Source organism: Acidobacteriota bacterium (assembly GCA_016196065.1).
Lineage (GTDB): Bacteria > Acidobacteriota > Terriglobia > Terriglobales > Acidobacteriaceae > Acidiflorens.
This window is the reverse complement of the sequence record JACPYL010000010.1, coordinates 1153432-1211102: the sequence shown is the minus strand read 5'-3', so window position 1 is coordinate 1211102 and position 57671 is coordinate 1153432. Positions and strand designations below refer to the sequence as shown.

Here is a 57671-nt window from a genome sequence, read left to right as displayed (position 1 = left end):
CCATGATTGAAATCAACAAAGGTATCCCCAGGCCACAATTCTTCGCGCAGTTCTTCGCGGGTAACCAGCTGTCCGGGGCGGGAGATCAGGACGGCGAGGATGTCAAAAGGCTGACCGACCAATTTGATCCGGGTACCGTGCTTCCAGAGTTCATGGGTGTGCAAATCCGCTTCATAAGCCCCGAACTTCAGCCGACCTGAACCATTGATCTCTGTCATTTGCGCTCGGTACCACTCATTAGACTACGTTTCCTCCCGTCCGTCAGTTCCGCTCCCCGGCTGGAAGGTGCTTGGAATGAATATTTTAGCGGATGATCTCGGATGTGCGCAGAAATGAGCCTCCTTCCATTGAGGTAATCAGCCAAAAAACGCACCGTGCATGCAGTGAGCCCGGACCGCTAAAGAATTTCCGGCCGGGCCGGAGGGTGAATATGAGAAAGAACACTTCAGCCAATCGAATTGCACGAAAAATTGCGGTGCAGGCCATGGGTCTGGCCTTGAGTCTGTCGACTCTGGCGGTGACCGCTCAGTCCGGCGCCGCTCAGGACAAGATGTCCGAACAGTGCAGCCTGGCCATTGTCACGAAACAGGCAGTTGGATCGGCGAAAATCTGCGATCCGAAGACGGTCCGGGGTCTCGCGAAAAACGGACACGTCTTTGAACAGAATCAACTGGGGATCGTCTCCATGCTGGCGATCGGTCCCGACTACAACCCTCAGCAGGCCCTGCAATGGTTCGAGCGTTCCGCCCACAAGGGCTACGCTCCTGCCCAGGTGAACCTCGGCGTGATGTATGCCAATGGCTGGGGAACGGCGCCGAATCTCGGTGCGGCGCTGCATTGGTTTCGGGAAGCGTCCGACGAGGGATATGCCCGCGCCGACTACAACCTCGGCATCCTCTACATGCAAGGTCGAGGAGTAAAGAAAGACTATGCCGAGGCCATGCGCTACCTGCGTAAAGGAGCCGAAGCCGGAGACTCCAGCGCCCAGACGAACCTCGGCTACTTATACAGCGAAGGACTGGGCGTGGCTCGCGATCCGAAGACGGCCGCGATCTGGTATGGCAAAGCCGCCGAGAGCGGCGATGCTATGGGCCAGAATGATCTTGCCGACCTCTATCTTCGCGGCGAAGGAGTTGCGCAGAGTGACACCGAGGCGTTCCGCCTCTTTCAGCAAGCGGCGTCCAAAGGACAAACCGGCGCACGAATCAAGCTCGGCTACATGTACTCCGTGGGACGCGGCACTCAGAAGAACATCGAAACGGCGTGCGCATGGATTACCGCCGCGACGCTGGCCGGAGACGAACGTGGCCGCGATCTGCTGCACTCTCTCGAAGGTCAGCTTTCCGCTACTCAACTCGCGAATGCCCGAGCGCAAGCAAAAAAGTTGAACGCGGAATCGGAAGCACAGCTCTCCGCCAAGGCTTTGCTTCCGTAAGTTCTCGGACCCCCCACCAAACTTGAAGGCCGCGGATTACGCGGCCTTCTTTTTACTTCCCTCTTCTTTCATATGTAGTGGAGCGATCTACTTCTTTTCCGTTTCAGCCGCGATTCGATTCAGCATCGACTGAATCTCCGGGTTGGACTGAAACTGTTTCCACACCAATCCCGTCCGATAATTTTCGATCATCACGACGATCGGCGCCTGATTCAATCCCATGTAGATGGGAGAGATCCAGTCCTGCGAAGGATTGAATGCATCGCGCGGGCCGTAGATGTCCCACATCGTGCTGCCCAGATCGCGATAGTAATGTTTGAACGCTTCCATGGATTCCTGCGGCGTGTACGGGAAGGATGCGAGAGCACCGGTCGGAGTCAGCGTCCCGGTGCTGTTATTTTCGTCGGGAGCGTGCGCTACATATCCCCATGGACCATCACTCGCAGTCAGCCCCCAGGCATTCGTGCCATACCCCTCAAAGTGGCGCGGGTTCTCAATGCAATACGCTCGATTGATGAGTGCGATGTTGCGATTATTTTCAAAATAAGTCGAAGCGGTAAAACGGTCACGGAAGGAATGCGGATCGAATCCCATAAAAGAATAGTGCGTGAAGAACAGCGGTCCTCCGTTGCCGACTCCGACATCGAGTTTAATCCCGTAGTAAGTGTGGCCATTTCCGTAGTGGTCACCGTCCGCGCTGCTAGACCAACCGCTTCGGTAACGAAGAGCGCGTTCATCCTGACCTGCCCAGCCTGTGTAGTAAAAGCTGGCGGGGACGGCATGCGTGGGCGATGCAATTCCGAGAAGGTAGGTAATCATCGTTTCGTTGAAGCCAATGAGCGGATGATGAATCTGCCAAGCCCAGCGCGGAGACCAATGCCAGTAGAGATTTCCGCTCTCGGGAGTCTCGCGATACCAATCCCACTCCACGGATTCCCAGAGTCGCGAAATGCGGCGATAGAGCGATTGCTCAGTTTCCTTGGAGCCACGGAAATACTGGCGCGAAGCCAGCAGACCTTGCATCAGGAATGAAGTCTCCACCAGATCACCGCCGTCGTCGAACATGCCGAACACGGGCATTGTCTTTCCGGTGCTTCCATCCATGTAATGCGACCACACACCGTGGTAGCGTTGCGCGCTCTCCAGAAAACTCACGATCTTTGTGAGCCGCTCGACGCCCTGCTCGCGTGTGATGAATCCACGATCGACGCCGACCATCAACGCCATGATTGCGAATCCGCTGGCTCCGGTCGCAACGATTCGATCGTCGCCGGGAATATTTTCGCGAGCCATACCCGAGTGCGGATCCGCTCCCTCCCAGTAATAGTGGAAGCACGCTTCCTGCAACATCGTCAGCAATTCATCGTCACTCATTTCGCGAGTGCTGGCGGACGCCGCAGCCGACAAAGGCGATTGCCTGTAATTGCGGTCGGACGTCGCCACCTTATATTGAGCAGCGACTCCAGCCTTGCCGAGAAAATCTGAGTAGCGATTTGTGCCGGGTAGTTGGATTCCGATCGGCTTGAACTCTTTTCCGTCCAGCGAGCGGTAAATTAGGTAGCGCGCCAGTTTCGGATTCTCGACACGGTTCCACCGCACTTCGACGTGCCGGTCATAGCCGATCGCGTGGACGTTTTGTGGAGCGGGCAATCCGGTTGACGCAGTTTTCTTCTCGGCGGTGGATTCATCGTCAACGCGGATTTCGTCAATCAGCAGAGTCCGGCGGACACCATCGGCTCGTCCCTGAAGAAAAATGACATTCTGCAGGTGTTGCGGCTGGAAAGGGTAGATCGAGGCTGTTTGGAGTTGGGAAAGAGGAATTTTGACCTGAAACCACTTTCGGGCAGGAATATTTTTTGCAAATTTTCCGAGTGCAACCGGTCCCGTAAAGCTCCCCGGAAACTCGGCAATCTGGAGTCCCTCCCGATTATTGGAGAAAATGACGTCGGGAAGGTCGGCTGCCAAAATCTCTTCCGGCGCATAGAGCCAGAGCGAGAGATTTGTGCCACCGAGAGCCGGAAGTCGATTGCGAAAATTGTTCAGATGGATTTCCGCTTCCCAGCTTCCTCCTGGGTTTGACTGCCACGTGAGTCGAAGCGCATTCGGCGCAGTTACAAAATCGTTTTTCTCAACGGGTAATTTTCTGTTTTTCAGTTCAAGAAAACTTCCGCCTGTAAAATTCCCAGCGCTGTAGAAATACACATCAGCCGTCAGACTATTGTCGAAGAAACTGTGCTGATAATAATCTGTGTTGCCGTATGAGACCGAAGCGAGCGATAGGGTCAATGTCGTTGCGAGGACAATCCGACTCCACGCCGAATTCATCCGTTGCGACATAGAATGCGTCCAGAATTTCATATTATGAAGCCTTCCATTAGGGCGTTATCTTGCCATGCACACGCACGAAAACCCGCATGGACTGTGCTTGACAAGGGGAAACTGGCTTACTATACTCCCGCTGCAGCGGATTAGTAACTCGATTTAGTTGCGGTGTGGGAGCGAATCTAATGAAATCCAGTGTGGCTCGGTATTCCCGAGTTCTTCTCTTAGTTCTAATGTGTCTCGCGGGCAGCGCAGCCTTCGCACAATATCGTGCTTCGATTCGGGGAACCGTCACGGACCCGCAGGGAGCGATCGTTTCCGGCGCGACGGTCACGCTCACCAACAAGGAAACGAATCAGAGCTCCACCACGACCAGTGATGGCAGCGGCATCTACAACTTCAACGGCCTGCCTCCCAGCAAGTTCTCGCTCACCGTCGAGAAAACGGGCTTCAAGAAAAAAGTTCTCGACAACGTAGTGGTCATTTCGGAGCAATCCAACTCGGCCAACGTGGAACTTGACTTGGGTCAAGTCACCGAATCGGTGACTGTCAATGCCGACGACGCGCCACTCCTCAACACGGAATCGGCGAACCTCGGCGGCTCGATCCGCGCCGCAGACATTCAGAAGCTGCCGTCCATCGGCCGCGACGCGTTTCAACTTCTACAACTGGCACCGGGAGCGTTCGGTGACGGTGCCCAGAGCGCGGGCGGCGGAACCGCAAATCTTCCTGGGACGACAATTGGTGGTACCGGTTCTACCGATGGCGTGTTCAAAATCGAAAACGGCGGGCAAATTACCGCTAATGGGGCGCGTACCGGTGAGAACAATTATCAGATTGACGGTGTCGGAACGACCAGCGTGACGTGGGGCGGCACATCAGTCATCACGCCGAACGAAGATTCGATCAAGGAAGTAAGAGTGATCACCGACAACTATGACGCGGAGAACGGACGCTACCGCGGCGCGCAGGTCCAAATCATTTCTCAGAACGGAACCAACGACATTCATGGCAGCCTCTTCTTTAAGGGGCATCGGCCCGGCTTGAATGCGTTTCAGAAATACAACGGGCTCAGCGGCGTTACCCGGGATGCGGCCCGTTTTAATGACTGGGGCGGCACGGTGGGTGGCCCTATTTGGAAAAACAAGATTTTCGGTTTTTTCTCGTACGAAACGTTGAGCAATAAATCGCACGGGACCGACGGCAGCGGCTGGTATGAGACCGATGCATTTCGTGCCTTGGCCACATCGGGAACGAACGCCTCAGCGTTTTACGGTTTTCCTGGTGTCGGGCCCTTCGGCGGCCAACAAACCGATACCAACGCGGGGAATACCCTGGACTGCGCATTTGTCGGCCTCAGGGAAGGAACCGATTGCCACTACATCCCAGGTGGCGGATTAAACCTGGGTTCGCCGTTGACGGGCGAACTTGGATCGCGCGATTTGGCGTACAACTTCTGTCTGGAAACGGACGGAGAGGGCAACTGCGTCTACAACACACCGGGCACCGGAGGCAATGGTAATCCGAATAACCTGGGCGCGAACCTGACAGATGTCCCGACGATCGCTTTTTTCAATGGCATCAGGACCATCAGCGACAGTAACCATCGACAATACAACGGTCGACTGGACTTCAACGCCACGAACAAGGACCTGATTGCGTTCAGCATCTATTACGTGCCCAACACCAGCACAAGTCTGAATGGCAACGGCTTGCGACAGATGAACACCTTCAACAGCAACTATAAGAACCGCGCCATGACGTTGTTGTGGAACCATACGTTCGGTGCAACTATGGCCAACGAAGCCCGTATCAACGCCGCGGGGTGGCAGAACAAGGACTTGGCGGACAATCCCAGCGCTCCGTGGGGACTTCCTTCGGTCGGCTTCAACGCGGCCCGGGGTGTCACGCCGAATGGCTACGGGATCGGGTCTTTCAATGGCTTTGATCAGTGGACCTATGCAGGCAAGGATGTTTTGACCAAAGTCCATGGCGCACACACTATGAAGATGGGCGGAGAGTTCACACGTTTGCTTTCGGTGGACGCTCCTTTCTGGGCGGATCGTCCTGGATACCAGTTTAATAATGTGTGGGACTTCCTCAATGACGCGCCAATTTCCGAAAACGTTCAATCGGATCCGCAAACTGGAGTTCCCTCTGCGCTGCGCAAGGATCTACGTTCCAACGTGATCGGTTTGTTCTTCCAGGACAACTACAAGCTGCGGTCCAACCTTACCGTGACTGCGGGATTGCGTTGGGAATATTTTGGTCCGATCACGGAAAAGCAGGACAAGCTTGCTTCCGTCGTGTTCGGTCAGGGAGCGAATAGATTTACGGATCTGAGACTTCGCACCGGTGGGGGCCAGTTTAATGCCCAGAAAACGAACTTCGGGCCGCAACTTGGCTTTGCGTGGAGTCCGAATGGAGTGATGGGGCACGATTTCAGCAACCGCCTGGTTATCCGTGGCGGAATTGGAATCGCTTTCAACGGAGTCGCGCAGTCCAACACGCTCGATGTGCGCTTTAACCCGCCGTTCGTTTCAAATCAACCAACGTTGACGGGATCTGACATCCAATACATCGGAAGCTTCCCCACAAACATTCACGATCCGAATGGCTACGCTTCGAATCCGGCTACGATCCTGACGTTTGGGACCGACAATCTGCCAGTTACCGGCACGGTTGGTGACTTGACCGCACTGGCCGCAACACAACCCACGACCTATAGCTATCACTACACGATGGGGGGCGAGTACGATCTCGGCCACCGCTGGGTCGCTTCTGTGGGGTATCAAGGAAGCCTCACTCGCCACCTAACCCAGCACTACAACCTCTACAACATCGGCTCAGCTTTGGGGTTGGAGTTGAATCCCAAAGTGCACGGCATCACCTACTACGGGAATGACGGATCGGGCCGCTTCAATGCTTTGTTGCTGGAACTAAAACATTCCATTGGCAACTCCTTCATGCTGGATACCCAATACCGGCTGAGCGAAAACAAGGACTCGGGCAGCAATGCTTATGCCGGCGGATTTTACCAATGGAACATGGCGACGAACTATGCCAGATCTGATTTCGATAGCCGTCACGCATTCAAGATATTCGGAGTCTGGTCCCCCACGATCTTCAAAGGCCAAAACAATTTGTTGGAGAAAGTGGTTGGCGGCTGGAGCATTTCCGGAATTCTCAATGCTCACACCGGATTCCCCTGGACACCGTTCTACAACAGCAACGATCTTACGGGAGGATTTGACCCGGTCTTCTTCTTGGATCCGAACGGATTTGGCGGTGGATCGTCAAGTTCCGCAGGATCTGGACAGGTTCTGCCAGGATCGAGCGTCGGCGGCTTTAATCCGAATTACAGAGACGACAAAGCGCATGCAGGTTTGGGTTCACAATTCTTTACCCCGCCTGCGATTGTGCCCGGCGTCTTGTTTGACTGTCTCTTTGCCAATCCGGATCCCGTACGCTGCCCAGACGGTCAGCTGGCACCTGGCCCGATTCCTGGCGCGCCCGGCGTCAGACGTAATGCGTTTACCGGACCTGGATACTTTGACATAGACGCAACTCTCAGCAAGTCGTTCGGCTTGCCGAAACTGCCCATCCTGGGAGAGAACGCGAAGCTGGAAATTCGCGCGAGCTTCTTTAACCTGTTCAACAAGGTGAATCTCACGAGTGTCCAGACCAACGTTCTCGACGACCATTTCGGAGAGGCACAAAACGCACTCGGCTCCCGCGTCATCGAAATGCAGGCACGGTTTAACTTCTAATCAACACGCCACTCAGGCGCGCTCCGCAAGGAGCGCGCCTTTTTTTATTGTGCCTGCAAAGGAATCCAATTCGCTTCCATTTTGCTCTAGACTGAGATTCGTGCAAAAGGCTCGAACGTCACTCTTTCTCTTCATCCTTGCCTTCACAATTTGTCCTGCTGCGCCTGCACAAACCAAACCTTCCTCTCGAATCAGCTTTGCCTCGCTAGCGGCCAAGGCTGACGCCGCGCGCGATGCCGATCGACTGGACGAAGCGGTAGTCCTTTATCGGAAGGCTCTCGCACTCCGGCCTTCCTGGGCCGAAGGATGGTGGTCGCTGGGAACCATCCAGTACGACCGCAACGCCTACGCAGATGCGGCCCGCGCCTTGCAGAAAGTCACCGTGCTGGTTCCGGATAACGGAAATGCCTACGCAATGCTCGGACTGTGCGAATTCGAATTGGGGCGGGAAGAACTTTCCCTTCAACACATCGAGAAGGGAAAACACATCGGCATTCACAAGGACGAGGCACTTGGGCGCGTGTTGCTCTATCACGAAGGCGTCCTGCTGCAACGAAAAGGTAGCTTCCAGGCTGCGCAGGAGACACTGGAAGAGTTGTGCTTGCGTGGCGGCAATGGAGATGAGGTCGCCAATGCTTTGGGGATGACGCTGTTGCGTATGACTGGCAAGGCTGCGCCTGCGCAAGGCTCCACCGATGCGAACGTCGTGTTGCGCGTCGGCCGTGCGGAGTGCCTGGCCGGCCAAAAAAAATACGACGAAGCGCGCCCTGCGTTCGAGGAGGTCGTAAAAGACAATCCGACCTATCCCAACATTCATTACGCTTTTGGATTATTTCTCATGGAAATTCGCGATGTGGTAAACGGAGTGGAACAGTTCAAACAGGAAATCGCGAACCATCCCGATCACGTCCTCTCACGTTTGCGGATTGCGGCCTGCTTGTACAAGGAAGATTCCGCAGCAGCGATTCCCTACGCGGAAGAAGCCGTCAAACTCTCTCCGGGCCTGGGATTTGCTCACTATCTCCTCGGATTGTTGCTGCTCGATGCCGATCAGTCGGCACGCGCCATCCCAGAATTGGAGATTGCCCAGAAGACATTTGCTCGCGATCCCCGAATCTACGCTGCGCTCGGTTCAGCGTATTCCCGTACTGGACGTAAACAAGCCGCCGCACAAGCTCGCGTCACTTTCGATCGACTGAACAAGGAAGCGGAAGATTCGAAGAAGTCCGGCCCACAGGCAGGAGACTTGATGGGAATTCCACTCGGTACTTCCCCGCGACATTGAAAACTACTTGCGCGGTTCTTCCACGGTCAGCACCTGATCCGCGGCAACATTCTGTAGTGTTTGCCTGATCCCGCTCGGCCAACGTATTTCCAATTCTTTGACGGATCGATTTGCGCCCAAGCCAAAGTGCACACGGCTGTCGCTGGATGACGCGTACCCCACCGATGTCGTCGCCTCATTCCATTGCGATTTGCCGTCTTCTGTCGTGATGTGGATCTGCGCGCCCAGCCCCATTCGGTTGCTCTTTGTCCCGATCAATCGCAACGAAATCCAATGATTACTGGTCTCCGAGACGTTGTGCAGTACTTTGACTTGGCCACCGAGCAGGGTGACGACCATGTCGAGGCGTCCATCGTTGTCGAAGTCGCCAAATGCAACTCCACGGTTCGGCGCTTCCATCTTCAGGTCTGGCCCGGCAGCAGCGCTGACTTCTTCGAACTTTCCAGTTCCTAAATTCCGGAAGAGCGAATTCGGTTCGCCGTAGCGCCGGGTCGGGATCAGTTCGTTGATATTGTCGAGGACGTTGGAACGCGCGACAAACAGGTCTTTCCAGCCGTCATTATCGAAATCGTAGATCCCGTTGCCCCAACCGGACATCTCCGAAGTTGATTGCAGTCCGCTGGCTACTGTTCGGTCGTCAAAGTCTCCGCTCTTGCTGTTGATCAAGAGTGGAAAGCTTTGGTGTTCCACCGCCGTGTACCAGATGTCGGGCGCGCCATCGTTGTTGACGTCGCGAAAATCAGATCCCATCCCTGACAGCGTCGAACCGTCCGGCGCGTACGCGACACCGGCTGCCACTCCGACCTCTTCAAATTTCTTGCCGCCTAGATTGTGAAACAGAAAAGCGGGGGTGGTGTCATTGGCGACGAAGGCATCCAGAAATCCATCGCCGTCATAGTCCGCAAAGGAAACACTCATCCCTTTGCCGGCGTGGGTGGCAATTCCCGTTTCCTGAGAGACGTCCGTGAAGGTACCGTCGCCGTTATTGCGGAAGAGATTGTTGTGCAGTGAAGTGTAGAGCTTGGGATGGCAGTACGTGCGCACGCCGCTCTTGAGCGGACAATAAGGATCCTTGTCGACGTCCCACTTACAGTAATTCACGACAAACAAATCCAGGCGCCCATCGTTGTTGTAGTCGAACCACCCGGCGGCCGTGGACCACATCTTCTTGCCATCCGCCTGAGCGCCCGCCAGGCCTGCCTTTTCGGTCACATCGGTGAACGTGCCATCGCCGTTGTTATGGAAGAGTTGGTTGGCGGTGACGTTGGCTAGAAATAGATCCGGACGCCCGTCATTGTCGTAGTCGCCGACCGCGACTCCCATGCCGTAACCGGCTCCAGCGACGCCGGCTTTTGCCGTAACGTCGGTGAACGTTCCATCATGGTTGTTGCGGAAAAGGCGATTCCAGTATGCCGGCGTTTCTTTTTTCAGCGATGGAATCGCTGCGCCGTTCACAAGATAGATGTCGAGGTAACCGTCACCGTCGTAGTCGACCAGCGCTACGCCTGCGACCATGGTTTCGATCTGATTCTTGTTGGCGCTGGGAGAATTCCGTGTGATGAACTGGACACCTGCTTTGGCGGCAATCTCCTCAAACCGAATTGCCGCGGAGATCGCCGGAACCATCGGCGTGTCCGAAGAAGGCGCCTGACCGCGAGACAACGTGGCGAGTAACAGAAGAAACAAAGTCCGAATCATGCGATGCCGGCTGGATGTCAAGGCGTGCGCCACCGCCGCCTTGAATCCAACCTTCTCCATCGCGCGCTGCGCTTCTTTGTTTTGCATGAAGGTTTTCCAAACGAAGCCGGTGCGCTTATTTTCCGCCATCACCATTGTAATTCCCACGTCGATGCCGATCACGTCCGGGTTGTACCAATTGGTGAGCGGATTGAAAGCGTCGACAAAACCGTATCGTCCCCAGGCCCCCTTGCTTCCATAGCGGCCGCGGATATTGCGCAGCACCTTCATGCAATCCTCGTAGAGAAAAGGCAGCGAGCCTCCCGCCGCGCACGGCACGATGCTGCCGTCGATTCGACCGAGTTCAGGCGGTCCACCCCATCCCGTGTAACCCTCTGCACTGTCGGATGCGCTGATGCCCCATAGATCGTCTGCGTAGTCGTTGAACCGATTGTGGAGCGAGAGACAAAATAGCTTGTGCGCCTTCGTGGCTTTGACCGAATTCTCGAAGAAGTCGGCGTAGGCATCCTGCTTGCCGCGAAAGTCGAACCATGCCTGGGAATACTGGTGGGTAAAGATCGGGTCTTTCCCGGAGATATATTCAATGCCCTGATATTTAATGGTCGGGCGCGTCCAAGCCTTCCATGTCTCCGGCGATACGGGATGCGTCGGCGAGCCGATGGCCAGTAGGTAAATCATCATCAGCTCGCAATAGTGCTCCCAGCGGGAGGAGAGGAAACCGGATTCCGGATGCCAGCCCATGGAAAAGGCTTGTCCGCCATTCAGCATCCACGGCCAATCGACGCGTTCGTAAATCTTCGTGGCGAGGCTTTGGATTTCCGAATCCTGAAAATGTTGGCGCGCTGTCAGGATGCCGCACAGGAGCAGTGACGAATCAATGGACGAGAGTTCGCATTGATCCCACCGCTTGCCGCTGTTCATGTCAGTGAAGTGATAGAAGAAACCGTGCTCGTGCGGCATTGTGGCCCAGAGAAAGCGGAGCGTCTTGCGGACCCGCTCCACGATCTCGTCATGCTTGCGATAGCCACGATGATCGGCAATACACAAAGCGGTGAGTCCGAAGCCAGTGGCGGCGATGCTCGCCATCAGACGCGAGTCCTTGCCGTTGAGTAAGGATCGGTCCTTTACCTGCCCGGTGGATGGGCTGGCTTCGTTCCAGAAGAATTCGAAACTGGCTCGCTCGATCTCATCGAGAAATCGGTCGTCGCTTGTGTTGCTGGACGTTGCTGCGCTTCCGAAGCTGAGTCTGGCTGCTTGCGTCCCCAACCAGACTGCCGCCCCTGCCATACCCCCGGCGCGGAGCAAGTCTCTTCGGGTGATCCGCTTTCCTTCGTTCATGGGTCACCTGACTACGGCACAATTTCGAGTTCGGCGGGTGTTCCCTGCGCCGAGTCCGGACTCACCCAAACGGTCAAGTGAGCCGTCTCAGCAGCAAACTGGTTCTGGTCGTTCCACATTGCGAAGGCATCGGCGGGAACCTGGAAAGTGACATTCTTCGATTCGCCGGGCGCGAGCGTGACTCGCTGGAAGCCCTTCAGAGCGCGTATCGGCTGCGCCACACTCGTCCCCTGGAGCCGGACATAAAGCTGGACAACCTCTTCACCCGCACGCGCACCCGAGTTCTTCACCGGAGCTGTGACAGTCAAAGCTGTACCAGCATTTTGCAGGCCGGCATTGAGATCAGAAGCCTTCAACTGCTTGCTGCTGATCTCGGTTGCTCCATACTGAAACGTCGTGTAGGACAAGCCATATCCAAAGGGAAACTGCGGCGAGTTCTGCTCATCCAGATATCGGGAAGTGTATTTCGGGTCACTATCTTTCAGGTTCGCCGGTCTTCCAGTACTGAGAGCGTTGTAGTAGAGAGGTTCCTGTCCGACACTTCGTGGCCAGCTCACGACCAGCCGCCCGCTGGGATTCGATTCTCCAAACAATGTACGCACCAGGGCCGGGCCGGCCTGGATACCTGGGAACCATGCTGCCACCACCGCCGGAACGTGCTCGAATGCCCACGGTAGTGTGAGCGGGCGACCGCTGAAGATGATCAAAACTACTGGTTTGCCGGTAGCAACAACTTTCTCCAGTAACTCCTGCTGCCGTCCGGGGAGCCCCAGTTTCGAGCGTGAGGCAGCTTCGCCGGTCATTTCGCCGGCATTTTCGCCAAGCGTGAGAATCACGAGGCTAGCTTTGCGGGCTGTCTCAACGGCTTGCTCAATCTCACGATCCGAACCTTCGCTGATGCCCGTTCCCTTCGCCTGCAGGAGATTGTCTTTCCCAAGGTGGGCAATCAGACCCGCCTGTAGCGACGTCACATCTTCGCCACGGCTCATTCCTCCCCAGGATCCGAGCATGCTCGCGGAGTCGTTTGCCAGCGGCCCGATCAGCGCGACCTTGCCGGCACTCTTTGACAGTGGGAGCAACGGCGAACCACCCGGCCCTGCCGAGTTTTTCAGCAGCACAAACGAACGCTCCGCAACCTCGCGGGCGAGCTGAATCGATTCAGGACGAAGCATCGCAGCCGCTTCTTTGCTCTCATCCGTGTAGGGATTTTCAAACAGGCCAAGCGCAAACTTCACGCGCAAGACGTGTCGGACCGACTCGTCAATCTCCGCTTCGGGGACTTGTCCGCTCTGCACCAGGTGGGCAAGATGATCGTGGTACAGGCTGCTCGCCATGTCGATGTCCACGCCGCCGAGGAACGCTTTTCGCGCGGCCGTGGCGCCGTCATTGGCGATGCCGTGTGGGATCAACTCCGCGACCGAAGTCCAGTCGCTATCGACGATCCCGCGGAAACCCCATTCTTTGCGCAACACCTGTTTCAACGTAAACGGATTTGCCGAGGACGGAATCCCGTTGAGCGAATTGAACGCGCTCATCAGGGATGCCGTCCCCGCCTGGACAGCCGAATGAAAGGGGGGAAGATAGAACTGTCGCAGGGTGTGCTCAGAAATTTCGGTGGTGTTGTAGTCACGACCACCTTCGGCGGCTCCATAACCGACGTAGTGTTTGGCGCAAGCCGCAATACTATCGGCGGCATCCAGACGGGAGCCCTGGTAGCCCCTGACGTAGGCAGCGGCCATGGCGGATCCGAGGAAAGGATCCTCACCCGCGCCTTCAGTCATGCGCCCCCAGCGCGCATCGCGCGCAATATCCACCATTGGGGAAAATGTCCAACGAACTCCACCGGCTGACGCTTCCTGAGCGGCCACACGAGCAGCCTTCTCCACGATCGGCGGATCCCACGTCGACGCTAATGCCAGCGGAACAGGAAACTCGGTCCGGAAGCCATGGATGACGTCGAGCCCAAAAATGATCGGAATATGCAGCCGGGATTTCTCCACCGCGATCTTCTGATACTTGTTCACCGCGGATGCGCCTGTGATGTTGAAAAGAGCCCCGATCTGCCCCTTCGCGATCATGTCATCGTAGTCGGTCCGTCCGGTACCCGGTCCCGTGGGTTGACCAGCCGAGTACTGAACCAGCTGCCCAATCTTCTCGTCCAGTGTCATGGTACGGAGCAGGGTCTCGACTTTGGAGTCAAGGCTGGTGTCGGAAATGCCGGCGTACCGGGCCGTTGCCGTGCCGCTGGTTTGGGCGTTCGAAGGGTTGACAGCCGATACAACACAAACTAACAGTAGGCAAAGCGAAAAGAGGCGCGGAACTTTCACGATTGACTTACTCCGAGTTTAAAGTGTCCCGACAGGTCTTGGCCGAACGCAAGGCATAGTCTTGAGGTCGCATCGGAGCCAGGCATCTCCAAACATCCTGCAGCCTCTACTAAACCGAATTAGTGAATCGTTCGCCCTAGTATGAAATAGGTAAATTCGAGCCTTGTCAATAGGCAAAAACGAACCAACTCAAGGATCTCGCCGTATCCGGCAAATCGGGGTTTTGGCCGCTGCCAGTGTATACTTCGCCAGTGCCGTCTGGAAAACGCAAACAGCAGTCTCTTGCCAACACCAACGGACCGATAAGTCAGCGCATGCTGGCCGAACACCTGGGACTCTCATCGGCGACCATTTCGCTGGTCCTTAACGGCTCCCCCGTAGCAGATTCCATCCCTCAGAAAACCAAAGACCGGGTTTTTGCCGCCGCGCGCGCTTTCAACTACAGACCGAATTTTGTCGCGCGATCCTTGCGCACGCAGCGCAGTTTCATGATCGGCGTACTGGTGCCCGAAGTAAGTGAAGGCTATGCATCCGCGGTGATGGGTGGAATCGAAGACGAGTTACTGCAGGAAGGCTACTTCTATCTGGTCGCCAGTCATCGCCACAAACCGGATCTGATCGAAGAATACCCTCTCCTGCTGCACCGGAGGTCCGTGGAAGGCCTGATCGCGGTCGATACGCCGTGGAGCCAGCAAGTTCCGATCCCAGTTGTCGCGGTCTCCGGCCGCGGCCAGACTAAGGGGATCACGCAGATCGTCCTTGACCATGACCGCGCTGCCGGACTCGCACTCGAACACCTGTATCATCTCGGCCATCGGCGAATCGCTTTCATCAAGGGACAGTCCTTCAGTTCCGACACAGAAGTTCGCTGGAACGCCATTACCAAGGCAGCCCGGAATTTGAACCTGGAGATTCGTCCAGAGCTGGTCGTGCAACTGGAAGGCGATTTGCCTTCTCCTGAACTTGGATACGGCGTGACTCACAAATTGCTCGCCTCGCGGGCGCCCTTCACTGCCCTGTTCGCATTCAACGATATTTCTGCCATTGGTGCGGTCAGCGCTCTTCGCGAGAACGGCTTCCGCGTCCCCGAGGATGTCTCGGTGGTTGGCTTTGACGATATTCAGAGCGCAGCTTTCCAAAACCCCGGGTTGACCACCGTCCGCCAACCGTTGCGGCGAATGGGGCGCCTGGCGGCGGAGACGGTACTCCGCAACATTACGGCGCCCGCCTCAACCAACGGTTCTCGCCGCATTATGGTCGAACCCGAACTGGTCGTGCGGCAGTCAACCTCTGCCGCTTCCACGCGCAAACCGGGACGCTCCTAGCTCCCACGTACTCGCGTTTACGGAAACAATCCAAAAGGGCCGAAATTAACCCGGCTGTAACACAATCGCAATACTGCCGCAACACGTTCCGCCTACGCTTGTTGAGCAGTTTCCAATTCAGCAGACAACGAGGCGACAGCTCTGATTTCCCCCTTGGAACATTCGGAGGCGGCGGAAAATCCTCGCTACCTCGATCTCATCTTTGTCGTGGAAGACGACTTGGATGTTTCCCGCCTGATCGAACACAACCTCCGAAACGCCGGCTATGAGGTTTCGACTTTCTTCTCAGGGTCGCCCGTGGTTCCTTCGGCGGCGATGAACCGGCCCGCGCTTTTTCTTCTCGACATCATGTTGCCCGGGATGAACGGATTCGATCTCTGCCGGCAGATTCGCCAGCACGAACACCTGTCCCGAATACCAGTGATTTTTCTTTCGGCGCGCGCCCAGGAACCCGATCGCGTGCAAGCCTTCGAAGTCGGCGGTGATGGCTACATCACCAAGCCATTCAGCCCCCGCGAACTGATCGCGCGCGTACGCAACATCCTGCGCGGACAACCCGAAGCGCCAGCGACTGAAGTCATCCAGATGGGCGAACTGGAAATTGATGTCAGTTCCATGACCGTCCGTGTCGAAGGACGAACCGTGCTCACCACGGTCCGCGAATTCAGGCTGCTCGAGTACTTGGCGCGTCATCGCGGACGCGTATTCACGCGCGATCAATTGCTTGATGCCGTTTGGAAGGAAAGTTCCTTTGTGACGCCGCGCTCGATTGATGTGTTCGTCCGCCGCTTGCGCGAAAAAATCGAGAAAGACGCCCGCCACCCGCGCTATTTGAAGACCCTGCGGGGTGTAGGCTATCGCTTCGAGGCGCCACGGTAGCGACCTCTCCCTCGCTTTATTCCATCGATTACAATGGGCGGCGCGAATCCTGTCGTCAGGAGAGAACGCGTCCCACACCGTGATCACCGACTGCCACATCCACATTCAACCGCTGGAGTTGTTCAAGCCGTCTGCGCTTGCACTCATGAAGAACAAGCGGCCGAACTACGACCAGATCGTCGAATACTGCGCTTCTGCAAAATCTTTTCTCAAATATCTCGATCAGGCGGGTATTGATCGTGCGGTCTTGATCAACTACGTAGCCCCGGAAGTGATCGGCTTCACGCCTGCAGTCAATCAATTCATCGCCGACTACACGAAAGAGAATCCACGGCGCCTGCTTTCCTGCGGCGGCCTGAATCCGAAAACCAGCACGAACATCATGGCGGACGTTGAACAGATTCTTCGGCTCGGTATTCGCATGATCAAGATTCATCCGCCGCATCAACTGCTGTATTCCAACGACTACTTGAAAGGCGTCAAGGAACTCGAAATCATCTATCGGGCAGCGGAAGCGAACGGGATTCCGGTCATGTTTCACACTGGTACATCAATTTTTGAAGGCGCTCGCAACCGGTATGGGGATCCCATCTACGTCGACGATGTCGCGGTAGATTTTCCAAAGATGAAGATCTTGCTGGCGCACGGCGGGCGACCACTGTGGATGGATACGGCGTTTTTCCTTTTGCGCCGCCATCCCAACGTCTATCTCGATATCAGCGGCATCCCGCCGCAGGCTTTGCTCAATTATTTTCCACGACTGGAAGAAATTGCCGGCAAGACGTTGTTCGGCACGGACTGGCCCGGGCCGGGCGTTCCTGAGATCAAGAAGAACCTCGATGATTTCCGTGCACTGCCCCTATCAGAGAAGACCAAACAGCAGATTTTGTCGAAGACCGCGCTGAGCATCTGGCCGGAATGATGGCCGACTACCCCCTCACATTGGTGTAGAGACGAGGCTTGCCTCGTCTCCCCCTGCACCATTCGCGCCCGCTGCGATCGGAGACGCGGCAAGCCGCGTCTCTACTCGAGGTTTCTACTGCTGCCACACTGTCTTGATATTCACAAATTCCCGGATCCCGTGCTCGGAAAGTTCCCGGCCATGGCCGGAATACTTCACGCCTCCGAATGGCATTCTCGGATCGGACGCGACCATCTTGTTCAGGAACACCATTCCCGCTTCCAGTTCATTGCTGAAACGTTCGGTCTCCGAAGGATCGTTCGTCCAGGCGCTCGCCCCGAGGCCAAAGCGGCTGTCATTGGCGAGAGCAATCGCCTGATCCACCGACTTCACACGAAAGAGTGATGCCACAGGCCCAAAAAATTCTTCGCTATACGCAGGCGAGTCTTTGGGAATATCGGTCAATACCGTCGGTGCATAGAAATTCCCCGGCCGCTGCAGAGGATGCCCGCCGGTGAGCAGTCGCGCTCCCGCCGCCATACTTTTTTTCACATCGGCATCAAGCGACGTGACCGCGTCCGCATTCGCCAACGGTCCGAGCTGCGTCTTTTCTTCGAATGGATCGCCCACCTGCAACGCCTGCATGCGGCTCACAAACTTTTTTTCAAATTCGTCCGCAATCGATTCCGCGACGATAAAACGCTTGGCTGCAATACAGGACTGCCCATTGTTTTGCACGCGCGCCTCAACCGCAGTGGCCACGGCGGTGTCGAGATCCGCGCTAGGCATCACGATGAACGGATCGCTCCCACCCAGTTCGAGCACGACTTTCTTGATCCGCTTGGCCGCCGAAATCCCCACCTGGATCCCGGCCTGTTCGCTCCCCGTCAGAGTCGCCGCTGCCACGCGCGAGTCGTTCAGGATGCCGTCCACGGGGCCGGATCCGATCAGTAAGGTTTGAAACACTCCCTCTGGAAATCCGGCGCGGCGAACAATGTCTTCGATTTTGAGTGCGCACTGCGGAACGTTGGAAGCGTGTTTCAAAAGCCCCACGTTCCCGGCCATGAGAGCCGGAGCGACAAAGCGAAACACCTGCCAGAACGGAAAATTCCACGGCATGATCGCTAATATCGGACCCAGCGGTTGATAGCGGATAAAACTTCTCTTCGCTCCGGTTTCGACCACCTCGTCCGCGAGAAAGCGCTCCGCATTTTCAGCATAGTAACGGCAACCACTCGCGCACTTGGCAGCCTCCGCGACCGCGGAACGCAGAGTCTTCCCCATCTCGAGCGTCATCAGGCGACCGCATTCCTCTTTTTCCGCGTCGAGAATATCGGCTGCACGTAACATCTTCTGCGCGCGGTCCGCGAACGACGTTCGCCGGTGTGTCTGGAATGCAGTTGCTGCCAACAGGATCTTCTGTTCGATCTGAGCTGGAGTGAGGGGGTCGAAAGTTTTCAGCACTTCACCGGTTGCAGGATTGGTGGTCGCGATGGCCATGGTCGGGGTTTCCCTTGAATCTTTCTGGGACTTATTCTAATGCGCCCAAAGCACCGGCGCGACGGCAATCAGGCAACGATACAACCCAGCCGGCAGCCGCAGTCAACCGAGCCTTTTTCAGTTGAAGGATCGCACAACAGGTAAACTGACTACCCGCGCTGGATTTTAGCTTTTCCGATACCATTTCTCCCCATGGAAATGAAAAGTGGGAAGCGAGTCGTGGCGGGGTTGCTTTCAGCAATCGTCCCTGGCTCGGGGCAACTTATCAAGAAGGAAATGAAGAAGGCAATTCTCTACCTCACAGTGTTTGCTTTCTTGTTATTCCTTACGTGGACTACGACGTTGTACGACACGTTAGTTGGCTTGGTGGTCCTCAAAATTGGAACCACGGGCCTCGCGCTCGTTGCAAGTCTGGATGCATTTCTGATAGGCGCGGCGAGTAAGCCCCGGTACTTGATTCTTGTACCAAGTTTGGCCGCGCTTTTCCTTGGCGATGCGATGATGGGCGGCCTCATGCTGTCCAAAGGAGCTCGGGCTTTTTCTATACCGTCAACATCAATGCAGCCGGCGATCATGCAGGGCGACCGAATTTTCGTCGACTCCTACCGCAAAAACAGCTCACCACAGCAGGGTGATATTGTGGTCTATCTCTCGCCCGATACTCCCCGTCTCTTCGCCGTGAAGCGCATCATAGGCGTTCCCGGCGACCGCATCCACCTGCGAGACGGCGTCGTATACCGCAACGGCCAAAAACTCGACGAGCCGTACGCTTTACACCAGTTGCTCGCCCACAACCCTTACCCCTCTTACGGGGATAACTTTCCTGCCGTGCCGCCTTTAGCGATGTATGGAGTTAACGAAAGGTGGCAGCAGGAATTCCGCTCCCATGTGGAGGGCGATGACATCGTGGTACCGCCCGGAAGCTATTTTGCTTTGGGCGACAACCGCGACGTCAGCTACGATAGCCGCTATTGGGGATTTATTCCGCGAGAAAACATTATCGGCCGCCCGATGTTCATTTATTGGCCGGCCGCGCGACTGGGTCATCGTCTTGCTGGATGATTCTTCCACACACCAGTCACGACCCGCACGAAGTGTTCCCCAGGTAACAGCAATTAACTCCTACCCACCTATTCGCCGTTTGTGTGGAATATCATCCAGGTCGCAAGTCTTGGGATCTGGTCAGATTCAACTGCAAATACTGGCAGGACTCGAGCAGCGCAGATGAAGACGATGCACAATCAACGGCTATCGAAAACCGGGGATCGGTAAACTTTGAAAGGTTTTGGCTGCCCCCCAGGGATTCGAACCCCGATAACCTGCTCCAGAGGCAGGTGTCCTAGCCGTTGAACGAGGGGGCAGCAATCTTGCCCGGCGTCGACAGGACATCGCTACCGGGTACTTTGATTCTATGGAACACGCCGGATCGGGTCAATACTCGCTGGCAGTCGTTTCCCACTGCGTCTGCAGAGTTACAATCGCCTTTGAGACGAGGATTTGCCCATGGCAACGAGTGGAACCATTCAGTTCGACACGGACTACGCAGAAATTGCGCGCCGACCGCTTGAGGCGGAACAGTGCGCATTGATCGTGGTCGACATCCAGGAGAAACTTCTGCCGCCCATCTGGGAGCGCGAACGGCTACTGCGGAATTCGCAGCTCCTGATCCGGCTGGCGGGCATTCTGAAAATTCCGGCGATCGTCAGCACGCAATACGCGAAGGGTCTCGGCAACACGACGCCGGAGATCGCTTCCCTGCTCCCCGACGTGACCGCCATCGACAAGGTGATGTTCTCTTGCTTCGGCAGCGACGTCTTCTGCTCTGCGCTGAAACGCCTACCCGGACAACGCACGACCGTGCTGCTCTGCGGTATGGAGACGCATATTTGCGTGATGCAAACTGCACTGGCGGCCCTGCGCGAGGGCTACATGGTTCACGTCGCGTCCGACGCAGTCAGCTCGCGAGTGGAATGGAATTGGCGCATAGGCCTCGACCGCATGCGCGCGGCAGGCGCCGTCATTTCTTCTACTGAGATGATGATGTATGAATTGCTGCGATCATCCGGATCGCCGGCGTTCAAGGAATTATTGCCGTACTTGAAGGGTTAGAGGCTGCTTCTGGCTACTAGCTACTAGCAGGCTCAGTTTGCCAGAAGCTAGCAGCCAGAAGCTAGGAGCCTGTCTCTGCTTCTTTCTGCTTCACCCTGACCACAATAATCTTCGAGAAGCCTTCCTCGAATGTTGGAGCCTTCAACTTCCCGGCCATCTTACGCATGATGTCTTCTGCGACCACGCGGTCCCGCTTCTGGTTGCGTTCCAGGCAGAGTTCCACCGGGACGTCGAAGTACAGTCCGTGCACCTCGTAACCGTAGTCTTTTGCCAGCTTGATCCAGCTATGCCGGTCGTGAGGCGTCAGGTTGGTTGCGTCCACATAGTTCACTGGACGCCGAGCCACCAGGCGTGCCTTCAACATCGATCGCAGGTTTGAAAAAACCAGATCCTGGAAGCGCTGCTCCTGAGCATCGTCGAACAATAGTTCGCGCAGCAGATCGCTGGATAGCGGACGAATATTGTGACGCTTGAACCAGGAACTCTTGCCCGACCCCGGTAGCCCGATCGCGAGCACGACTGTTCCCTTGCTCGGCGCAGGCGTAGCGGGAACCGCTGACGCGCGTCCCGCAGCTGGCTCCGCCGCAACTGCGGATACTCCTGCTGGCTGTACAGCACTTTCGGCGGGTTTGGGGCGGGCGCCACGTCCGCGGCCTCCGCGGCCCCGGCGGCGGCGCGAGGGGCGAGCTTCGGCTCGGCCATCTGCTCGGTCTTCTGTCCCAGCAGCGGCGACCGGCGGCTCGGCTTCGATGTGCGGCGCAGGCTCCGGTTCGCGCTCCACTTTCGACGTCTTCTTCGGTTCTTCGGGCGCGGCTTCGGAAGCCTCAAAATACTTGGGTTGCAAGGGGACGGGCGCGTTCGCCTGATCTTGCGGCGGGCTGGCATCACCCTTTTTGCGGCGCGTTATGCGCTCGCGCATCCATTTACGCATATAGCGCTTGTAGCATACCGACGCTCCGTGCCGCAATCTCTGGACCGTGGCGGCTGGGGTACCTTACCAGGACAAACTGCCCGTTTCGGGTCAACGCATCCCCCGCAGCGCCAGTTACAATGTGCCTATGAATCCCACCCATCCGGTGAGCACGCCCGCAGCCTCGGGGCAACTCCCTGCCGTCCCGTTGACGCTCGAAGGATATTCCACCCTGCACCAGATGATGCGCTTTCGCTGGACCGCCTGGCGCGCTCTACCCGAAGGCGAGCGTCGCCAGATCGCCGATGAAGCTTCAAAGCTGCTCGCGCAGATGGAATCGCGCACGAATGGCCAATCGGCCCTGTTTTCCCTGATCGGACACAAGGGCGACCTGATGTTCCTTCATTTCCGGGAAAGTTTTGACGATCTCAATCAGGCCGAACTGGATCTTGGGCGCTTGCGCCTCAGTGAGTTCATGGAAACGGCGACCTCCTATTTATCGATTATCGAGCTCGGACTCTACGAATCGACACTGAAAACCTACCGTGCCTTGGCCGAACGTGGAGTTGAGCCGCACTCCGAAGAATGGAACAAATCTATCCGGGAAACGATTGCCCGCCAGAAAGAAGCGATGAAACCGCGCCTGTTTCCTTCGATCCCGCCGAATCGGTATGCATGCTTTTATCCGATGGACCGCAAGCGCGGAGAAGACAAGAACTGGTACAGCCTGCCCATGGAAGAACGCCAGCGCCAGATGAACGAACACGGCATGGTAGGCCGCCGGTACGCCGGCGAAGTAAAGCAGATCATCACTGGATCAATCGGATTCGACGACTGGGAGTGGGGCGTCGATTTATTTGCGGACGATCCGCTGGTCTTCAAGAAATTGATCTACGAGATGCGCTTCGATCATGTGAGCGCCGTGTACGCGCTGTTTGGGAGCTTCTTTGTGGGGCTGCGTTGCCCCGCTGATAGTCTGCACCAGCTCCTGGAAGGACAACTCCCGAAGCACGCTGAAGCAGGTCATTGAGACGACAGATGAACTATCAGTAGAGACGCGGCAAGCCGCTTCTCACTTAGGCGCACGCGCTTTGGGAAATTTGTGCTCGTGCACTTTCATGTTCACCCGCGCGCCGCGAAAGCTGACGCCCTCCATCTGCAGGCGGAACCTCTGCTCAGCGCCCGCTTCTCCTGGACATTTGATGGCTCCCCCTGCTCCGACCACGCGATGCCAGGGCAGTCCAGGCACCTTCCGCAGAACCTGTGCCGTCTGGCGCGCCGCGCCCACCCAGCCTGCCGCTCGAGCGATGGCTCCGTAAGTCGACACCCGGCCTTTCGGAAGCGAGCGAATGCAGAACACGATTCGGAGGCGTTTCGCTTCCGTCGGCGATTTTGCTTTTGTAGTTAAACGGAATGGTCTTGGCTTTTTCACCGGCGCTCAATGTACAAGAGATTATAGAATCGATAAAACTGGAACACGAAATCTGCATCCCAGGTCGGGAAGGCGCCGGAGAAAAACATGTCACGGGCATCAAGAAGTGCGGTCCTGCTGCTGGCAGTGGCGACTCTTGGTTTTCTAGAAACGAGTTGTGGAACAGACCACTCCCAGGTGCGGTTCGTGCACGCCTCGGTGGATGCAGCCCCGCAGGACGTCGCGGCGGACGGAAAAACAGTCGCAACCGGTCTGGCCTATGGGAATGTGTCGCCGGCAAGCGACTATGTCGTTCTGAGCGCCGGCACGCGAAGAATTGAAGTGCGCGACACGGGAACCACAACCGACCTGATCAATTCAACGATAGCCTTCGCCAGCCAGAAGAAATACACCCTACTCATCGTGGGGCTGGCCAACTCCGTTCCTCCAACCATCGCCGCGCTGCTCAAGACGGACGACAACAGTGCGCCGCCATCCGGCAACATCAAGCTGCGCCTGATTCACGCTGCGTCCGGTCCTACAGCGGGAGATCCTCCGCTGGTAGACGTTTACATCGTGACTCCGGGAACTGACATCACCAATGTCACGCCCACAATTTCCAGCCTGGCGTACCAACAGGCTAGCGACTATCAAAACCTGGCCGCAGCAACCTATGAAGTCATCGTGACCGATTCCACGGACGCCTCAAAATTTCGGTGGTCGGATCAGACATACCCCTTGACTGCCGGACAGATTCGCACCCTTATAACTCTCCACAGTTCCGTTCCAAACAATATGTCCTTACTGGAACTATCGGACTTGAACTAGTCCGAAACCGAGGTGCCCCGTCCAAACTTCGCTTGGGCGGGATTCTAGACATCAGATCCCGATCCAGCCCATGCGGATCAGCCAGAGCGATGTAACCGAAACCACCAGCCACAATAAAATTCCTTGAATCAATGGACGCGGCCCGACTTGTTTCAGCGTGCCGATCGAGATCCCACTCCCAATCAGAAACAGCGTAACCGTCATACCGATCCGCGCCGCCTTGCTGATCCATGGATAGATCGCCGATCCCGCATTCAGATAGGTATTGCAGACTGCCGCGAGGCAAAAGAGCGCGATAAACCACGGCCACTGAATTTTCGCCTTCGCGTGACGAGCCAGCGCGGTGGAGAGCGTCAAAGGGACGATCCACAAAGCTCGCGCCAGTTTCACAGTTGTGCCCACCGCAAGCGCCACCGCACCGTACTTCGCGGCCGCTCCCACCACCGAACTCGTGTCGTGGATCGCAAGCGCAGCCCACAAGCCGAACTGCGACTGGCTAAGATGAAACCATCCGCCGATGAACGGGAACGTCAGTAGAGCCACGGAATTGAGAACGAATATCGTGCCTAGCGACACGGCCATTTCTTCACTGCTGGCTCCTGCCACCGGGCCCACGGCGGCAATCGCACTGCCGCCGCAGATTGCTGTCCCCGTTGAAATCAGAAAAGCTGGAATGCGCTGGACGTTGAGTAACCGCCCCAGCGCCATCCCGATGGTCATTGCGAACGCGATGCCCAGCAGGGTGTAGACGAATCCGCTTCGCCCAGCACGCACGACATCGTGCAGGTTCATGCCAAAACCAAGCCCGACCACGCTCGCCTGCAGAAGAATCCTGGAGAGTTTCGCGGTTGGCTCTGGGTAAGGATTCGCGAAGATAAGTCCGAACGCCAGCCCCAACGCGAGCGCGAGGGGCGGAGAAACCCATCCGCTGGCCGCAAAGACGAGCGCTAACAGGAACAGTATTTTCGGGATCATGAAGGAATTGGGGCCTCGAACGAGGCCCCGGAAAATCTACGCAGCCGACTTGAACGACGCCACTGCGGCCTGTTCATTCTCGAACACTTCAAAGATCGTCACCAACTTCGTGACTTGCAGCAGGTCGTCGACGCGCTGCGTGAGGCTGGCCAGTTTCAAAGCGCCACCGGCGTTCTTGGCAGTCGTATAGAGCGAGACCAGCGTGCCCAAGCCGCCGGAGTCGATATACGTCACGTCGCGCAAATTGAGGACAACTTTCGGACTCTCGCTCAGCAGTTTCTTCACCGCATCCCGCAGGCTCGCGGACTCCTCGCCAAACACAATGCGGCCGCTTCCATCCACGACCAACACGCCGTCCACGGTTCGGGTGCTCAGACGCAATTGCATACATTTCTCCTTGTTCGGACCACGGTCCAGATCACGTGCCGAACAACAGCATTCGACCAGCATCGGTCCAGTGCAAAAGCCTACCGCGCCCGGAGTTTCCGCGCAAGCACCGTGCCCCATTTTTCGTTGCAAAATCGGCCTTTTCGCCATACGAGCGACTCGTTCGGAGCCTGTATAATCAAAAATTCCTCATGAGCTACCAGGTACTGGCCCGTAAGTATCGCCCGCAGAAATTCTCCGACGTCATCGGCCAGGAGCATGTTACCCAGACTCTGAAAAATGCCATCGAGCAGGAACGCATTGCTCATGGCTACATCTTCAGCGGGCATCGCGGGATCGGCAAAACGACGGTCGCGCGCATTCTGGCGATGGCGCTGAATTGCCGTTCGTCGGCAAGACCGGTCCCTGAGCCTTGCGGCATCTGCGAATCCTGCACGGAGATTCGAGCCGGCAACGCAGTGGATGTCATTGAAATTGACGCCGCCACCAATCGCGGCATCGACGAAATTCGCGAGTTGCGCGAAGCGGCGCGCTATCTCCCGGCACGTGACCGCTTCAAGATTTACATCCTCGATGAAGCGCACCAGATCACGGATGCCGCCTTCAATGCCCTTCTGAAGACGCTCGAGGAGCCGCCGTCGCACGTCGTGTTCATGCTGGCGACAACGCAGCCGGAAGATATTCCACAAACCATCCGCTCGCGCTGCCAGCATTTCAGTTTTCGGGCGGTCAAGTTTGCAGACATCCTCGGTCAATTGCGCGAGTTGACCCGCCGCGAAAATATTCCCGCCGACGAAGACGCGCTGGCCCTATTGGCAGAGGCCGGGGATGGCTCGATCCGTGATGCGCTCTCGATTCTCGATCAGGCCATCGCCTCGACCGCCGACCATCTCACGCTCGATTCCGTTCGCCGCCTGATTGGTGCGGCCCCAGCGGGAGCTCTCGAAACGGTGATGCAGGGAGTGTCGGAGAGTTCGAGCGAGAAGATATTGCTGCTGGTCGATGAATTGATCAGCGAAGGACACAGTCCCGCTCACTTCGCCCGGCAGTTGGTACGGTTCCTGCGCAACGTGACGGTTGCAAAAATTGCCGGCAAGGATTCGCCCTTGCTTCAGATTTCTGACGATGAACGATCGCGAGCGGGACGCATAGCCGATCTTTTCAGCGAAGAAGATCTGGCGCGATACCTGCAGATCATGCTGCGGACTCACGGAGAACTCGGCTATCGCCAGGATCAGCGTTTCCACCTGGAACTGGGCCTCCTGAAAATGTCGCACGCGCAACGATTGCTGCCGCTCGAACAATTACTGAGTGACGTAGCGCCATCTGCTTCTTCGACAACTCCGCGACCAGCGGGACGTCCCATGCTGGCACCGCCGAGTGAGGTCCGCCGCACCGAGCCACCCGTTCCGGCACGTTCCAACTATGTGTCTCCGTTTGCCGCCGACTCCGCGCGCAAGGGTGCGCCCAAGGCGGAAACGCAGAACGACATCGCTTCCAGCAGTGCGCGTCCCGCCAGTTCAGGAGGCGCCGTGGTCATCATGGGATCGGCGGCACCGGCAGTCGCTGAAATGGCGGCGGTTGCGGAACTAGCGCCCGAACCGCAGATCGCGACCAGGAGTGAGGTTAAGACTGAAGCCAAGACTGAAGTGAATGCTGAGTCCCTGCGCGACGTTGCCCTGAATGCGCTTGGTGGACAGCCCATGCTGGTTTCCATGCTGGAAACGGCGCAATGGAGCGTGGAAGGAAACGCCTTGATCGCGAAAGTTGCGCTCTCGAGCACGATGATCGATATGTCGTTCACCGCCGATGCGCGCAGGCTTTCCTCCGCTGCGGTCAGCGGTGCAGCAGGACGGCCGATGAAGGTGCAAGTGCTCCCAGGAGGATCGGCACAAGTTGCGTCTCCCGTGCGGCGTCCGTCCGCCAATGGAAGCGCCCGTAGCCGTGCTGAGCTGGACCCGATCGTCCGCAGCATGCAGGAAAAATTTGGAGCGGAAATCAGAACCGTCATCGACTATCGAGAGAAGGAATGAATCAATTTGTAAATTAGCGGTGGAAATCAGCAGCATCGCTGATTGCGGAAGGTTTGAAATTACCAATTTCTTATGTCTTTCAATTTGCAAGAACTGATGTCGCAGGCCAAGCAGCAGTACGAAACGCTGCAGAAGAAGATGCAGGAGACTGTCGTCGATGCATCCGCAGGCGGTGGCACGGTCACGGTAAAGATGGACGGCCGCAAACAGGTGCTCAGCATCGTGATCGATCCTGAAGCCGTGAAGTCGGGTGACGTCGAGATGTTGCAAGATCTCGTTACGGCCGCCGTGAATGAAGCGGGACGCAAGATCGATGAAGCCATGCAAGCGAGCGTAGGCGGAATGATGGGCGGAATGGGACTCAACTTGTAATTTGCAATCTGGCAATTGAAAATCACAAAGCCCACGACTCCCACGACATCGAACAGCAGTAATTACTAATCACCAACAAAAATCAACTTATGTCCAAGTTTGCCGAGCCGATGACCCGGCTGATCGATGAACTCAAAAAGCTGCCGGGCATCGGCAGCAAGACGGCGCAGCGTTTGGCGTTCCATATCCTGCGCTCCAGCGACGACGATGCCGAAGCACTGGCGGGCGCCGTGCGGGACGTCAAGGCCAGCCTGCGCCTGTGCTCCATCTGCAACAACATTACCGACGTCGACCCCTGCGTCTACTGCAGCAGTCCCACGCGCAATCAGAAACTGGTCTGCGTGGTGGAGGAACCGACCAACATCGCGTCCGTGGAAAAGACACGGCATTTCAATGGCGTGTACCACGTTCTCCATGGATCAATTTCCCCGCTGCATGGCGTAGGGCCGGAACAGCTCCGTATCGGCAACCTGTTGACCCGCGTACAGGGTGGACAGATCGAAGAAGTGATCCTCGCCACGAACCCCACGGTCGAGGGAGAAGCAACGGCCAATTACCTGGCCCAGCAACTCCGCCGCCACGGCCTGCGCGTGACCCGGATCGCCATGGGCATCCCGGTCGGCAGCGACATCGAATACACCGACGAAGTCACCATGCTGAAGGCCATGGAAGGACGCAGGGAAATCTAGGCCCGACTGGACCGCACACAAACGTGTGCAATGTTTTGAACACCCTTCTTAGGAAGCTGGCTCGCCGCGACCCCAGCAGATGCGCCGGACTACGTCATTTATCCCTCTATAAATCAGCATTTTACCCATATTCCTAGATCTTTTTGTCGAAGTCGGATCCCTGGCAAACCAGATGCACTTATCCGGGTGTCTGCATCCTCGCTCTCTCTGAACGATTTTGCTGGCGAGGGGGATATCCGGTGCCACCACATCGGCAAACTCCATACCCAGCGCGCCGCGCGTGATGTAACCGCATCGCACACGACGCTCCAGAAACCGGACCAACCAGTCCGGTTTCTTTTTGCGCAAAATATCGATTTCACCGCTGAGACGCCGAGGTCGCCGAGCACAGCTCATGACTGCTTCTCTTGATTGACTTCGCCGTTCTCTGCGTCTCTGCGGTGAATTGCGTCTGACCGTCAATCCCCGGCCATGGGTTCAAGAAACAGGTTGGATTCCTCTTCGGCGGCCACGATCCCCTCAGGCAGGGTGCCCCGGTTATATTCCGCCATTCGGTTCTTCCACTTTAGGAAGTCAGTGATGCTTTGCGGTTCGATGCGCACTTCGACGCGACGCAAACTCGCGAGCAGGAGATTCATTTCGTAACCAAATCCAACCGGGGTGCGCAGATTCTTCGCCGAGGCTTTCGTCTTTTCGATCTCGCGTCCTGCCACTTCGAGCAGTCCCCATCCGGCCGGAAGCTCGTCGATTCGGATAAGTCCTGTCGCCGCCAGATAGAACCGCTCACAACCGACGCCGATTTCCGGCTTGGCGCGAAACGGCTTCGCGCGATCGGCCAGGAAATCTCCGCGCGACACTTTGCATTCCACCAGCACCGAATGGCAGGCTTTCTTCCACCCGATCGCGTCGGGCATCTCGCCGCTGGCGCAGGCTTGTTCGGACAACACCACTCCACAGCGATACCGCCGCAGCCAAGCCACGGCCATCGAAACCAGTTTTGCGTGAGTCACATGCTAAGAATGAATGATGATCGGAGTTTTGAAAAGTGCCGGAGCAGCTACGAGCTACGAGCTTCGATCCACGAGCTTCGCGTTTCGCGGTGGGGTCATTGCCTTATCCGGCAGAGAACTGACGAGTACCGGGCGCCGCAGTACCACTTCCAGCAGATGCCGTGCGGCCGCGACCTGTTGGGCCGACCGGTCGAGCGGGTTGTAACCTGCCGCTTGCAAATGAATCGTTTTGTCATCGAGCGCGATCTTGAGACGAGGCGTGGTGCCGTTGTGGGTATCCAGCGCATTGGCGAGGCGCAACACTCCAGCCAGTTGCAGAACCACTCGGCGATCTCCGAGTTCGAGAAACTGCACACTCTTTTTACGCGGACGCGGCAGGGCTCCGCGATGATAGCGTGCCACCACAGCTGCCAGCTGCAGCTCGCGAGCCGTCCAGCCGAGCGGCTGGGTGAGGTTCCGGATCATCTTGAACGAATCTTTGTGATGCGCCTTGTCTCCCTTGGCCTTCCCCACGTCATGCAGCAATGCAGCTGCGTGCAGGACGTCGCGGGAATCATGCTCCGGGTTCGGTGGCAGCAGTCCCGCCTGCGTCAGCCCGTCATACAGCGAGAGCGACAGTTGAGCGACGCGCTGCGAGTGCATGAAATCGGGATCCAGATAGCTCGCCCAGGTCCGGAGTCGGGCCATGGCCGCGGCACGCAGGTCCGGCCCGGAAGGTAGTGCCGCCCTCCAGACGCGCCACAGAGATTGGTTGCCCACCATTTTTTCGCGATAGCGTTCCAGCCTCTTGGAGCGTTCTTCCGTAAGCTTTTGACGCCAGCGCGTGCGGTGTTCAAGATCGGGAAAAGCGCTAATCTGCACCGCCGTATTCCACAGCACATCGAGGTCGTGGACTTCGCCAAGAAAATCCTGCAGGTCTTTGAGGTCAGCGCCCCAAGCGGCGTGCTCGCACGGCAGAAAATTCTCAACCGTGTAGCGAAACCTTTTAATGCCGATCCGTAATTCGTGGAAAGCCGTCTGGGAGCGCGTGCGAAGCGCCCGCTTGTGCAGGCCATAGGCGGCAGTCCACTTCTCCAGTGCGAGATGTTGGAACACTACGCTGCCCGGACGCACAAGCGCGGCCCGACTCGGCAGATTTCGGCTCCATTGCCGCCACTGTTTACGATCAAACTGCTGCAGTTCTTTCAACGCTTCCTGTTTGCATTCGATTTCCCGGGTACGCACGTGAGCGAGAAGCTTGATCGCGACCGGATCGTCTGCATCGCTGATTTTTTCGATCCAATGCTGCATGACCTGCAAATCACGCAAGCCGCCGAGAGACTGGAAGACTTTCCGCCCGGCTTTTTTCATTTCTTTCCAGGATGGGTCTGGGTCCATCGCCATCAATCCATCCGCGAGCGACCGGCAGCGGCGGATGGCAACGCGCAAATCGTGAACCGGATCTGCTTCGAAGCCCGCGGCGGCGTGCTCGCATTCCACAAGGACGGTCTCCATCCAGGCGCGCAGCCCTAGCTTGCGCTGTGGTTTTGCGGGAGCGGGGACTGGAGCAGTGGGCATCGAATCTTCGTTTCTCAGAGGAAGCTATTGTCGCGTGTTTGCCGTTATACTTCCAGAGCAGACACCGTCGGATTACTCACCTCCGATGCGGATTTCTGCCCAACGAGCCTATCGACAATGAGCAAGGGCCTGAAGATTTTCCTCTACGTAGTCGGCTTTCTAGTGTTGATTCTGGCGTCTGCCATCACGTTTACGGTCGGCTGGCGGCCTTTCCTGGGACCTCGATCACGTGCTCTGACCGACCGGCACTTTGACTCCACGCCTGCCCGCCTGGCGCGTGGAGAATATCTCTCGCGTGCTGTTCTGGGATGCCTCGACTGCCACACTGAGCACGACTGGAAGTCGCCCGGTGGAGCACTCGTGGCAGGGCGCGAAGGGGCAGGACAACTCTTCCCCGGCGAAGGTTTCCCCGGACGCATCGTCGCTCCGAACCTGACCGCCGATAAAGAGACCGGCGCCGGTTCATGGACGGACGATCAACTAGCGCGCGCGATTCGTGAAGGCATCGGCCATGATGGACGCACGCTTTTCCCGCTCATGCCCTATCCGAATTTCCGCCGCATGTCGGATGAAGATCTTGCGTCGGTGGTGGTTTACATCCGCTCTTTGCCTGCCGTGCGCAATCCGCTGCCGCAGACGGAAATTGCATCTCCTGTGAAGTACCTGATTCGCAGCGCGCCGGAACCTCTGACCGCCCCCGTGGCTCCGCCTGATTTATCGACGCCGGAACGAAGGGGAGCGTATCTGGTGACGCTCGCCAGTTGCCAGGACTGCCACACTCCCGCGGTGAATGGCCAGCCTGACCGCGATAAGGCGTTTGCCGGCGGAATGGAATTCAAAGGACCGTGGGGCTACGCGAAGAGTGCGAACATCACTCCCGACAAGACCGGCATTTCCTACTACGACGAAAACCGGTTTGTCGAAGCTCTGCGAACTGGATCTGTGATGGGGCGGCCCTTGAATCCGATCATGCCGTGGGATGGCTATCGGCGCATGACCGACGAGGATCTGAAAGCGATATTCGCCTACCTGAAGACAGTCAAACCGGTGGAGAACCGCGTGCCGCACGCGGCGACGGAATAAGGGTTCAGGTCGACGCAAAAAAAGAGACGAGGCTTGCCTCGTCTCTGCGTCGCGGACTTTCAAATCACTAACAACGAATCACTAAGCACTGTCTCTACGCATTCTGCGTACTCAGGACTTTCTCGCGCTCTTCTGCGTCCTGGCGTACTTCTTTCTCCGAGGTCGGGAGTGCGAACTCCAGGACCTCGTCAATGGTCTTGACGTAGTGCGGAGTCAGTCCTAGCAATTGTTCCGGCGTCAGGTCTTCCTCGACGTTGGTCTGGTTGTCTGCGGGCAGAATTACGTCATGCACCCCTGCGCGCTTGGCGGCGAGAACCTTTTCTTTGATTCCGCCCACCGGAAGCACATTGCCGCTCAAGGTGATTTCCCCAGTCATTGCGGTCAACGGACGAACCTGCCGGCCCGTTAACAACGAGACCAGTGCTGTCACAATCGTCACGCCCGCCGACGGACCGTCCTTGGGGATTGCTCCCGCCGGCACGTGAATGTGGATGTCATGGGTGGCGAAAAATTCTTCGTCGATTCCCAATTGCGAGGCGTTCGAGCGTACCCAACTCAGGCCAGCCTGCATGGACTCGCGCATCACGTCCTGAATCTGGCCGGTAATCGTGAGACCGCCTTTGCCTTTCATCAGGTTCGCTTCGACAAACAGCACGTCGCCGCCAGACGGCGTCCACGCCAGCCCAACCACCACGCCCGCTCGTTTCGTGCGCTCGGCAATTTCGCCTTCGCTGCGAATCTTGATCCCACCCAGAAATTCCACAATGATTTCCTTGGTGACGACCAGTTTCTCCGTCTTCCCTTCCGCCAGCCGGCGCGCCTGCTTGCGGCAGATCGTCCCGATCGTACGTTCCAGGTTGCGGACTCCGGCTTCGCGCGTGTAGTGACGAATCACGAAGCTCACCGATTCGGGAGGAAATTCAATCTGCTCCTGCGTGATTCCGTTTTCTTCAATCTGGCGCGGAATCAGGTACTGGAACGAGATATGAACTTTTTCTTCTTCCGTGTATCCCTGCAGTTCGATGATCTCCATACGATCGCGCAACGGCTCCGCGATCGGGTCGAGCATATTCGCGGTCGTAATGAACAGAACCTTCGAAAGATCGAACGTCACATCCAAATAGTTGTCGCGGAAAGTCGAGTTCTGCTCAGGATCAAGCGCTTCCAGCAACGCCGACGCTGGATCGCCACGGAAATCGCGCCCGACCTTATCGATTTCATCGAGCATGAAGACCGGATCTTTGGTCTCCGCGCGGCGAATGCCTTGAATGATCTGTCCGGGCAAAGCTCCGATGTACGTACGACGGTGTCCGCGGATCTCGGCTTCATCATGCACGCCGCCGAGGGACAAACGCACGAACTTGCGCCCCAGCGCCCGCGCGATCGATTTACCAAGCGAGGTCTTGCCTACTCCGGGAGGTCCGACAAAGCAGAGAATCGGCCCCTTCATCGACGGCTTCAACCGGCGCACGGACAGGTAGTCGAGAATGCGGTCTTTCACCTTCTGCAAATCGTAGTGATCGGCGTCGAGAATCTCTTTCGCTTTCGGAATTTCAATCGCGCCGCCTGAAGTCTTCTCCCACGGCAATACCGCGAGCCACTCGATATAGTTCCGAGTCACCGAGTAGTCGGCAGCCATCGGCGACATGCGAGAAAGGCGTCCGAGTTCCTTCAGCGCTTCTTTCTTCACGTCGTCGGGCATGCCGGCGGATTCGATCTTCGCCTTCAAATCTTCCGTATCGCGCGCGCCTTCATCCTGCTCGCCCAGTTCTTTCTGGATCGCCTTCATTTGCTCGCGCAGGTAGTACTCCCGCTGGGTCTGCTGCACGCGGTCTTGTACTTCGGACTGGATCTTGTTGCGCAGTTGCTGAACTTCCAGCTCCTTCGCGAGATGCTGATTCACTTTTTCAAGACGGGTGCGAACGTCCGTAGTCTCGAGCGTGTCCTGCTTGTCGGACGTACTAAGCGACGGAAGCGACGAGGCGATGAAATCCACCAGGCGTCCCGGCTCTTCAATATTCATCGCGACCGTCGAGAGTTCATCCGAAAGCGTCGGCGAACCGGCAACGATCTGCTGAAACAGGGTCAGCACATTGCGCTGCAGCGCTTCGATTTCAGAATTCTTGGGCGGAATAGTTTCCGGGATGGTCTCCACCTGCGCGCGCATGAACGGCGTGAGCTGCGAAAACTCCGTCAGCCGCACACGCTCCAGGCCTTCCGCGAACACGAACAGGCTTTGGTTCGGCATCTTGACCACTTTGTGGACAATTGCGAGCGTCCCCACGGTGTACAGGTCGGTAGGCTGAGGGGCGTCCACGCGCGCTTCGCGCTGTGCGACCACCACAATCGTTTTGTCCTCACCCAGCGAGTTGATTAACTGGACTGAACTGTCGCGACCCACCGTCAGCGGCAAAACCGCGTGCGGAAACAACACCGTGTCGCGCACCGGCAGAATGGGCAAGGAACGTCCCGAAGTATCGTAAGTAGTGATTTCGGTCTGATCTGATTTCGTCATACTTTGACCTTGAGTGACTTTCACTCAACCTTGGATGATCCCATTCGCAAAAAAGATGCAGGGCTTTGCTCTAGGCCGTTGAATTCTAGACGTTTTTAGGTTTTTTGCAAGACACACAAGGGTGCGTGACCCCTGGGGTAGGCCCAGGGTGGCGGGAGCGCCCGGAATGGTGCGCTCCCTGCCGGTCAAAACGGGCTCACTTAGATCTAAAACACGTGCCGGGCGAGGTCGCCTTTGAAAATTAACTCGTGCAGTACCCGTTGATTAGCCGCGTTGAGGGTGTAGATCTTCTGCGTATCCGAGGCTTTCTCCTGCAACGGCACCAACGTACATTTCGCTCGAACTTCGGCCGGCTTGCGAACTTTCAATTGCCGGAAAATCATGATGTGATCTTGGCCTTCCATCACATGCCGAATTTCGTAGTCGCCTACGGGAAGCATGGTGTCGGCAATCCAGACCTGTTCGGTGAAGCTCACTTGATACCGGTTCGCCACTCCCATCGGATTCTGGCCAGCTACGGCAAAGGCACACAGCACAAGAATGCAACTTACAACAACAATCCCTGCAAATCTCATATGACGCATGGAAGTCCTCCTGGGGCTCCAGACTGCTTGCAGTCCAATTTCAGACTAGGTCAGCAAAATAGGAAAGACGGTGGAGCCCGTCACTGCTCACTGTGACGTAGCCACGTGACCGGACTGCATCCGTCACATCAGGCAGGAGGATAAATTCCGAGGACTTTCACCAGTTCAGCCACTTCCCCGAGATGATGCAACGCGTTGCGCGCCGCTTCATCGTCGCCACGGAGCAGGTCCACAAAGAACACGTACTCCCAGGGACGTCCGCGCATCGGGCGAGATTCGATTTTCGTCAGGCTGATATCGCGCAGTGCAAACACGCTGAGCGCCTTGAACAATGCGCCGGGTATATTGCGCACGACAAAGGCAAGGGATGTCTTCCCAGCCTTGCGACTTGCGCGCGATCTTCCGCCTTGGGCAAGGCCGCGGTGAATCGAAAAGAAACGCGTGAAGTTCTTCTTGTCATCCTCGATGCCGGCTTTGAGGATCTTCCCTGCATACACTTCAGCGGCACGGCGGCTGGCGATTCCCGCAGCATCGCGGAGTCCGTTACCAACCACGTGCTTAACGCTGCCTGCCGTGTCATAAAACGGCGTTGGCTCCAGTTTGGGATACTTCGCAAACAGATCGCGACACTGTTCGATTGCGATGGGATGGGAATAGACCTTGCGGATGTCGCCAAACTTCACGCCCGGCGCGGCAATCAGGTTGTGCACGATCCGCAGCCGAAATTCGCTGACAATATGGACCTCACGGCTCAACAAAAGATCGAAGTGTTCGGCCACCGATCCCGCCAGCGAATTCTCGATCGGGATCACGGCGCCACCGACCGTGCCTTTGCCAACGCGGTCAAACACTTCCAAAGAACGCGCGCACGGGACAATCTTTGCTCCCGGCAACATCGTTTCGGCCGCCTGATGACTGAACGACCCGAGTTCACCCTGAATGGCAATTTTCATGAATAGATTTTCCGGTTCCAACATTACCGCAAGCTAAGAAGAACAACTGGTAGAGACGCGGATTGCCGCGTCTCTGGCAGCAACATGCCCATAGGGCCCGTTCGTATTTCATCGCAACAGGAGACGGGGCAAGCCCCGTCTCTACAGCTTGTTCGCGACGGTGACCAAATCCTTGCGCATCACCAACGCGTCCAGATGGTTGGAATAGTAGCCGGGGACAGTCTTTTCCACGAAATATTCTTTGCGCTTGTAAAACTGGATGGCGGCGGCATTGTTTACCGCGGTTTCCAGTTCCACCACCAGTGCGCCGGCTGCCTGCAACCGATCTTCCGCCGCCTGCAACAAAGACGAACCGATTCCCGAACGTCTTGTGGTCGGCAGAACGTCAATGGTGATGATGTGCCCTGTCCGGCGACGCGGCTCGGCGACGATGAATCCCAAGATCGCGCGCGCGACCTTTGTGCTATCGCCTTCGTCCAAGGATTCCGCCACCAGCGTGAACGCCCCCGGACGGCGCATATAAATCGCCAGTTCCGGACGCGAATACGCGAGCAGTGGATCAAAGCAGATCTGATCCATCTGCCATAACGCTTCGAAATCCGTTTTTTGGAAGGGCCGGATATGGAATGACACGCCGCTATTCTAGCGGGAGAATCCGAAAAAATCCGACCTGCTGATTTTCTCTAACTACCTCTTGCGCTGTTGCATCCATAGACGTAGGATTTCCGGAGCAGAGGGTACCGTGGGGCGCTTCTTCCTGATCGATCTCGGCGTAGCGGCAGCATTGCTGCTGCTGTGGTACGGCTGGTTTGTGGTCTACAACCGGCGCCGCGGAACCGCTTTGCTGCACTGGGTACAGGGCGCCTGCCTCGGCAAAGGACGCGTTCTCGAACCGAAATGGAAGGCTGGCAGCACGCAATTGAAAGCCACGCTCCGCTTGTCTTCGCGCTGGTTTGAAGACGCCCGCCTCACCGTTCGATTGCAGCCTCGCCCGTTTCCCGTACAGTGGTTTCTAAGTCGCTGGCGGAAACAGTCCGAAACCCTGACTTTCGAAGCCGACATGGGGTTTCCGCCCGGCTTCCACCTGGACGTAATCCGACGCCGCTGGTCCGGTCACTCCGCAAAAGACAGTGCCTCCCAGACCCGCACGTGGACACTGAGTCGTCCCGGCCCAGTCGTACTGACGACGAAGGACTCTTGGCCGCCGGAACTTACTGCCGTGATCAACGCGCTCACGGCGTGGCGCGACAAGGATTTCCTGAACGTCCGCTTCAATCCTACTTCTCCGCACTTCACCGCCACCGTCGCGCTCGAAACCCTGTCGGACGAGAATACCGCCGCGCAGGTTTTGGGATTGTTCCGGGAACTGGCGATGAGTTCCTCCGCCAAGCAACACTAGAAGCGTCGCTCGTCGTTCGCTTCTTGACCCTCTTCGCCACGGCGTTGACCTCACCGCCCTACAAAAACAAATATTTTTCGCGGCAGAACACAATGGTAGTCCGAGGTCTATTCCAAACTCAGGCAAAGCGATTCATGATTGCGAAGGTTACTGCGGCCAGAAGAGCGGCAGCGGGGATCGTGAATACCCAGGCCCAGATGATGCGGCCGGCGATCCCCCAGCGGACAGCGGAAAGGCGTTGGACGGCGCCGACTCCTACGATCGCGCCGGTGATGGTGTGGGTCGTGCTCACGGGGATACCGGCCACGGCGGTGGCAAAAAGCGTGATGGCGCCGGCAGTCTCAGCGCAGAAACCTCCGACGGGCTTCAGCTTGGTGATCTTCTGGCCCATGGTCTTGACGATACGCCAGCCGCCAAAGTAGGTTCCGAGGGCGATCGCAGCATGCGCACCCAGAATGATGGGCCAATGAAACCCGCCCCAGCCGCCGAGCATGTCGGACTTGGTCATGAATCCGCCGGTGTACAAAGCACCAGCGATGATCCCCATGGTCTTCTGGGCGTCGTTGGCGCCGTGTCCCAGGCTGTAGGCAGCGGCAGAAAGCAGTTGCAGCCTGCGGAACAGGTGGTCAACCGGTTGGGGCGCGGAACGGCGGAAAATCCAATGCACTGACACCATGAAGAGGAACCCGAGAACCAGTCCGATCATGGGTGCAACCGCGATGAAGATCAGGGTTTTATACCAGCCATGTGGAATGACGACAGAGAAGATTGAACCGATTCCATGGTGGAGAGCGGCATTCGTCATGGCCGCCCCCGCATATCCGCCGATTAATGCATGCGAGGAAGAAGTGGGCAAGCCCCACCACCAGGTCAGCAAGTCCCAAACGATGGCGCCGAACAGACCAGCGAGGACTACGTACTGATCCACAAATTCGAGATGAATCATGCCGCTGCCGATGGTCTTAGCGACGGCGGTTCCAAGAAAAAATGCGGCGAGGAAGTTAAACGCCGCGGCCCACAATACGGCAAGTTTGGGAGAGAGAACACGAGTGGAAACGACGGTGGCGATGCTGTTCGCCGAATCGTGAAATCCATTCACGAAATCAAAGATGAGCGCGACCAGGATCGTAATCAGGACAAGCAGAACGTCGGTATGCACCGGAACGCGTGGCCTCCAGGATATTCCGTAACCGCAAATGTGAAACTAGGCGCTCTTGAGAACGATCGCTTCCAGGACGTTGGCCGCGTCTTCCGCTTTGTCCGTAGCCACTTCCAGAACCTCGAAGAGTTCCTTGAGCTTGATGAGCTTAATGGGATCCTTTTCGCCGTCGAACAGCGATGCAATCGCCCTTCGGCTGACGTGGTCCGCTTCGTCTTCCAGGCGGTTCACTTCTTCACAATGCTTCATGACTGCGCCATTCTTCTCAAGCAAAGACACACCCTGCGCGAGTTCCTCGCACTGCAGCACGATCAGGCCCGCGAGTTCGGAAGCGGCGGGAGGCGGCTGCGTAATTTTGTACATGACGAGCCGGTTGGCGGCAGCGTTGGTGAAGTCAAGAACGTCATCGAGCGAGGAAGCAAGTTTGTGAATGTCCTCGCGGTCGAATGGAGTGATGAAACTCTGATTGAGTTTGGTGATGATGGCGTGGGTCGCACGGTCGCCCTTGTGCTCAATCGCCTGGACTTGTTCGACGCGCATATCCAGGTCATAAGGATCTTCGAGGATGCCGCGCAGAAGTTTTGCACCCTCGGTGAGGTAGCCTGAGAGTTCGGCAAAAAGCTCGAAAAATTTTGCTTCCGTTGGAATAAAACGCACAACTCCCCCTCTGGACAACTCAAATTCACAAACCTGCCAGCGCTTGCCGGACGAAGTGCGTTGCTCCGCAAAACTCTTTCGGCAGGGTCAACACGCGTCACGGTTCTGAAGGACCAGAGAGTATACCGTATGGCGGCAACTGCAAACGCGGTTCACCAGGCGACCATTTAACGAATAACTGGAATGAGGGGTTGACGACCTATTCCGGCTCCGCCACAAACCGATAACCCACACCGCGAACGGTCTGTAAGTGCTTGGGCTGGGACGGGTCTTCCTCGATATACCTCCGCAGGCGCACCACGAAGTTATCGATTGCGCGCGTGTCGGTGTCTTCCCGCAGGCCCCAGACTTCCTCGAGGATCGATTTTCGTGACACCACCTTTCCATTGTTGCGGATCAGATGGCGCAGAAACTCTGCTTCCATCAACGTCAGGTGGATGGTATTCCCGAGCGTGCGCAGTTCGAGTTCGCCGAAATCGATCGTCATGCCATCGAAGCTAAACACGTCAGGCCGTCCCTGTGTCCCGGAACTCGCCGGGTCGTCCTTGTGCACGGGAGCGTGCGGCACAGACTCCCGCATCCAGGAAGTTCGGCGCAGCAGGCCGTCGAGGCGTGCGATCAGGATGGGAAGTTCAAACGGTTTGGGAAGGTAGTCGTCGGCACCCGACGCAAAGCCTTGGAGTACGTCTTCCGCTCGCCCGCGGGCCGTCAACATCAGAATCGGAATATAGTTCTTTCGCTGGCGCAACTCTTCGGCGACCGTGAAGCCACTCTTTCCTGGCAACATCACGTCCAGGACCATCGCGTCGAACGGTTCGTGCTTCTCGACCAGTCGCGCCAGGGCAGATTCGCCGTCTCCCGAAACTTCCACGGCATGACCTTCGGCTTCCAGATTGAAGCGGAGTCCCTGCGCGAGGTGAGCTTCATCTTCGACTACTAGAACGCGGCTCATGCCGCCCTCCGGGGCAATTCGAGAGTCACGGTTGTTCCCTTCCCCAGCCCTTCGCTTTGCGCAAACACTTTTCCACCATGCCTGCGGGCGATCGCTCGCACGATGAACAGGCCGAGCCCTGTGCCCTTCACCCGCGACCGCGAACGCTGCGCCACCCGGTAAAACCGTTTGAAGATGCGTTTCAGTTCATGCTGCGGGATGCCGACGCCATGATCGCGTACGCGCAACACGACGTGGTCAGCATCGGGCACCTCCAATTCGACGGCAATCTGAACGACGTCGGGCGAATACTTCACTGCATTGTCGAGCAGGTTGGAAACGGCCGTCCGCAATTCCTCTGGATCGCCTTCTACTTCGGCTGATCCCGTTCCATTCAGCGACTCCCTATATTCAAGAGCCTCGGGCTGCAAGTGATGCCGGGATCGAGCAAGATCGATACACTCCCGCACCAGCCCATTGAACTCCAGCGGAGACAGATGAGCGGGACGCTTACGCTGCGCGGCCTCTCCGGCTTTCAGAACCTGCTCGACTGTGTGCATCAGGCGTTCGGTATCGAGCAGCATCGACTGATAAAACTCGCGGCGCTGTTCCGCATCCACTTCGCGGCGTTGCAGAGTCTGAAGGTAGAGCCGGATGGACGCGATTGGCGTCTTCAGTTCGTGAGTCACCGCGTTGATAAAGCTGTCGTGCTGTTCATTGCGGCGAATCTCGCGGACCAGAAAAATTGTATTCAACACAAGTCCGGCAATGATTCCGAGAAAAAGGATTGCTCCTAGAAAGAGTTTGATCCCCTCGCGCCAGTTGAGGATGATCCAGCCCACGTTGAGCGCAGTGGCCGCCACCACCAGGCAAACGCCCAGCGTGATCGCAAAATAGATCGCCCTTTGCCGCGAGATAATCCGCACAAGGAGATTGTAGAAGAGCAGGTGTCAGGTGTCAGGTCTCAGGAAACTCGAGGAAGGCACACGCATCCGTCAATCGATTTGGAAAGAGCTGGGGGCGGCAGGTTTTCCTGCCACCTAACAGCTGAGACCTGACACCCGATTCCCTAGTCGTTCCCGGCGGCGGCTGCGAGACTGGCTGCATTGAGGTCGCGAGTCAGGGCCGGCTTCGGAGGCAGGTTATCGAGATTGATCTTGTAGATGTGCCGGGCCAATCCGAGTTTCTTCAGCGCCCAGATGCCGTACCAGTTGAGATCAATTTCGTACCAGGTCAGGCCATGACGCGCGGAGACCGGATGCGCGTGGTGATTGTTATGCCAGCCTTCGCCGAACGTCATCAGCGCGACCACGAAATTGTTGGTCGAAAGGTCTTTGGTTGCGAAGCGGCGCGATCCCCACATGTGCGTAACCGAGTTGACCATCCAGGTCGCGTGCAGCCCTACGACGACGCGCATGAAAACGCCCCAGAACAGGAACGGCAGTCCGCCGATCGCGTACAGGATCACTGCCACAATGATGTTCGAAGTGTAGTGATACTTGGTCAACCAGACATGGACTTTATCTTTGGTCAGATCCGGCACGTAGCGGGAAAGAGTGGTCGTGTCGTGGTGCATCGAGCGGCCAGTCAGAATCCATCCCATGTGCGACCACCACTTGCCGTCGTTGGGAGAATGCGGATCGCCGTGCTCGTCAGAAAATTGGTGATGAATGCGATGGGTCGCAACCCAGAAAATCGGTCCACCTTCGAGCGCCAGCGTCGCGCACCAGGTCAGAAAATATTCCACCCACTTCGGAGTCTTGTATCCCCGATGGGTCAACAGCCGGTGATAGCTCATCCCAATGCCGAGGCTCCCGGAAATCCACCACAGGAACATCGCGACGAAGAGCGCCTTCCAAGTGAAAAAGAACAAAGCGGCGATCGCGCCTACGTGGAAAAATGCCATTGCGATTGCGGTACCCCAATTAATACCCGCCTCGCTCTGGTGTTCTCTATCCATATCAACGCCCACACCAACTTCAGGACTTGAATTCATGCTGGCTGCTCCCCACTAAGATTCACTGCTAGGAACATAGCAGGGGAAGCCCGGAAGCACTGTAATACTTGTGTAATCCCGGCAGGACAAAGGAGTTACCAGCGTAATCTTCACGAATTGGACTGGTATCCGCCAACCTGGAAAATTACAGATGGCATCGACAGATCACATCGGAAGAGTGGTTTCAGGTTTGTCACAAAGCGCCCTATCCCAAATCACATCCACTTTGAAACGATTCTCTTAGGGTCTGTTAGTGACACCAGCAATGCACGGGCGGCACCGCCCACCACAGCCAGTGCGTCGGACGAGATCGCGCAAGGGCGCATCAGGCTGAAGCCGCAAAGCGGCGCAAGATTACAGCCCACGGCGCTAGCCGTGGGGTCGATAGCAGAGATATGAAGAGCCCAACGGGGCGCAAGAAACTTGGCACACACTGCCGGCAATGTTGTGGTCCACGACATCTTCAGCACGAAGGCCCGTCGTCCTCTCATCACCGACGAAATCCGTACCGATCTCTTTGCTTACGTTGGCCCTTTCTTTCGCCCCTGCCGGGCTGCTTGATGCCCCGATGCTGACCCACGGCTTGCGCCGTGGGCTGTAATCTGGCGCCGCAAAGCGGCTCACGGCCAGAGAAGGCATCACATGTGATGGCTGTCACTTCTCAGCTGGTTTGGGACATGTAGAATGCCGTTGTAGCGTTTTTCAACCGAGCTTCTGGTAAGGAGGTTGTCGTGTTGAAAAGAAGTATTCTGATCAGCTTCGTCCTCTTGGTCTTCGCTGTCGTCGTGCAGACGCAGCAAGCCCCGACTACTCCCAAAACACCCGCCGAGTACAAGATTCCGCCCGAAGCGGCCCAGAAAGAGAACCCGGTCAAAGCAAGCCCCGAGGGCACGGCAAAAGCCAAAAAGATGTATGCATTGGATTGCGCGATGTGCCACGGTGAAAAAGGCGATGCCAAAGGCGACATGGCCGCGGACATCAAGAACGTCACCGACTTCACCAAGCCGGACGCCATGAAAGATCGCACCGACGGAGAGCTCTTCTACATCATCCGCAAAGGCAAAGGCGACATGCCGCTTGAAGGCGACCGCGCCAAAGATGATGACATCTGGAATCTGGTGCACTACATCCGGGCGTTCGCGAAGCAGTAAGTCAGAACTCGAAAGCCACTCCAGCGGTGGGTGAAATCGACAAACCGTACCCGGTCGTTACGCTGAAGTGCACTTGCCTATAGCGCCAACTTCCAGCGCTTGAAAGCCCAATCCTTTTCCTTCTTAGACACCAGCCTTGACTTCCACGCCCGCCCATTTTTCCAGCAACGTTAAGGTCGCGGCGTAGTCGAGATCCTGATGACCCTCCTCGGCAGCGAGATCGTAAACCTCTTCGACGGCTTCCAGTCCCGGCAAACGAACCCGCGCTTCTTTGGCGGCATCGAGCGTGAGGTGAATGTCTTTCAGCATGAGGCGCAAAGGGAAGTTCGGAGAGAAATCGCGCTTCATGATGAAGGGCGCCTTGTAGTCGACGACGCCGGATCGAATCATGGAGGCTTGAATCAGCGGCAGCAGGCGGGCGATGTCAACGCCCAGCTTGGTCGCGAGTGTGAGGGCTTCAGCGAATCCTTCATAGATCAGCGCAATCTGGAGGTTCATCGCGAGTTTGGTGGCTTGGCCTTTTCCAGTGTCGCCCATCGGGAATACCTGTTTTCCCATCGATTGAAATAGCGGGGCGAGGGTTGCTAGGACAGACTCTTCCCCTCCGGCCATGAAGATCAGGGCGCCGCCTTCCGCGGCAATTTTCGAACCGGTCACAGGAGCATCGACGTAGTGAACACCGCGTCTCTTCACGCGCTCGGCAAAACGCAGCGTGGCCGATGGAGATATCGTGCTCGAGTCCGCGATGATCATTCCTTCGGCAAGCGACTCTTCTACGCCGCTCGGGCCGAACAGCACATTTTCCACCGCCTTCGTATCCGACACGCACATCCACACGACTTCCGCACCACGCGCAGCATCCGACGGAGTCGACGCGGTTCGGGCACCAGCAATGTCTTTCTCCGGGTTGGCGCTCCGGTTCCAGATGCTGACTTCGTGTCCTGCTTTGACAAGGTTCGCGGCCATCGGCCGTCCCATGATTCCCATTCCCAAAAAGGCAACGCGCATTCCACTTTTCTCCTGATGAACATTCGAATTAGATATGACCAGGAAAGTTACGGTCAAGACAATCCGGTTGTTCTACACTGAAATCATCAGTCCCGAAGAAGAAGTAGCATCGAGGCTCGAAACGCGGCATCTCATAAGGAGATGCAATCGATGCGGTTGGCAGGAAGTCGTACTTTGTACAGCGTGAACACAAGAGAATGTTAAAGGCGTCACTCAACAATCCCGCACTGCGCAAACGAGCCAGCGAGTTTACGCGACTCGTGCGCCACTCCGCGGTCACGCCGCGCTCCGGACAGACTCACATCCCGCAGCTCGCAACCAATGGTGAACTGGGACTTACGTTTATAGGACACTCCAGCTTTTTTCTGCAGATCGGCGGACAGAGCGTCGTCATTGATCCAAACTTCGCGCGCTGGCTGTTCTTGCTAAAACGTATCCGGAAACCTGGATTGCACATGCGCGACCTGCCTCCGGTCGACGTAATACTTGTCACGCACGCGCATTTCGATCATTTGCACCGGCATTCCCTGCGGACGATTGCGCGGCAGACTCGGCAGCAACGCGGAAAATCCCCCACTCTGGTCATTCCGCACCACGTGTTCGATCTCGTCTCGGATCTCGGGTTCGAGGACATTGTAGAACTGGAGTGGTGGAATACCTACCGCCACCGCGGACTCGATATCACGCACGTGCCATCGCGCCATTGGGGAGCGCGCATCATTAAGGACTCGCATCGTGGCTATGGCGGGTACGTTCTTCGCGACGGCAAGCATTCCGTCTATCACGCTGGCGATACAGCCTACTTCTCAGGTTTTCGCGAAATTGGGCAGCGCCTCGCTCCGGAGTTGGCATTGCTTCCGATCGGCGCCTATAACCCTGAACAATTTCGCAATGTCCACACCGACCCGGCGGACGCCATGCGGGCCTTCCTCGACCTGAAGTCCCGCTGGATGGTTCCTATGCACTATGGAACCTTCCGGCTGTCCCACGAACCGGTGGACGAGCCATTGGAATTGCTGGCGCAGGAAGCCGAACACGCCGGCGTGAAAGACAAAGTGGTCGTCCTCGAAGAAGGCGTGACGCGGTTCTTCTAGTTGACACCGGACCGTCCAATCGAAAAGGACTATTCCACGATGTCTACGGGTGTTATTTGCCCCTAAGTTGCGGGACTCAGGTAACTCTAGGGCGAATCTTGCGTCTAATCAGGTAGGCGTTTTTGCGTGCTATACTGCGCTCAGATGCGGCAGGATCCCTCCACATCTCCCTGCCCAAGGATCTCGAAAAATGGCTGGTAGTTCGCGTCGTTCACTGTTCCTCGTCGTATTCATCCTCGCTGTATTCGGCCTGCTTGGCATGGTATTTGCGCAACGGGTTAGCCCGCCCGCAACCACTCCCAGCAGTGATTCGGACGTCCGCGAGAGCTACAAGCAGTTCACCCAAGTGTATGAAGCGGTGGAGGAAAACTACGCCGAACCGGTGAGCGCGGACAAAGCCATTTATAACGGCGCGATCCCGGGGATGCTGCATTCGCTCGATCCGCATTCGAACTTTTTTGATCCGAAATCCTATTCCCTGCTCCGCGAAGAACAGCGCGGCAAGTATTACGGCGTAGGGATGACGGTCGGCCCCCGTAACAACAAGGTCATTGTGATCGCCCCGTTTGCCGGCACCCCGGCCTACCGCGCGGGCATTCATCCGGGCGACATCATCGCTGCCGTCGATGGCAAGGCCACCGACAACATGACCACCTCCGACGTCGCTGACCTGCTCAAAGGACCGAAAGGGACGACCGTTCGGATCACCATGCTCCGCGAAGGCGCGGACCATCCACTCGAATTCGCAGTCGTCCGCGATGAAATTCCGCGTTACAGCGTCGACTTGCATTTCATGATCAAGCCCGGCATCGGATACATGCACGTTTCCGGGTTTCAGGAAACCACGGAACGGGAAGTGGCCGCAGCACTGGAAGAAATGGGAGACGTCAAAGGCCTGATCCTCGATCTCCGTCAAAATCCCGGCGGCCTCTTGAGCGAGGGCGTGGGCGTGGCTGACAAGTTCCTGAAGAAGGGACAACTGATCGTCTCGCACCACGGCCGATCGTCACCCGAGAAGCGATACACGGCAGCCCATGGCAACGGCGGCAAAGACTATCCGCTGGTGGTGCTGGTCAATCGCGGCACGGCATCGGCTGCGGAGATCGTGGCCGGCGCGATTCAGGATCACGATCGCGGACTCATTGTGGGAGAAACGACCTTCGGCAAGGGTTTGGTGCAGACGGTGTATCCGCTCGCGGAAAATACTGGACTGGCACTGACTACCGCCCGCTACTACACCCCGAGCGGACGCCTGATCCAGCGCGACTACTCCAATCTCTCGCTTTACGACTATTACTACGCGCGTGACAAAGAAGAAAATAACGCAAACCACGAAGTGAAGCTCACCGACAGCGGCCGTACGGTCTACGGTGGCGGCGGGATCTTGCCGGATGTAAAGCTGCCGGCGGTCAAGTCCAACAAGTTTCAGGACACTTTGCTGCAGCACTACGCATTTTTCAATTTCGCCAAGCACTACGTGACCAGCCATAAAGTCACGCAAGGGTTTGAAGTGGACGATGCCGTATTACAGGACTTCCGCAAGTTCCTCGACGAAGAAAAAATTGCGTTCACCGAAGGCGAACTGATTGAAAGCCACGACTGGCTGCGTTCCAACATCAAGAGCGAGTTGTTCGTCGATTCCTTCGGTCAGGAAGAAGGGCTGAAAGTCAGGGCGGAAACCGATCCGGAAGTGATCAAAGCCCTGGATCTTCTTCCGCAGGCACGCGCTCTGGCGGACAATGCCAAGAAGATCATCGCTGAGCGGAACATGCCCAGCCCGGTTTCCAGATAGCTGCTCTCAGTTCCCGGTTCCCCGTTCTCGGACTTGCCGCGCTGTGCGGCTTTCTGAGGACGTGGAACCGCGGACATCCCCCCTCACTGAAAACTTGTCTTAGCCTCCCAAAAGCCCTAAAGTACCCAAAGTAAGCTTGCAGGTAGCCGATTGGCTGCGGGTTTCAAGCTCGCAGCGGGTTTTTCTGGGAACTGAGAACTGAGAACCGATGCTTGGCCCCTGGATTCCGGCTGTACTGACGGCGATTTGCGCGGGCATTTTGGACGGGCGCTACCGGCGAATCCCCAACTGGTTGACCGTATCCGGCTTGGTTGCAGGAATCGGGACTAATGCAATCTTGTTCGGGTGGGAAGGCATCAAGAATGCTCTTCTGGGATCCGCACTTGGCCTGCTTTTGCTTCTACCCTTCGTTCTGCTGCGAAGCTTGGGGGCCGGGGACTGGAAGCTGGCTGGAGCCCTCGGCGCTTGCCTCGGGCCCGGACAACTCGTCAATGTCCTGATGGGAACGGTGCTGGTTGCAGGGGTGATGGCGCTGGCGGTAGTAATTTGGAAGGGTCGGCTGCTGGCGACGTTACGCAACATCGTCGGCATATTGGAGGCTTTTTTTCAATTGCGGATGCCCGGATCGGAAGTATCGCTGGATAGTACGCAGTCCACGAAAATTCCGTTTGGAGTGGCGATGGCGTTTACGGTTTTGCTACTTGGTGTTGGGAAGGCAACCGGTAAGTTCTAAGGTAGTGATGATGAGAATTCTGCAAAGACTCGAACGGACGGACGGCGCAGAAATCGCGGAAGTGGCACTGGTTCTGCCGCTCGTTTTCATGTTCCTGATGGGAATTGTCTGGTTTGGCCGCGCCTTCAATATCTATTCGACAATCACCCATGCAGCGGAACAAGGAGCGATGGTTGCGGCGCGTCCCACCTGTGGAACCTGTATCCAGCCCGCGGATCAGTGGGGCAGTACCAATTTTCCTGGCGATACCACCGTGCAAGATTCAGTTTTTTCAGTTCTGAGATCTTCCAGCCTCGACCCAAGCCAGATCGTAGTCTACTTTCCGTCCGTCATTTCATGTCCCCTGCCCGCGCCGCCTGGGAATTGCTCGACCACCGGCAATAACATCACTATCTGCCGCTCAGTGGTTTTGAACCCCACTGGAACCGTGCCGCAATGCGGATCGATTGTGAGTTTCCAGTATCCGTTCCAGATGAACTTGCCCTTCACTTCCCTGAATCTTCAGCAGATCGTTTTGAAGGCACAAGCGCAAAACCGGATGGAGAACTAGATGCGACGCTGCCAAGCGATCGGGCACGATGCTGCCGGTTCAGCGTTGCTTGAGTTCGCGATCGTGTTGCCGTTGTTGGTGGTATTCATCGTCGGCATCTACGACTTCAGTGGCGCTTATAACGTGAAGCAGAAGATCGAACACGCGGCGCGCTCAGGAGCCAGTGCAGCGGCTGGTCAACCGACGGGCGATATGGATGCGTCCATCTCGAACCCGGACTCGCTCCAACCGGTCGTGGATGTCGTCTTCAATTCGTTGGCGTCCGACAGTGTCCTACCTCTAGCAAATCAGGGAACCTGCAAAGCATCGGCAGCGGCCCCTTCGAACGTTGGACTGGTCTGGACCTATACCATTACTGGTTGCCCCGATGACCTTACGATCACGATTGATCGGGGACTGTTTGTTGCAGGCCAACCTACGGTGAGCACGGCAGTGACGGTGGGCTTTCCTTATCATTGGCGGTTCAATACTGTGATTCAATTGCTAATCCCGGGAGCATCTTACGCAGCCATCACGGACTTGCGCCAGACTGCCACCGTGCAAAATCAGATGTGAGGCCTTGTGCGACGCCACCGAAAAACACCGAAATCGAAAGGCGAACGCGGCGTCATCATTTTGCTGGTCGCTATCATCCTGCTGTTTGTTGTGGGAGCAATGGCAGTTCTGGCGATCGACTTTGTGACGTTCTACACGGCCCGCAGTGAGGCCCAAATTGCTGCTGACGGAGCTGCACTCGCCGGAGCACGCGTGATGGCGAACTCGGGATCAACATCCAGGCCTTCGGCATTCATCGAGGCTCTTGCCCATACTCTCGCCAGCAATGCCGCCACCCAGGTGGCTGCACAGAACAAAGTGGGTGGGAGAAACTTAAACCCCGCCGAAGTGACGGTCACCTTTCCGCCGACCATCGGGACTGAATACAACCCGCGCGTCAGAGTAGTAGTCGCCCGAAACGATTTGCCCACATTCTTTGCGCGGATCTTCGGTAGCGCCCAGGTAGCCGTTACGGCCACCGCCACCGCTGAAGCGTACAACCCATCTGGAAACGCTCTGGCGTTGGGCGCGGGCGGCCCGATCGCACCGGTTTGCGCCAAACCGTGGCTACTGCCAAATCTGGACCCCACGGGAAGCGGGAATCCAATTTTCAACGCGAGCGGTACCATTTTCAATAACAGTCTCTCAGGCCAGAGTTGGTTGCTCGAAGACGCCTGCGACAGTTGCACCGGAGTGCTCAACAAGGCTGCAGGAAAGTACTTCCCAGCAGCCATTGATCCAACGGGTACCGATCCCCAACAGTTCGTCGAACCGACGCAGTCGTTACCCCTGGCCGCTGCCGGCCTTAGCTCCTACCAGAAGGGCGTTGCAGGATGCGTGCCGCAGCCCATCACTTGCGGCTTGAACGCCAATTTCAAGATTGATCTCAATATCTATACGCCAACGAGCGGCATTGATCGAAACACAGACACGATTGACGCCGCTAAAGTCCTCATCCACGACAATGGCGCCGACGGCGATAGCGACAGCATTGACCCGCTCGCCGTACCTAGCCCTCCGTTTCAATACCTCGCCGGAAATGCAAATACTGTCGCCGGCGCCGCGGGCCAGAACATTCTGGTGAGCAATTCTTTGGTCAACGTCCCGGTATTTAAGGATCAGGGTGCCGTCACGACGTCCCCTGTTCAGGTGATTGGCTTCCTCCAACTGTTTCTTAACCCGCAGGGAACGACCATGACAGGTACGAAGATCAATGCCACGATTATCAACATGGCGGGCTGCGGTGATCTGGCAACCGGTCAGCCAATTCTAGGAACCGGTGCGTCCGCCATTCCAGTGCGTCTGGTCTCAAACCAGTAGGCGTTGCCAGGATTTTCTCCGATTGAAATGCAGTAGACCGGCGTCAGCGAACGCTGAGTATCGCCTTCTGAAACGTTCGGCCGCGATTGTTCCCCACGAAGATGAAGTTGTAGCGCGATCCATTCAGTAGCGCGGCCAGCACTTCTCTCGCAGGGGCCGGTCCCAATTCAACAGCAATCTCTTCGCTCTCCGCACCAGCAGGAATCGCAATCTCCGCACCGGTTTGCCGCTGCACTTCGAATAGCACCTGCGAGAGAGTCGCGCGCTCGGTGTGAATCCGGAGCAAGCCATTTTCAAAAGTCACTTCCAACGGAGGCTTAGGTGGAGCAGCGGGAGCAGTCTGGATCTCGGCGGCAGGCGCGCTCGAATCTGAAGTGAGCGCTGCGTTCATCATCTTGGCGCCGGAGGGCTTCACGGTTCCGACCTTCAGCATCACGACATTGCGGACGGAAAACACTTGGTAGGTTTGCGGCTCGCTCAAGTCGAGCACGACGCGCGTCACAGGCGGATTCGCTGAGAACAGTCCCGCGCGAATCGTCTTCAAAGCGCCGCGATTGACGTTTACAGTGCGTAGTTCGGCGGCGGGCACTGTGCCTGGGAAATCCACGATAATTCGATCTGGCCCTGTGATCACCTGGCACTGCGGGACGACCGTTCCCGAAGCTTGAATTTCAACCTCGATTGCCGATCCGCCTCCCATGACGACCACATGCTGCACACGGATCGGATTCTGCGCGCAGAGAGGCACAAGCGGCAGAATTCCAAACGCGAGTAACCACGTGCAACGGGATAGGCGAGTCATGGGTGCTATGCCTGAGTCTAACGCCTGTCAGTATGGCAGGCTAATACTCGGAAGTCGTAGCACCAATTTCGAGAACGGCTCGCAGGAGGGGTCGGGCCTAAAAACGCTGCATCTTGAGGGTATTTACGCCTCGGTTACCTGGCGGCGATACCGCCAGTAAACCAATGCCAATCCGGAGCCAATCAGTAGCAATGAGCCCGGTTCGGGTACTGCGGGAGGCTTGTGGTGATGCTTGCACCGCTTGTCTTGCTCGCCCGGTTTGCAGAGGTGATGGATCGACACGCCGAAATCTACGTAAGGAAAGTTGAAGCCACCGGCAAACAACTGAGGGCCGCTCGGGGGATTGCCGTCGACGCCCGGCATATTGGGATGCACATTCAGAAATTGAATCGGCAGCACCGGGCCAATCGCCGCAATGTTGGCGACAGGTTCATCCAAAACATCCTGCGCCGGCTCTTCATCCGAAACTTCTTCTTTCGGCGTTTCCGAAACCTGGTTGCCACAACGGGCGCGGGCGGTAATCGTGCCGTCGGTAATCAGGAGTTCCGCTTCCAGCAGACGGACTTTCTTGCGCGTCCAAAAAATCCGATCCCGCAATCGATAGGAAAGATAAACTTCGCGGGCTTTCTGTGACCGAACCAGTCGGGCGCGAGCATAGTTGAAGCCGGCGAAGTGGCGACGAACCACGTAGTCGCGTGCCGCATGCTCCCGAAGGTCCGCGATATCGCTCACCCCACCCGGAATCACCGAGTAAGGATAGGTACTGCGTCCGGATCGTGACACGCGCACCGTGCCGGCATGCGACATGAGCGCGAGATTGTTTCGAATATTCCCCCGGGTCCAAAATGATTGCGGCAGGAAATTCGAAGCATGGAGGGACGGAAGGGATAACCATCGCGCAGCACTCTGCCAGCACGCACCGGCTAGAAGGAGCAGCATGGTCGCAGTCAGCAAACCGCGCTGCAGACGCAATCTCCGCCGATACCAGCGGCGTCTCCTCCGAACCTGCTTCCCTTCGTTCGAACCGTTCAATCGTGCTCCTACCAACAGCGAGTCTCGGGAATGACAGCGGGGAGAGCCGTCTTCAATTGAGCATCCCGGGTTCCAAAACCTGAACCGCCAAAGTGATGCAAATCTAAGCACTTAAGCCTGAGGGAGTGTACGTATGTTAGCAGAACTACGCGGCGGATTTCACATAAGAACCACTTGGCATGCACAAACCATTGAAAAACAACCAGAAAAAGCCGCCGAACGCGGCGAAGAACTTCATGCATAGCGGAGTCATCTTGGAGTTGAATTTGGTGGAGCTAGTCGGGATCGAACCGACGGCCTCGTCGTTGCGAACGACGCGCTCTCCCAGCTGAGCTATAGCCCCACATGGTACTTAGGTGGGTCGCATCATTTTAACAGTGCATCGATTGTTTCGCCTACTGGCAGCGCTGCGTAAGTGGGGACACTGCCCGGCAACCTGCCCTAACGAGGTACAACCTTCCACAAAAAGTGCGCATATTAATTTTCAGAGGCGGGTTAACACAGTCAGGAAATCTTGCCCCGAGCGGGGCGCGCCCAACCGCTCCTGGTTGGACACAAGGTTGCCTCGGCGGGACGAGGTCATGGCGGAAGGTTCCATTCAATCTGCTTGGGATTTGAGTAGTCAGTTCAGGAGGTCTCCCCCATGGTTCGCTTCAAGGTGCTCTTGCTGGTCGGCATCGTAGCTGGAATCGCAACGTTCCTCATCAGCATGAATGGTTGCGGCGGGGTTGCCGGCAACGGCGGACACCAGCCGCCCCCCACAAAAATCAATCATGTCGTCATCATTTTTCAGGAAAATCGCACGCCCGACAATCTATTTCACGATCCAGTACTCATTGCACGGGGCGCAGATCTCGCAAGTAGCGGGAAAAATTCTCTGGGACAGACGATCCCGTTAACTCCGGGCCCGCTTGTGACAGAATACGATTTCGGCCATAGCCATCACGCCTTTCTTTCGCAGTGGGACAATGGGGCCATGGACGGCTCCGACCTGGTCAAGGTCTCGTGCCCGGACAACAATCCGGACTGTGCTCCGCCCAACCCGCAGTTTCAGTACGTGCAAGCATCCGACGTACAGCCCTACTTCACGCTCGCCGAAACCTACACATTCGGCGACCGCATGTTCCAGACCAACCAGGGGCCGAGCTTCCCTGCTCATCAATACATCATTTCGGGGACTTCCGCGATCAGCGAAACAAGCGTGATGAGCGTTTCGGAGAATCCTACCAACACCGATGCGGGGCAGACTGGATGCATCGCGCCTCCTGACGGAGTCGTGAAGATTATCGACACCACCGATTTCAATGCCCTGACCAACGAAACGCAGACGATCTATCCCTGCTTCGAACATCCCACATTGACTGACCTTCTGGATGCGAGGCCCCTGAGCTGGAAATACTATTCGCCTCTTGCGGGTTCGATCTGGACCGGCCCGAACGCGATTGAGCATATGTGCGGACCCGATAAAGCACCGCCTAACGGAACAAGTTGCGTGGGAGCGGAATGGAACAACCATGTCGTGCTTGGGCAGACGCAAGTGCTGACGGATATTAGCGCCGGAAAGCTGGCGGCCGTCAGTTGGGTGATTCCCACAAACGCTTCTTCCGATCACGCCAAGGGCAACGATGGTTCCGGGCCGTCATGGGTAGCGTCGGTCGTTAACGCGATCGGCAACAGCCAATATTGGAAAGACACCGCAATCATCATCACCTGGGACGATTGGGGAGGCTGGTACGATCACGTTCCCCCGCCCGCTATTCATAACTCTTACGAGTACGGATTGCGCGTGCCGCTGATCGTCGTGTCGCCTTATGCCAAGGCAGGCTTCATCTCGCACGCCACGCACGATTTTGGAAGTATTTTGAAATTTATCGAGAACAACTTCGGTTTGCCGGAGATTGATCCTGCGGTCGGCTATGCGGATTCGCGATCTGACAGTCTGTCCGATTGTTTCGACATGAATCAGACGCCCCTCACGTTCAAACAAATACCAGCCAAGTTGGACGCCCAGTTTTTCTTGAACGATAAGCGGCCGCCCGAAGGGCCGGACGACGACTAGAGCGGTGCGATCGACTCGAGGGTTAGACCTCACCGCGAGTCGAGTCCACCGCTTCCGCGATGGCCTCAAATTGCTCGGGCTTCGGTTCAGTCTTGACCACGAGCTGACCTGTCTGGAAGGCGCGGTTGCTGAAGTACGCCCATGCCAATCCGGATCCATAGACTGCTCCACCAATCGCCAATTGGAGTCCCAGCCCCCGGTAGTTGTGAGGTACAAACCACTGCTTCAACAAAAGAAGAGTGGCCACCAGCGGCATCGTCAACAGAAACGGCAGAACATAGGCCTCCCGCAAGTACGTTCGCAAACGAATATCGAGCAGTTTCGAAACATGGCGAGGCATGAAGAAGATCGTGCTGCACGCTAGCGGGATGGCAGTGCCGAACGCGTCGCCGATGATGCCGAACGGCCGCACCAGAAGAATGCTGAGGATCAGGTTCGACACACCCTCAATGAGCGTGACCTTTGCCCATGTGCTGTGCTTGGACATCCCAAACAAAACCCGTCCGGAGGCGCTCTGCGACCACCACAGCGTGCAGGCTATGATCATGATCACGAGCACGGGATAGCTGTCGGTCGTGAGGTACTTCTTCCCCATCCATACCTCGATCACAGATTTTCCGAGAATGATGAGGGTCGCGCAAATGGGAAAAATAATGAATGCGCATACGCGGTTTCCGACCACAAAAATCTTCCGCAGACGGTTCTTGTCGCCCTTGGCTTCCGACTGGCTCGACATGGGCGTAAAGACTTGCGCGAGCGTGGTCACGACCTGCCCGGCATAGTCTACGATGCGGTTGCCGATGTTGAAGTAGGTAACCGCCGCCGCTGACAGCATCGTGCCGATGACGATTTCGTCGGTCTTGAACTTCAGGCGGCCCGCCACCATGATCAGGAACGTCGAACTGCTGTAATTCACGATCCGGCGGAATGTAGGCCGGTCGATGTACTTGAAACCGAATGGAACGGGCCGAATACTCAAGGCGATGCCGGCGCGGACGATGGAAGCGATCATCGGGAGAACGATCGTAATGAACGCCACCATCAGCAGGCCGTATCCCCGGCTGAGCACGACTACGATGAGCCACGTCCGCAGCAGGGTTGCGACGACGTTCGTCCAGTTGAGGACGTAGAACCGCTGCAAGCCTTCCAGGAATCCGCCGAAAACTCCCAGAGGAAATCCCAGCGCTACCGAAGCGCCAACCATGAAAAGCAGCCAGCGCGCGGTCGGAATCATCTCCGCTGGAATCTTCGCGAAGACATGTTCGACGTTGAAGCACAGCAGTAGCGTGACGAGGAGGCTCGCGAGTCCGATACAGCTATAGCTGAAGAGGCTGGTATTGACGACCTTGGCTAGTTCTTCGTTTTCGTCGGTCGCCGTGAATTTGGAAACGTAGCGCACGACTGAGGACCGGATGCCAAGGTCAAAAAGTCCGTAGTACCCGGTGACCGAGAAGATCAGAACCCAGACGCCGAACGCCGTGTCTCCCAAATGATGAAGAATGAAGGGAGACAGAAAAATTCCAGTCACGATGTTGATTCCCAGAGAGAACCAACTCGAACTGATGTTCTTGATGATCTGACCTTTTTCGAATTTGCGCATACGGGCCGGAAGGAGAACTACTCGGCGTTCCCTAGATGTGTTCCTTTACAAGTTCTGGCGATTCCGTTTTCTGACCCGTGCCGAAGTGGTCGGACGTCAACTCATATCCCAACTGGCGCATCAACGGTCCCCATGCTGACTCGATTTCTGCAATCGATTCGGCCGGCAATTTCTCTTTCCACAGTCCTGAAGAAGCGGTTCGCACAAATGGGATGTCGCTGCGCTTATTCTTGGTCGTGACCCACTGTTCGCCTTGCGTCTTTTCCATGCCACGCATGCGTTCCGCGGAGCTACGCTCGATCGCGTTGTTGAGCACTTCGGGCGTTGGGTTAATCCCCAGGAAGCTGGCCACCCGGGTCAGTTCCTCTTTCGTGTTGTCGAGCATGTCCTCGTACCGGAGCAGGAGAAAATCTGGCCGCCCGTTACGCGTGTAGAGCCAACTGCTGACATTCTCGCCCCACGTTCCCCAGTCAAAGGACAACAGGCGCCCGGCAACAAAATCACTCACGAAACGGCTGAGCGGAAAATTGTCTTCGATCTGGCGGTACTTGCGGCAGAAATCGTAATAGGAGAGCACCACGTCGCGCGGATCACGCACGATGTAGAGCACCTTCTTGTACCGGGGATCGAAGTATTCGTGGCTCTTGATGATGCGGGGACGCGCAACCGACTTCAGGAAGCGGCTCGACATCGCCTCGCAATCAGGAATCAGCTTTTCGATATTTGCGAAAGTAATCGGCTGCTCGGGATGAACGAGGTTGGCAACGAGAAAACGCGTCCAGGTATTCCCCGAACGAGGATACGAAACGATAAACGTATCGTCCGGATAGATCGCCAGATTGCGTCCGGCAATGTCAGAGCCGAGCGCGTACTTGACGATTTTCTTGAGACCCCAGATCATCGCGCCGAACCACCGGGCATGAATCCAGCGAGTTCAGGTTCTACGCTGGCTGCATCGCGAGTCACAAGCGGGTAATTCAAGAACGTCATGATGTGTCCCCACTTGGCTTCAATCTGCGCGACATATTGTGACGGCAGATCTTTCTGCCAGCCGCCGGACTTTGCCGCGCGAACGAAAGAAAGATCCTTGCGTGAATCCTTGGTGAGCGAACTCTTGTCGCTCTGCGCCTTTTCCAGCTTGCGCATGTTGTCGGCGGCGCTGCGTTCTACGGCTTTCGAAATGCGCTCAGCATCGGCGTCAATATTCATGAACGTCGCGACTCGTGCCAATTCGCGGCGAGGATCGGCCACCAGGTCTTCGTAACGCAGCAACAGGAATCGCGGATCATTGTGGCGTGAAGTCAGCCACGTCGTAACGCTTTCTCCCCAGGATCCGTGCGGACAGGTATCCCCCGCAAGGAATCGCGCCACGAACTTCTCCATCGGATATCCGTCTTCAATCTTGTTGCACTTGCGGTGATAGTGGTACTGAGAGATCACAACATCACGAGGATCGCGCACGATGTACATCGCCCGCGGGTAGCGCGGTTCGAAGCATTCGTGGCTCTTGATGATGCGCGGGTGCGGCATACGGTCGAAGTCGCGCTTGTAGGTCACGTACGGATCGGGAACAAGTTGATGAATGCTGGCGAAATCAACACGCTCGTTGGGAAACGCCAGATTCGCAATCAGGAAGCGAGTCCAGGTATTGCCCGACT

The 57671-nt window shown here is 56.8% G+C and carries 49 protein-coding genes, 2 tRNA genes and 1 pseudogene (2 of these 52 only partly in view); 23 read left to right on the top strand and 29 right to left on the bottom strand.

Annotation, left to right across the window (positions count from 1 at the left end):
- Positions 1 to 218 carry the beginning of a PD40 domain-containing protein gene (locus tag HY010_08330; GenBank protein MBI3475725.1) on the bottom strand. Its footprint begins 2020 nt before the window's first position, so the window shows 218 of its 2238 coding nt (coding positions 1-218); its start codon is at positions 216 to 218; its stop codon lies beyond the left edge, outside the window.
- A 212-nt stretch (positions 219 to 430) separates the two neighbouring features.
- Here HY010_08330 and HY010_08325 point away from each other — a divergent pair, with 212 nt between their 5' ends.
- Complete coding sequence (locus HY010_08325) at positions 431 to 1435, top strand: sel1 repeat family protein (protein ID MBI3475724.1); 1005 nt, start codon at positions 431 to 433, stop codon at positions 1433 to 1435.
- An 87-nt stretch (positions 1436 to 1522) separates the two neighbouring features.
- Here the strand turns inward: HY010_08325 and HY010_08320 are convergent, their stop codons facing one another.
- The gene (locus HY010_08320) at positions 1523 to 3760 is read right to left on the bottom strand and encodes a hypothetical protein (protein MBI3475723.1); all 2238 of its coding nucleotides are present in this window, start codon (positions 3758 to 3760) and stop codon (positions 1523 to 1525) included.
- 182 nt (positions 3761 to 3942) lie between these two features.
- Between HY010_08320 and HY010_08315 the strand changes: the two genes are divergently transcribed.
- A complete protein-coding gene (locus HY010_08315; GenBank protein ID MBI3475722.1) occupies positions 3943 to 7527 on the top strand; it encodes a carboxypeptidase regulatory-like domain-containing protein in 3585 nt (1194 codons plus the stop codon).
- Between the two features lie 100 nt (positions 7528 to 7627).
- Positions 7628 to 8812, top strand: a complete 1185-nt coding sequence (locus HY010_08310) for a tetratricopeptide repeat protein (GenBank protein ID MBI3475721.1) — start codon at positions 7628 to 7630, stop codon at positions 8810 to 8812.
- A 3-nt stretch (positions 8813 to 8815) separates the two neighbouring features.
- Here the strand turns inward: HY010_08310 and HY010_08305 are convergent, their stop codons facing one another.
- The 3 genes and pseudogenes from HY010_08305 to HY010_08295 form a co-directional block, all read right to left on the bottom strand.
- Positions 8816 to 10438, bottom strand: coding sequence for a CRTAC1 family protein (locus HY010_08305; protein MBI3475720.1), 1623 nt, complete (start codon positions 10436 to 10438; stop codon positions 8816 to 8818).
- Between the two features lie 108 nt (positions 10439 to 10546).
- Positions 10547 to 11848 (bottom strand): annotated as a pseudogene (locus tag HY010_08300) (hypothetical protein).
- A gap of 11 nt (positions 11849 to 11859) precedes the next feature.
- Positions 11860 to 14175 (bottom strand): glycoside hydrolase family 3 C-terminal domain-containing protein, encoded by a 2316-nt coding sequence (locus HY010_08295; GenBank protein MBI3475719.1) that lies wholly within the window; start codon positions 14173 to 14175, stop codon positions 11860 to 11862.
- 314 nt (positions 14176 to 14489) lie between these two features.
- On the opposite strand from HY010_08295, the gene HY010_08290 reads away from it, so the two are divergent.
- The 3 genes from HY010_08290 (at position 14490) to HY010_08280 (ending at position 17301) form a co-directional block, all read left to right on the top strand.
- Complete coding sequence (locus tag HY010_08290; GenBank protein ID MBI3475718.1) at positions 14490 to 15500, top strand: LacI family DNA-binding transcriptional regulator; 1011 nt, start codon at positions 14490 to 14492, stop codon at positions 15498 to 15500.
- Between the two features lie 198 nt (positions 15501 to 15698).
- Entirely contained in the window at positions 15699 to 16379 is a 681-nt protein-coding gene (locus HY010_08285; protein ID MBI3475717.1) for a response regulator transcription factor, read from the top strand.
- Positions 16380 to 16458: 79 nt separating this feature from the next.
- Complete coding sequence (locus HY010_08280; protein MBI3475716.1) at positions 16459 to 17301, top strand: amidohydrolase; 843 nt, start codon at positions 16459 to 16461, stop codon at positions 17299 to 17301.
- 114 nt (positions 17302 to 17415) lie between these two features.
- Here the strand turns inward: HY010_08280 and HY010_08275 are convergent, their stop codons facing one another.
- Positions 17416 to 18780, bottom strand: coding sequence for an NAD-dependent succinate-semialdehyde dehydrogenase (locus tag HY010_08275; protein ID MBI3475715.1), 1365 nt, complete (start codon positions 18778 to 18780; stop codon positions 17416 to 17418).
- A gap of 192 nt (positions 18781 to 18972) precedes the next feature.
- Here HY010_08275 and lepB point away from each other — a divergent pair, with 192 nt between their 5' ends.
- Positions 18973 to 19842, top strand: a complete 870-nt coding sequence (gene lepB / locus HY010_08270) for a signal peptidase I (GenBank protein ID MBI3475714.1) — start codon at positions 18973 to 18975, stop codon at positions 19840 to 19842.
- Positions 19843 to 20066: 224 nt separating this feature from the next.
- Here lepB and HY010_08265 read toward each other — a convergent pair.
- A tRNA-Gln gene (locus HY010_08265) sits at positions 20067 to 20141 on the bottom strand.
- 142 nt (positions 20142 to 20283) lie between these two features.
- Here HY010_08265 and HY010_08260 point away from each other — a divergent pair.
- Complete coding sequence (locus HY010_08260; GenBank protein ID MBI3475713.1) at positions 20284 to 20889, top strand: hydrolase; 606 nt, start codon at positions 20284 to 20286, stop codon at positions 20887 to 20889.
- 61 nt (positions 20890 to 20950) lie between these two features.
- On the opposite strand, the gene HY010_08255 is transcribed toward HY010_08260, so the two are convergent.
- The gene (locus tag HY010_08255; GenBank protein ID MBI3475712.1) at positions 20951 to 21808 is read right to left on the bottom strand and encodes an AAA family ATPase; all 858 of its coding nucleotides are present in this window, start codon (positions 21806 to 21808) and stop codon (positions 20951 to 20953) included.
- Positions 21809 to 21947: 139 nt separating this feature from the next.
- Between HY010_08255 and HY010_08250 the strand changes: the two genes are divergently transcribed.
- The gene (locus HY010_08250; protein MBI3475711.1) at positions 21948 to 22829 is read left to right on the top strand and encodes a heme-dependent peroxidase; all 882 of its coding nucleotides are present in this window, start codon (positions 21948 to 21950) and stop codon (positions 22827 to 22829) included.
- Positions 22830 to 22871: 42 nt separating this feature from the next.
- On the opposite strand, the gene HY010_08245 is transcribed toward HY010_08250, so the two are convergent.
- Positions 22872 to 23231 carry an MGMT family protein gene (locus HY010_08245; GenBank protein MBI3475710.1) on the bottom strand — a complete coding sequence of 120 codons (360 nt, stop codon included), beginning with the start codon at positions 23229 to 23231 and terminating at the stop codon, positions 22872 to 22874.
- Between the two features lie 87 nt (positions 23232 to 23318).
- Here HY010_08245 and HY010_08240 point away from each other — a divergent pair, with 87 nt between their 5' ends.
- Positions 23319 to 24038, top strand: coding sequence for a DUF4397 domain-containing protein (locus HY010_08240; GenBank protein MBI3475709.1), 720 nt, complete (start codon positions 23319 to 23321; stop codon positions 24036 to 24038).
- Positions 24039 to 24089: 51 nt separating this feature from the next.
- Here HY010_08240 and HY010_08235 read toward each other — a convergent pair whose 3' ends face one another.
- Together HY010_08235 and HY010_08230 are read right to left on the bottom strand one after the other, a co-directional pair.
- The gene (locus HY010_08235; protein ID MBI3475708.1) at positions 24090 to 25013 is read right to left on the bottom strand and encodes a putative sulfate exporter family transporter; all 924 of its coding nucleotides are present in this window, start codon (positions 25011 to 25013) and stop codon (positions 24090 to 24092) included.
- A 36-nt stretch (positions 25014 to 25049) separates the two neighbouring features.
- Positions 25050 to 25400, bottom strand: a complete 351-nt coding sequence (locus HY010_08230; protein ID MBI3475707.1) for an STAS domain-containing protein — start codon at positions 25398 to 25400, stop codon at positions 25050 to 25052.
- 191 nt (positions 25401 to 25591) lie between these two features.
- Here HY010_08230 and dnaX point away from each other — a divergent pair, with 191 nt between their 5' ends.
- From dnaX to recR, 3 genes are all read left to right on the top strand, one after another.
- Positions 25592 to 27433 (top strand): DNA polymerase III subunit gamma/tau, encoded by a 1842-nt coding sequence (gene dnaX, locus HY010_08225; protein MBI3475706.1) that lies wholly within the window; start codon positions 25592 to 25594, stop codon positions 27431 to 27433.
- Positions 27434 to 27505: 72 nt separating this feature from the next.
- Complete coding sequence (locus tag HY010_08220; protein ID MBI3475705.1) at positions 27506 to 27805, top strand: YbaB/EbfC family nucleoid-associated protein; 300 nt, start codon at positions 27506 to 27508, stop codon at positions 27803 to 27805.
- An 89-nt stretch (positions 27806 to 27894) separates the two neighbouring features.
- A complete protein-coding gene (gene recR / locus HY010_08215) occupies positions 27895 to 28494 on the top strand; it encodes a recombination protein RecR (GenBank protein MBI3475704.1) in 600 nt (199 codons plus the stop codon).
- Positions 28495 to 28952: 458 nt separating this feature from the next.
- On the opposite strand, the gene HY010_08210 is transcribed toward recR, so the two are convergent.
- Both HY010_08210 and HY010_08205 read right to left on the bottom strand, forming a co-directional pair.
- Complete coding sequence (locus tag HY010_08210; protein ID MBI3475703.1) at positions 28953 to 29504, bottom strand: hypothetical protein; 552 nt, start codon at positions 29502 to 29504, stop codon at positions 28953 to 28955.
- A 54-nt stretch (positions 29505 to 29558) separates the two neighbouring features.
- On the bottom strand, positions 29559 to 31061 hold the full coding sequence (locus HY010_08205) for a CHAD domain-containing protein (GenBank protein MBI3475702.1): 1503 nt from the start codon (positions 31059 to 31061) through the stop codon (positions 29559 to 29561).
- Between the two features lie 117 nt (positions 31062 to 31178).
- Between HY010_08205 and HY010_08200 the strand changes: the two genes are divergently transcribed.
- Positions 31179 to 32144: a c-type cytochrome gene (locus HY010_08200; protein ID MBI3475701.1), complete on the top strand. Its 966-nt coding sequence runs from the start codon at positions 31179 to 31181 to the stop codon at positions 32142 to 32144.
- 94 nt (positions 32145 to 32238) lie between these two features.
- On the opposite strand, the gene lon is transcribed toward HY010_08200, so the two are convergent.
- The 4 genes from lon to HY010_08180 form a co-directional block, all read right to left on the bottom strand.
- Positions 32239 to 34659: an endopeptidase La gene (gene lon / locus HY010_08195; protein MBI3475700.1), complete on the bottom strand. Its 2421-nt coding sequence runs from the start codon at positions 34657 to 34659 to the stop codon at positions 32239 to 32241.
- Positions 34660 to 34865: 206 nt separating this feature from the next.
- The gene (locus HY010_08190) at positions 34866 to 35243 is read right to left on the bottom strand and encodes a hypothetical protein (GenBank protein MBI3475699.1); all 378 of its coding nucleotides are present in this window, start codon (positions 35241 to 35243) and stop codon (positions 34866 to 34868) included.
- A 128-nt stretch (positions 35244 to 35371) separates the two neighbouring features.
- Positions 35372 to 36196, bottom strand: a complete 825-nt coding sequence (pheA, locus tag HY010_08185) for a prephenate dehydratase (GenBank protein ID MBI3475698.1) — start codon at positions 36194 to 36196, stop codon at positions 35372 to 35374.
- A gap of 141 nt (positions 36197 to 36337) precedes the next feature.
- Positions 36338 to 36829 (bottom strand): GNAT family N-acetyltransferase, encoded by a 492-nt coding sequence (locus tag HY010_08180; GenBank protein MBI3475697.1) that lies wholly within the window; start codon positions 36827 to 36829, stop codon positions 36338 to 36340.
- 109 nt (positions 36830 to 36938) lie between these two features.
- Between HY010_08180 and HY010_08175 the strand changes: the two genes are divergently transcribed.
- The gene (locus HY010_08175) at positions 36939 to 37595 is read left to right on the top strand and encodes a hypothetical protein (GenBank protein MBI3475696.1); all 657 of its coding nucleotides are present in this window, start codon (positions 36939 to 36941) and stop codon (positions 37593 to 37595) included.
- 118 nt (positions 37596 to 37713) lie between these two features.
- Here HY010_08175 and HY010_08170 read toward each other — a convergent pair whose 3' ends face one another.
- The 5 genes from HY010_08170 to HY010_08150 all read right to left on the bottom strand — a co-directional run bounded on the left by HY010_08170 (position 37714) and on the right by HY010_08150 (position 42302).
- Positions 37714 to 38754 carry an inorganic phosphate transporter gene (locus HY010_08170; GenBank protein MBI3475695.1) on the bottom strand — a complete coding sequence of 347 codons (1041 nt, stop codon included), beginning with the start codon at positions 38752 to 38754 and terminating at the stop codon, positions 37714 to 37716.
- Between the two features lie 45 nt (positions 38755 to 38799).
- On the bottom strand, positions 38800 to 39429 hold the full coding sequence (locus HY010_08165) for a DUF47 domain-containing protein (GenBank protein ID MBI3475694.1): 630 nt from the start codon (positions 39427 to 39429) through the stop codon (positions 38800 to 38802).
- A 181-nt stretch (positions 39430 to 39610) separates the two neighbouring features.
- Complete coding sequence (locus tag HY010_08160) at positions 39611 to 40363, bottom strand: response regulator transcription factor (GenBank protein ID MBI3475693.1); 753 nt, start codon at positions 40361 to 40363, stop codon at positions 39611 to 39613.
- Positions 40360 to 41268: a sensor histidine kinase gene (locus tag HY010_08155; GenBank protein ID MBI3475692.1), complete on the bottom strand. Its 909-nt coding sequence runs from the start codon at positions 41266 to 41268 to the stop codon at positions 40360 to 40362. The genes HY010_08160 and HY010_08155 overlap by 4 nt, the downstream gene beginning before the upstream one ends.
- 143 nt (positions 41269 to 41411) lie before the next feature.
- Entirely contained in the window at positions 41412 to 42302 is an 891-nt protein-coding gene (locus HY010_08150) for a fatty acid desaturase (GenBank protein MBI3475691.1), read from the bottom strand.
- 767 nt (positions 42303 to 43069) lie between these two features.
- Here HY010_08150 and HY010_08145 point away from each other — a divergent pair.
- Positions 43070 to 43489 (top strand): c-type cytochrome, encoded by a 420-nt coding sequence (locus HY010_08145; GenBank protein ID MBI3475690.1) that lies wholly within the window; start codon positions 43070 to 43072, stop codon positions 43487 to 43489.
- A 123-nt stretch (positions 43490 to 43612) separates the two neighbouring features.
- Here the strand turns inward: HY010_08145 and HY010_08140 are convergent, their stop codons facing one another.
- Complete coding sequence (locus tag HY010_08140; protein MBI3475689.1) at positions 43613 to 44497, bottom strand: NAD(P)-dependent oxidoreductase; 885 nt, start codon at positions 44495 to 44497, stop codon at positions 43613 to 43615.
- A 197-nt stretch (positions 44498 to 44694) separates the two neighbouring features.
- Between HY010_08140 and HY010_08135 the strand changes: the two genes are divergently transcribed.
- The 6 genes from HY010_08135 to HY010_08110 all read left to right on the top strand — a co-directional run bounded on the left by HY010_08135 (position 44695) and on the right by HY010_08110 (position 50520).
- Positions 44695 to 45591 carry an MBL fold metallo-hydrolase gene (locus HY010_08135; protein ID MBI3475688.1) on the top strand — a complete coding sequence of 299 codons (897 nt, stop codon included), beginning with the start codon at positions 44695 to 44697 and terminating at the stop codon, positions 45589 to 45591.
- Between the two features lie 190 nt (positions 45592 to 45781).
- Complete coding sequence (locus HY010_08130; protein ID MBI3475687.1) at positions 45782 to 47383, top strand: S41 family peptidase; 1602 nt, start codon at positions 45782 to 45784, stop codon at positions 47381 to 47383.
- 208 nt (positions 47384 to 47591) lie between these two features.
- Complete coding sequence (locus tag HY010_08125; GenBank protein MBI3475686.1) at positions 47592 to 48116, top strand: prepilin peptidase; 525 nt, start codon at positions 47592 to 47594, stop codon at positions 48114 to 48116.
- A 7-nt stretch (positions 48117 to 48123) separates the two neighbouring features.
- Positions 48124 to 48666 carry a pilus assembly protein gene (locus HY010_08120; GenBank protein ID MBI3475685.1) on the top strand — a complete coding sequence of 181 codons (543 nt, stop codon included), beginning with the start codon at positions 48124 to 48126 and terminating at the stop codon, positions 48664 to 48666.
- Positions 48667 to 49221 carry a pilus assembly protein gene (locus HY010_08115; GenBank protein MBI3475684.1) on the top strand — a complete coding sequence of 185 codons (555 nt, stop codon included), beginning with the start codon at positions 48667 to 48669 and terminating at the stop codon, positions 49219 to 49221.
- A 6-nt stretch (positions 49222 to 49227) separates the two neighbouring features.
- Positions 49228 to 50520 (top strand): hypothetical protein, encoded by a 1293-nt coding sequence (locus tag HY010_08110; GenBank protein MBI3475683.1) that lies wholly within the window; start codon positions 49228 to 49230, stop codon positions 50518 to 50520.
- Between the two features lie 43 nt (positions 50521 to 50563).
- Here HY010_08110 and HY010_08105 read toward each other — a convergent pair whose 3' ends face one another.
- The 3 genes from HY010_08105 to HY010_08095 form a co-directional block, all read right to left on the bottom strand.
- Positions 50564 to 51322, bottom strand: a complete 759-nt coding sequence (locus HY010_08105) for an AMIN domain-containing protein (protein MBI3475682.1) — start codon at positions 51320 to 51322, stop codon at positions 50564 to 50566.
- Between the two features lie 123 nt (positions 51323 to 51445).
- Entirely contained in the window at positions 51446 to 52354 is a 909-nt protein-coding gene (locus tag HY010_08100; protein MBI3475681.1) for a PEP-CTERM sorting domain-containing protein, read from the bottom strand.
- A gap of 267 nt (positions 52355 to 52621) precedes the next feature.
- Positions 52622 to 52697, bottom strand: a tRNA-Ala gene (locus HY010_08095).
- A 300-nt stretch (positions 52698 to 52997) separates the two neighbouring features.
- Here HY010_08095 and HY010_08090 point away from each other — a divergent pair.
- Complete coding sequence (locus tag HY010_08090) at positions 52998 to 54413, top strand: hypothetical protein (protein ID MBI3475680.1); 1416 nt, start codon at positions 52998 to 53000, stop codon at positions 54411 to 54413.
- A 22-nt stretch (positions 54414 to 54435) separates the two neighbouring features.
- Here the strand turns inward: HY010_08090 and HY010_08085 are convergent, their stop codons facing one another.
- The 3 genes in view from HY010_08085 to HY010_08075 are tightly spaced (at most 31 nt apart) and all read right to left on the bottom strand, a layout consistent with a single transcriptional unit that may run on beyond the window.
- A complete protein-coding gene (locus HY010_08085; protein MBI3475679.1) occupies positions 54436 to 56013 on the bottom strand; it encodes a flippase in 1578 nt (525 codons plus the stop codon).
- Positions 56014 to 56044: 31 nt separating this feature from the next.
- Positions 56045 to 56914, bottom strand: coding sequence for a sulfotransferase domain-containing protein (locus tag HY010_08080; GenBank protein ID MBI3475678.1), 870 nt, complete (start codon positions 56912 to 56914; stop codon positions 56045 to 56047).
- Positions 56911 to 57671 carry the 3' portion of a sulfotransferase domain-containing protein gene (locus HY010_08075; GenBank protein MBI3475677.1) on the bottom strand. The gene runs 106 nt beyond the window's last position, so the window shows 761 of its 867 coding nt (coding positions 107-867); its start codon lies beyond the right edge, outside the window; its stop codon occupies positions 56911 to 56913. The genes HY010_08080 and HY010_08075 overlap by 4 nt, the downstream gene beginning before the upstream one ends.

Coding starts and splice junctions, on each gene's coding strand:
- HY010_08230 (MBI3475707.1), bottom strand. CDS start 25,400: ATGCAATTGCGTCTGAGCACCCGAACCGTGGACGGCGTGTTGGTCGTG.
- HY010_08325 (MBI3475724.1), top strand. CDS start 431: ATGAGAAAGAACACTTCAGCCAATCGAATTGCACGAAAAATTGCGGTG.
- HY010_08130 (MBI3475687.1), top strand. CDS start 45,782: ATGGCTGGTAGTTCGCGTCGTTCACTGTTCCTCGTCGTATTCATCCTC.
- HY010_08260 (MBI3475713.1), top strand. CDS start 20,284: ATGGCAACGAGTGGAACCATTCAGTTCGACACGGACTACGCAGAAATT.
- HY010_08140 (MBI3475689.1), bottom strand. CDS start 44,497: ATGCGCGTTGCCTTTTTGGGAATGGGAATCATGGGACGGCCGATGGCC.
- HY010_08135 (MBI3475688.1), top strand. CDS start 44,695: ATGTTAAAGGCGTCACTCAACAATCCCGCACTGCGCAAACGAGCCAGC.
- dnaX (MBI3475706.1), top strand. CDS start 25,592: ATGAGCTACCAGGTACTGGCCCGTAAGTATCGCCCGCAGAAATTCTCC.
- HY010_08200 (MBI3475701.1), top strand. CDS start 31,179: ATGAGCAAGGGCCTGAAGATTTTCCTCTACGTAGTCGGCTTTCTAGTG.
- HY010_08290 (MBI3475718.1), top strand. CDS start 14,490: ATGCTGGCCGAACACCTGGGACTCTCATCGGCGACCATTTCGCTGGTC.
- HY010_08080 (MBI3475678.1), bottom strand. CDS start 56,914: ATGATCTGGGGTCTCAAGAAAATCGTCAAGTACGCGCTCGGCTCTGAC.
- HY010_08220 (MBI3475705.1), top strand. CDS start 27,506: ATGTCTTTCAATTTGCAAGAACTGATGTCGCAGGCCAAGCAGCAGTAC.
- pheA (MBI3475698.1), bottom strand. CDS start 36,196: ATGAAAATTGCCATTCAGGGTGAACTCGGGTCGTTCAGTCATCAGGCG.
- HY010_08250 (MBI3475711.1), top strand. CDS start 21,948: ATGAATCCCACCCATCCGGTGAGCACGCCCGCAGCCTCGGGGCAACTC.
- HY010_08315 (MBI3475722.1), top strand. CDS start 3,943: ATGAAATCCAGTGTGGCTCGGTATTCCCGAGTTCTTCTCTTAGTTCTA.
- HY010_08090 (MBI3475680.1), top strand. CDS start 52,998: ATGGTTCGCTTCAAGGTGCTCTTGCTGGTCGGCATCGTAGCTGGAATC.
- HY010_08275 (MBI3475715.1), bottom strand. CDS start 18,780: ATGGCCATCGCGACCACCAATCCTGCAACCGGTGAAGTGCTGAAAACT.
- HY010_08085 (MBI3475679.1), bottom strand. CDS start 56,013: ATGCGCAAATTCGAAAAAGGTCAGATCATCAAGAACATCAGTTCGAGT.
- HY010_08240 (MBI3475709.1), top strand. CDS start 23,319: ATGTCACGGGCATCAAGAAGTGCGGTCCTGCTGCTGGCAGTGGCGACT.
- HY010_08120 (MBI3475685.1), top strand. CDS start 48,124: ATGATGAGAATTCTGCAAAGACTCGAACGGACGGACGGCGCAGAAATC.
- HY010_08160 (MBI3475693.1), bottom strand. CDS start 40,363: ATGAGCCGCGTTCTAGTAGTCGAAGATGAAGCTCACCTCGCGCAGGGA.
- lepB (MBI3475714.1), top strand. CDS start 18,973: ATGGAAATGAAAAGTGGGAAGCGAGTCGTGGCGGGGTTGCTTTCAGCA.
- HY010_08190 (MBI3475699.1), bottom strand. CDS start 35,243: ATGCGTCATATGAGATTTGCAGGGATTGTTGTTGTAAGTTGCATTCTT.
- HY010_08150 (MBI3475691.1), bottom strand. CDS start 42,302: ATGGATAGAGAACACCAGAGCGAGGCGGGTATTAATTGGGGTACCGCA.
- HY010_08255 (MBI3475712.1), bottom strand. CDS start 21,808: ATGCGCGAGCGCATAACGCGCCGCAAAAAGGGTGATGCCAGCCCGCCG.
- HY010_08205 (MBI3475702.1), bottom strand. CDS start 31,061: ATGCCCACTGCTCCAGTCCCCGCTCCCGCAAAACCACAGCGCAAGCTA.
- HY010_08115 (MBI3475684.1), top strand. CDS start 48,667: ATGCGACGCTGCCAAGCGATCGGGCACGATGCTGCCGGTTCAGCGTTG.
- lon (MBI3475700.1), bottom strand. CDS start 34,659: ATGACGAAATCAGATCAGACCGAAATCACTACTTACGATACTTCGGGA.
- HY010_08105 (MBI3475682.1), bottom strand. CDS start 51,322: ATGACTCGCCTATCCCGTTGCACGTGGTTACTCGCGTTTGGAATTCTG.
- HY010_08305 (MBI3475720.1), bottom strand. CDS start 10,438: ATGGTTCCGGCGATCTCCGCGGCAATTCGGTTTGAGGAGATTGCCGCC.
- HY010_08320 (MBI3475723.1), bottom strand. CDS start 3,760: ATGAATTCGGCGTGGAGTCGGATTGTCCTCGCAACGACATTGACCCTA.
- HY010_08235 (MBI3475708.1), bottom strand. CDS start 25,013: ATGATCCCGAAAATACTGTTCCTGTTAGCGCTCGTCTTTGCGGCCAGC.
- HY010_08125 (MBI3475686.1), top strand. CDS start 47,592: ATGCTTGGCCCCTGGATTCCGGCTGTACTGACGGCGATTTGCGCGGGC.
- recR (MBI3475704.1), top strand. CDS start 27,895: ATGTCCAAGTTTGCCGAGCCGATGACCCGGCTGATCGATGAACTCAAA.